Raw genomic sequence first — 55990 nt, 5'->3', positions numbered from 1 at the left:
CCTTTTGGGACAGCCCAGGACTTGAGCACGCCTTCCATTTCGAGACGGAAGTCATAGTGCAGACGGGACGCTCGGTGCTTTTGAACTACAAATCGAAATCCTTTTTTGGGATCGAGCTTTGGTGGCGGCTCTGGAGTGTGTTCGAAGCTGCGTTTACGTTTGTATTCTTCGAGGGCCATTTCCTGATGCCTCGGGTGAGATGGGAAAAACCAAATCCATACGTATCGCTACGCCGAAACTTTTTCGAGTTCTTCCACGGGCTCGGCTCGCCACCGTCTAAGGACGAATAGCGCGATCAAAAGAAAACAGATTCCACCTGTTACATCCAGCGCCACGTCCCACGGCGTGCCCGTGCGAGAAGGATCAAACCTCTGATGCCATTCATCAAGCGCCGCAGTCAGCAGGGTTATGCCAAGCGCCAACGCCGCAGATCGCAAGCACATTGCGCGGAATCCCCTGGTACCGCGCGACCAGCGAATCAGTGGTTTGGTGCCGGCTGGGTCATCCATGGTATGAAACCATGAGCGGAACAGAAGGACGCATAACAAGCCATATCCCGTCAGGTGCCCAGCCTTACGAAGAAAATGATGCAGTTTGGCGAATGCTTCGGCAGAAAGGTGGATATGCAAAATTTGCAGAAGCTTCCCCAGCCAGGTTCCCGTGACAGCTGATGAAAGGCCGAAGGACTCATAGACAATAACGGACAACCACAAGAGCACTGGTATCCAGTAACGAAAATTGCGGATGAACGATTTCAACGACGCGCTACTCCAACCTATAGTTTGGAGCCTCGCGGGTGATAATCACGTCGTGCACGTGGCTCTCGCGCAGACCTGCGCCGCTGATTCGCACGAAGCGGGCTTCTTGTTGCAGTTCAGGAATGGTGGAGCATCCCACGTATCCCATGCCGGAGCGCAATCCACCGACGAGTTGCAGCACCATGTTTGCCAGTGGGCCCCGATACGGAACGCGTCCCTCGATTCCTTCCGGCACAAGTTTGGCTAGACGGTTTTGGTCTCCGTTTTCCATCAACTCGGCTGCTGGAGTGTCTTCGTCGTTGCTCTGGAAGTAACGCTCACTCGAGCCTTGCGCCATCGCGGCCAACGATCCCATGCCGCGATATGTCTTGAACGAACGGCCTTGATACAAGATCGTCTCGCCGGGACTCTCATCCACTCCGGCAAAGAGGGAGCCAATCATGACTGAACTTGCACCTGCCGCGATCGCCTTGGTGACGTCTCCAGAGTATTTAATGCCGCCGTCAGCGATGATGGGAACACCTGAGTCTTTCGCCGCTCGTGAAGCTTCGGCGATCGCATAGATCTGCGGCACTCCGGCGCCGGTTACGATCCGAGTTGTGCAGATGGATCCAGGTCCGATTCCGACTTTTACCGCATCAGCGCCAGCTTTGATCAAAGCGCAGGCGCCATCAAACGTCCCAACATTGCCGGCGAGGAGTTCTACTTCGGGCAGCTTGCTCTTGATCTCTTTCACCGCATCGAGCACTCGAGTGGTGTGCCCATGCGCGCTGTCGATCGCAACTACATCCACTTTGTATCTCGCCATCTCCTGGGCGCGTTCAAGGTAATCGCCAGTGGCTCCGATTGCGGCGCCTACGCGTAGGCGGCCCTGGGAATCCTTCGCAGCGTTCGGGTATTTCAGCTTCTTCTGAATGTCTTTTACCGTGATCAAACCTTTCAGAGTCTGCTTGTCGTCGACGACGAGTAGCTTCTCCACGCGGTGCTTGTGGAGGATCTGTTCCGCCTCTTCGAGCGTGGTCCCGACGGGAACAGTGATGAGATTGTCTTTGGTCATCACCTTCGCAACTGGAATGTCGGTACGTGTCTCAAAACGGAGATCGCGGTTGGTGAGAATGCCGACCAGCTTGTTATTTTTAGTAACCGGCACCCCGGAGATCTTGAACTTGCGCATTACTTCGAGGGCATCTGAAATCTTGGCATCGGGCGAGATCGTTACCGGGTCGACGATCATGCCGCTCTCAGAGCGCTTTACCTTATCAACTTCCGCTGCCTGTTGTTCGATCGTAAGGTTGCGATGAATGATGCCGATGCCGCCTTGCTGCGCCATCGCGATTGCGAGGCGCGATTCAGTGACGGTATCCATCGCCGAGCTGATGATCGGAATGTTCAGATTGATGTTGCGCGAGAGCCGTGTCTGCGTGTTGGCCAGTGCCGGAACCACATCAGAATGCGCAGGCAACAGCAGAACATCATCGAAGGTAAGAGCCACAGGAACGGGAAAATGAATCATTCAAATCTCACTTGCTTTTCTCAATTGTAGCGTGACTCACCACGGAGCCACGGAGAACACTGAGAAAATCGAAAGGCGCAGTGCGTTCAGTTCAAGTCTTCTCCGTGCGCTCAGTGTCTCCGTGGTGAATCAGGTTTTTCTCAAATTGTCGGTGCGGATATGCGAAATGAATTAGTAATGTGACGATAGCCAAGACGACGAATATGAACCAGCTTCCCTCAGGACCAACGCTTCCTCCGGTGATCCACGTTGGACCGGACAGACGCGTGCTCAGGAGATGTTCTGGTTGAACGAATCCGCTATCCGGAACGCCGTACAAGAAGCTCTCTGAGTAGTCCCACATGAAGTGAAATCCAATTGCCCAGAGCAAGCTTCCCGTGCGCCACAGCGAGAATGCGAGCATCATCCCAAAGGCAAACACTGCGGCTATTCCGACCTTCGATTCGCCCGGATTTTGCACGTGTAGTGCCGCAAAGAGTAGCGACATCACGATCGCCGCCGGCCAGAATCCAATCCCTTCGGACAGGGTGTGTAGGGCATATCCTCGGAATGCGTTTTCTTCAAAGAGCGCGACAATCAGGAAGCCAAGCAGATTCAGCAGTGCAGCGACGAGAAGTTGCGATCCCCCCATGGAACGAGGTCCGAACATGAGGTGATGAGTCGCGCGTAGGCCCAAAAGCATTAGGGTTAGTGACGCGAATCCGGTCAGCGTTCCTGACAAAAAACGGGGAAGTGCGACGGAGTCCCTCAGCCCGTACAAAAGTACGGGGCGACGCTCCAGCTTTGACATGATGAACGTGCCCAGCAGAATGCATGCAAGCAGCAGCGCGTCCGATATGTCTCCGACGCTCGGTTCCAGGCGATGACGGAACGGCCTGACAGCGCCAAAGACTACCGGGATCAGGACAAGTCTGAGCAAAACCAAGAAGAGCACGAAGCGCCAACCGGCGCGCAAGCCTCGATCATTAAAAAACAGTGAACTAGGCCTTAAAGATCGGGATTGGGCCGGAGTCGACGAGTTGGAATCGCTTGGACTAAGCGACTGATTTTCAGGATCTTGCAAGCCTTGCTCCGTGCCGGTATGGTGCTGTGTAATTGATGTTTGTAGCTATTCTCTTGAACTGCCGGGTGGTTTGTAAATCGCTCACATCCGGCGTATCATCACACTTTGTGGTGTTCACCCCGACCCGGCTTGCAAGCTAAAGACGTATAAGCCGAAGAGGTAAGAGTCCGGCGACGGGGCCCCCTTAGGGGGTGGCTAAGCTTCCACTTCATCCACGTAGTGTGATGAAGAAATCGTTTGGCGAAGCAAACCAGTGGGCGATAGCCCACTTTTTATTTCCGGCAAACTTTTTGCGATTTGCAGGCTGAAGACAGGTAATGCCATTCGATGAAGCCCGTGTGCGTGCGATTGCGGAACGAATCGGAGCTTCGTCGGGACTCGAAGTTGTTGATTTGGAGTTTCACGGCGGGGGCAAAGGACGCCTTCTCCGGCTCTTTATCGAGAAAAATGCCGAAGGAAGACGTGCTCTCGAGCAGCAGTTCGCTGCGGCAGCCGAGGCTGGAGAAAAAGTGCCTTCGCCTGTGAATTGGGACAGGTTGGCGGGCATCACTCACGAAGATTGCGCGAATTACAGTCGTGAATTGAGCACGGTTCTTGACGTAGAGGATGCCGTTCCGGGTGGCGAATATCTGTTGGAGGTCTCATCACCTGGGCTCGACCGAAAGTTGGTCAAGCCGGCCGATTTCCAGCGATTCTCGGGTAGCAAAGTCAAGATTATGACGCGCGAGCCTGTGGCAGGGAACCGGCACTTTGAAGGTAGGCTTCGCACGCTGGACGACAGCCGCATTGCCCTGGACTTGGAGTCGAGTAAGAAAAAGGGCAAGCACAAGAAGAAGTCTGCTGTCGAAGGTGATACCACGGAGCGCGCGATTGAGCTGGAGATGAGCAACATTGAACGCGCTCGTCTGGTGCCGGAGATTTAGAGATTTAGGAATAACGGGAACTAAGGGCAATCATGGCAAGTCCGCTGTACGAAAATATTGAAGCGCTGAGCCGGGAAAAAGGAATCGATCCGCAAATTGTGGTCAACGCGGTGGAAGACGCCATTGCTGTCGCCACGCGCAAGCACTACAAGATCCAGGAGAACATGCGCGCCGAACTCAATAAAGAGACAGGTGCGATCCAGGCTTATAGCTACAGGAGTGTCGTAGAGACTCCGGAGCAGGTCGAAGATCCAAACGTGCAGATCACGCTCGAGGATGCGCGTCGCGTCGATCCGAACGTCGAAGTTGGCGGCGAGATCCGCCAGTACAAGTCCACCGACGGTGTGCTCGGACGCATATCGGCACAGCTTGCCAAGCAGGTCATCTTTCAGAAGGTTCGCGAGGCCGAGCGCGACACCGTCTACAACGAGTACATCGGACGTGTCGGCGAAATTCTTAACGCCACGGTGAAGCGCATCGAAGGTCCGGATGTGATCTTCGATATCGGCAAAGCCGAAGCGCGCATGGGGCGGAAGGAACAGTCGAGGCTTGAGTCTTTCGCTGTCGGCGAGCGCGTGCGCGCAGTACTAGTGCGCGTGGAGAAGGCCTCGAAGGGGCCGCAGGTGGTTGTATCTCGAGCGGCGCCGGAGCTAGTGCAAAACCTGTTCCAGACTGAAGTGCCGGAAATCTACGACAACACCGTCGTGATCCGCGCGATCGCTCGCGAAGCCGGCGAGCGCACGAAGATCGCCGTAATGTCGCGCGATAAAGATGTTGATTCCGTCGGAGCTTGCGTAGGCATGAAGGGCATGCGTGTGCAGTCCATCATTCGTGAGCTTCGCGGCGAAAAGATCGACATCATTGAGTATCACGAGGATCCGGTCACTTTTGCGGAGAAGGCACTGCAGCCTGCCAAAGTGAGTCGCGTAACCGTTGTCGACGCGACGGAGAAGCACCTCGAAGTGATCGTAGATGATACCCAGCTCTCGCTGGCGATCGGCAAGAAGGGGCAGAACGTACGCCTCGCGGCGAAATTACTTGGCTGGAAGATCGACATCAAGAGTGAAGAAGAGAAGCGGCAGGAAGTTGAGCAGCAGATGCAGGCTCTTACTTCTGGGACGACGACTCCGCTGGAAAAGGTTCCGGAGCTCGGCGAGCAAGTGATCGAGAAGCTGGTGGCCGCCGGAATAACTACAGTCGAAGCTCTTGCCGACATGACGCCGGAACAGCTCGAAGAGCTGCCTGGTATCGGTCCTAAGACGATCGAGAAGATCAGCATTGCCGTGAATAACTACTTCTCGGCACTTGAAGGTGGCGAGGTTCAGGGCGCGGAAGCTGGCGTGGAAGAAGTCGCTGCGGAAGCTGGCGTGGAAGAAGTCGCTGTGGAGGCTGTGCCCGAGGGCGGCGCCGCTGCGATATCGAACGTTCAGGCCGAGAATTCGGAGTATGAAGAAGCTGTTGAGACGGGCCAGGCACTTGAGGCGGCGGAGATCGCGGGCGTAGAGAATGCTCCAGCGGCAGATATAGCGGAAGTGCATGTGCATGGCGAGCAGCCGGTTCCTGAAGCCGAAGAGGTTGTTGCTCCGGAGGAGCCTCAGCCGGAAGAGGCGAGCAAGCCGGAACATACGGAGTGATTCGTTGAAGAACGACCGGCCGAGTTGGGTGAAGGCGGGCTGACGGAAGCATCGATCAATTGATCTCGTGAGGGTTGTGATGATCGTGTAGCGGGAGAGCGGAGAGAACACAGGGCGGATGAGCAAAGTTCGAATCAACGATCTGGCAAGGGAACTGGAAGTCAAGAGCAAGGCGATCCTCGACGTCCTTTCCAAAGTCGGAGTGACGGAAAAAAAGACGCACTCGAGTTCCATCGAATTCGATGAAGCGGAGCGTGTGCGCAAGCATTTTGCCGGCCAAGGCGGAAGTGCCACTGCCAGGGATGGGGGATCGCGCACGGCCGAACCTGCAATCAAGACCAAGATCGATCTCTCGCACATCTCAAAGCCCGGGGATGTCGCCAGTTTGTTGCGCCGTAAGGCGGAAGCTCCAGCAGCGCCGCCGCCGCCGAAGCCAGTTGCGGTTCCACCTACAGCGGTTCCGAAGGCTCCAACTCCGACTGCTGCGCCTCCTGCCGAAAAGATTGCGGCAGCACCGCCGGTTGCCGCGACCGAAGCTCCTGCTCGACGTGTGATTAGGCCGGTAGTAGGTCCACGTCCGTCATTCACGGTTCCAACGCCCGCGCCGAAAACGCCCGAGGCCACTGCGCCAGAACCCGCAACCGCGCCTCCTCTGCGAGCTGTTGCTCCGAGTGAAGTGCCAGCCGCCCCAATCAGTGCAGCGCCTGTGAGCGCGCCACCCGTTCGAGAAGAAAGGCCACCTACGTCAGTTCAGGTCACACCACCTTCGGCTCCGGCACCGGGTTCAATCGCGAGTGCTTCGCAGCAGCAGCAACGTCCACTCGCGCCGTCTCAGCCTGTTAGGCGCGTCATCACGCCTCAGACCGGACCACGTCCGGTTTACACTGCTCCGCCACAGTCTGCGCGGCCGGCTGCGCCAATGGGAGCACACGGAGCGCCGCAACCTGGGCACCGTCCCAGCGGAGGAATGCCCGTACGCGGCCAGCCGATTTTCCAGCGTCGTCCCGGAATGGGAGCGCCGCAACCCGGGCAACGTCCGCCGATGGCTCCGGGAGCACGCCGACCGATGCATCCGACGCGGCAGTCGCCGGGCGGCCGTCCTATGGGAATGGGCGCTCCGGGCCTTGCTCCACCGCCACCGCCTACGGGTACTCGTCCTCCGGGTCGTCCTGGTGCCCCCAAACGGCCGGGGCAGCGTTACGTTCCACGTGGAGTGAAAGAAGGCCCGATGAAGGGCTTTACTCCGCCGCCGCGGTTTACACCGCAGATGTCGAACGAGCCGCTGCCGATCACACGCTCAATCACGATTACTGAAGGTATCAGCGTAAAGGATCTGGCCGAGAAGCTTGACGTTCGCGCCAAGGAGATCATTGCGCGCCTGCTCCACCGTGGCGTATTCGCTACCGTGAATCAGACGCTCGACGCGGAACTCGCGAAGGATATGGCGCGTCTCTTCGGCGCAGATACTGAGGTGATCAGCTTCGAAGAGCAGATGTCGAAGGATGGCGAGGCCGGTGTTGCCGCATCGGATGGTCTCGATGCTGCTGCGGTTGTCCGTCCTCCTGTGGTCACGATTATGGGACACGTTGACCACGGCAAGACCTCACTGCTCGATGCGATTCGTGAAACCAACGTCGCCGGAGGCGAAGCTGGCGGAATCACTCAGCACATCGGCGCATACAAGGTTCGCATCACTAAGGAAGATTCACCGGCCTTTGGACGCGAGATCGTGTTTCTCGACACTCCGGGTCACGAAGCGTTTACCCGCATGCGTGCTCGCGGGGCCAAGGTCACGGACATCGTTGTCATCGTCGTTGCCGCCGATGATGGTGTTATGCCTCAGACCCTTGAGGCTATCGACCACGCAACCGCAGCGAAAGTCCCGCTTATCTTCGCCGTAAACAAGATCGACAAGCCCGGCGCGCTTCCCGATCGCGTGAAGAAGCAACTCGCCGATCGCGGCTTCGTTCCTGAAGCGTGGGGTGGCAAATATGTGTTCGTGGACGTCTCCGCCAAGCAGAAGACAAATCTGAATCTGCTGATGGAGATGATCTGCCTGGTGGCCGACTTGCAGGAGCTCAAGGCTTCGCCCGATCGGCCTGCGACCGGTGCTGTGCTGGAAGCCAAGCTCGATCGCGGTCGCGGCGCGGTTGCGACGGTGCTGATCCAGAATGGTACGTTGCATGCCGGGGACACCTTTATCGTCGGCAATACCTTCGGCAAAGTTCGCGCCATGTTCGACGATCGCGGCAATGCCGTCGAGGAAGCCAAGCCGGCAACTCCTGTTGAGATCATCGGCCTTGAGGGCATTCCCGAAGCAGGAGACACCTTCACGGCGGTAGCCGATCGCGAAAAGGCAAAGAACATTGCCACATATCGCGAGCAGAAGGCACGTGAAGCGCAGTTGGCAAAGTCGTCGCGAGTCACACTCGAAGGCCTGGCCGAGCAAATCAAGACCGCCGGAGTCAAGGAACTGCCAATCATCCTTAAGGGTGACGTGCAGGGCTCAGTGGAAGTGCTGGCAGATTCGTTGCAGAAGCTTTCGAATGAGCAGGTGAAAGTGCGCGTGCTGCGTTCGGGCGTTGGTGCGATCACCGAAAGCGACGTGCTGCTGGCTTCGGCATCAAACGCGATCATCATCGGCTTCAATGTTCGTCCTGAGCGCAAGGCGCAGGAGCTGGCGGAGCAGGAAAACGTGGAGATCCGCCTGCATTCGATCATTTACGAACTGCAGGACGAAATCCGCAAGGCCATGGTCGGACTCCTCGAGCCGGTATTCAAGGAGACTTATCAGGGCCGCGCCGAGGTCCGCGATACTTTCCGCGTTCCCAAAGTCGGAACGATTGCAGGCTGCTACATTCAGGATGGAACCATCAAACGCGACGCCGAAGTCCGGCTGCTGCGCGACAATGTTGTTGTCTTCAAGGGCCGCGTGGGCTCCCTGCGGCGCTTCAAGGACGACGTCAGCGAAGTGCGCAATGGAATGGAGTGCGGAATTGGCATCGCCGGTTATGGCGATATCAAGGTTGGCGACGTAATCGAAGCCTTCAGCACGCAGAAAGTTGCCGGCGAGCTGATTAGTTCCAAGCCACAGCTAGTGCATCAGTAGTCAGGAACATTGCAATCGTTGGAAGATGTGGAACAGCCGCCCTGGGCTGTGGAGGCGCGACGAATGTCGCGCCTTTGTTTTGCAACAATGCCGGCGGCGGTAGCCGCTGGGTGCGTAAGTGCAGGATCCAGCCGCTACTGCCGCCGGTACTCTTGGGGAGGAGCAGCACACACATGCCCATCGCAGTCCTCACTCTCGATCTCCGCATCGAAGGCGCGCAATCCCTCAAGGAGAAGCGACAAGTGCTGCGCAGCCTGAAGGACAAACTACGTACAAGTTTCAACGTGTCGGTCGCGGAACTCGAAGAAACCAACCTCTGGCAGCGAGCCACGATTGGAGTAGTCAGCATCTCCAGCTCCCGCGATTATCTATCTGGATTAATGCAGCAAGTGGAGCGCGCCGCCAGCCGCATTGCCAACGACAACGGCGCCGAGCTCACCGACAGCTATGTAGAACTGGAGTGACTAGCACTCTCGGGACGTGCAAATCCTGCTTGATAATTCGCCATATATTCGCTATTCTATTTTGTTCGCTATGTGCCGAAATGGACAACAGAGGGGATTACCGCGACTGACTTTCGTTTCCGTGTGCAGCGATTCGATCCCCGGGGATTGCAGGGGATATCCCCTCTAATCCCCAGGGGACCTAGTACGGGATATCCCCGGGGATCACCGGGGGATCTGCTAGCTAAGTCCTTTGATTGAGGGGATTGCGAAAAAAAGGGCCCCGACAAAAAACCGTTGCTCCTCTCGAAGCCAGCTCACCCCATGTCAGGCTTGCTGGCTGATCATCTCTAGCGATTACTCGTCTCGTAGAGTCGTTACCGGTTCTACTCGCGTGGCCCGATATGCCGGAATTACGCTAGCCAGAAAGCTAACCAGCACCAGCAGCAGGGACACCGCCGTGAATGTCTCGAGATCCGTTGGTTTAACGCCATAAATGAGGCTCGAAATGAACCGTCCCAGGGCAAGCGCGCCTGCAACTCCTATGGCGACGCCCAGCGCAGTCGGCCTCATTCCTTCGGCGATCACCATTTGCACAACATCGCGAGTTTGCGCCCCGAGAGCCATGCGGATTCCGATCTCGCGCACTCGCCTGCGCACGGTGTATGCGAGCACGCTATAAATCCCGATTGCGGCCAGCACAAGGGCTAGTCCGGCGAATACTGCGAGCAGCAGCATGTTGAAGCGTTGCTGCGAAAGAGTGCTCGCAATGAAGGTCTCCATCGTGACCACATCTCCAATTGGCAAGTCCGACTTGAGCTGATGGATTGCATTGATCGTTGCCGGAGCGACTGAGGCAGCATCCGAATGGGCTCGAACCATGAGCCACAATGGGAATGATCGCCATGCGACATTCGGAGGAAACGCCAGATGCGCGAGCGGAACGTAAAGCATCGCGGCCGGCTCTGCTGAATCCAATCCGCGATCCTTGATATCGCCTACGACGCCCACAATCTCCCGAATCTTGCCGGGAACGAAAGTCAGGGTGAGGCGCTTTCCCACTGGATCTTCGTTCGGCCAAAAGCGTTGTGCCAGAGATTGGCTGATGATGATCGTGCCTGGACTCTCTGGAGTGTCCTGATCGCCGAAGTCTCTGCCCCGCAGCAGTGGAATGCGCATCATGTGGAAGTACCCGGGACTACTCATGCGAACAGCGACCTCCGGCTGATCGGCCATCGCCTGCACCGGACGCCCTTCAATTTGAATCGGCTGATTCGAGCCACCACTCAGGGGTAGACTGTCAATGACGGCTGCAGACTCGACTCCCGGAAGAGCTTTCACTTTGTCCGCCAGTTGCTGATAAAACGCAATTTCCTGCGCGGGCTGCGGGAACGTAGTTCTTGAGACGGATGGGATGACAGCGACAGCGTTGTGAGGATCGAATCCAGGATCGACTTTGCGAAGCGCCCACAGCGTGCGGATTAGCAAGCCGGCGCCAACCAACAGAATCAGAGACAACGCAACTTCAGACACAACCAGCACGCCGCGCGTGCGATTTCCTCCCGCATCAGAGCTTGTCCGAGTGCCTTGCTTGAGTGCCTCGCTCACATTCACGTTGCTGAGCCTGAATGCCGGCACAAGACTAGCGAGAATTCCCGCCGCGAAAGAAATGGCCAGCGTAAACGCGAGTACCGAGCCATCCACTGCGATGGCAGAAGCCCGGGGCAGCTTCGACGCGAGAAAAGCAACAATCAGCTTCACTCCGAAATGAGCGATGAGCAGCCCAAGCAATCCTCCAACGACGGACAACACAACTGTTTCGCACACTACTTGGCGAAGCAGGCGAATTCGCGATGCTCCCAAAGCGGAACGAACCGCTATCTCCTTCTGACGTGACACGATCCTTGCCAGCACGAGATTGGCGACGTTCGCGCACGCGATCAGCAGAACGAATGCAACGGCTCCGAGCAGGACGAGGAGTGGCGTGCGCACTTCTCCTGTCAACTCCTCGCTCAGGGGCTTCACAACTGCACCCCAGCCTTTGTCGTCAGCGGGATACTCCTGTTCCAGGCGGCGTGAGATCGTATCCATCTCGGCCTGAGCCTCCCGGACACTTATCCCTGGCTTCAGGCGGCCGATGACCAGGTAGTGATGCTCACCTCGCACGACGCGTTCCTGATCGGTCATTGCTAGCGGCGTCCAGAGCTTCGCGGCGTCAACTGGATCTGAGGTGATGGGAAATTGAAATTTGGCCGGCATTACGCCGATTACGCGATATGCGGCTCCGTCGAGCGATATGTCCTGGCCGACAATTCCCGGATCTGCTCCGAACTGATTTCTCCAGAAGTTCTCGCTAAGGATCGCCACATGATTGTGGCCAGGCTGATCCTCGTCGCGAGAGAAGACACGTCCCATCATCGGCTGAGCTTGCAAGACAGAAAAGAATTCCGAGGAGACGCCGCGTGCGCTTACGAACTGAGGCTCTCCCTTACCGCTGAGGTTGTAATGCGCCCACGAGTAGATCGACATCTGCTGGAACACATGGTTCTGTGTGGCCCAGTCAAGATAGTTGGCCGCAGAGACAGCGAATGCTTTCATTCCTGGAAAACTCTTCTGCGGAGGTGTATGCCAAATCTGGACCAGTTGATCGGGTTGGGGGAATGCCAGAGGCCGCAACAGGACCGCATTCACTACGCTAAAGATCGCAGTGTTGGCGCCGATGCCGAGGGCGAGGACCAGGACGGCAGCTACGGCAAAGCCACGGCTCCTATTCAGTGTGCGAATTCCATAGCGCAATTCTTGCAACAAGTTTTGCATCGAATGAATCCTGGGATTGAGTGTTAAACAAATTCAAACGGCAATCGCGGGACCACGACTGAAAACAGATAACCTTCGACAAATCAGCAGCTTGACTGTGCCGGAAATTCTTTCACGGTGTTCGAGAAGAGGCGGGAGTGTTCGCTTGCGAACAGTTAGAACGCAGCAGGCAAGCTGGCTCTTGTAGGCCGCAGTTTTTCCAAGATCTTAGGAATGAATCAGAGCTCGAGAATTTAGCGGGACTCAAACCGCTCCACTTCTCATCGCCAGATATAGATTCTGCTCCGCCTCTTCAGAGGCGATGCCGGTTGGCATTGCTCCGCCGTTATATCTCGCCATCCGGTTTTTCCATTTCAGGAAATCAGTGATGGTTTGCGGTTCAATCCTCACTTCCACTCGACGCAGGCTGGCCAGAAGCAAGTTCATCTCATTCGCGAATCCGGCGCCAGTGCGCAAGTTCTTTCTCGATTTCCTTGCAATCGTTATCTCGCGCCCGCGGAGCTCAAGTAATCCCCAGCCGCACGGCAATTCTTCAATCGAGATCATCTCCGCCGGGGCAAGATAGAAGCGCTCGCATCCGAGCGCACAATCGGGATCAACGCGCCATGGCTTCGACGCATCGGCGAGGAAGTCAGCGCGTGACACTTTGCATTCGACTACAACAGAGCGATTGCGTCCCTTCCATCCAATCGCATCAGGAGTTTCGCCGCTCGAACAGCTTTGTTCCGATAGAACGATCCCACAACGGTACTTCGAGCGCAGCCAGCGCACTGCTTCGTCAACGAGGCGGAGGTGAGTCATAAGAATTGAGTGATTTCGTGATTTTGTGATTTCGCGAATGGGATAAGAGCCTTCACGAGTTCATAGTTTCGCCCAATGGTGATTCCAAGGTAAGTGGCGTTCAAGCTTCCAGTCACGCAACTCTGCGCCCTCGCACAATGCCAAAATTCACGAAATCACCCGATCACGAAATCACACAATCTTCTGGTATGCTCATGAGTTTTATTCAGGGGACCTTTCATGGTAGAGCCGCGCGCCCCGAAACATCAGCGCGAAAGGCGAGTGGGAGCGTTTCGCGAGGAAATCGATCTCATTCTCGAAGGAGAACTGGGGGATCCTCGAATTGGCTTGGCTGCGGTCACCGAGGTCGTACTCGCTCCGGGCGGCAAGATGGCACGCGTCTTCGTGCGCGTCGATGGCGATGATGAAGAGGCGGAGCAGACGCTGGCTGGACTGAACGCGGCAAAGGGATTCATACGCCATCAACTGACAGATCGAATGGGGTTGCGTCACGCGCCAGAACTGGTATTCGTGATCGACCGTTCTGAACGATACGTTTCACGCATCGACGAATTACTCGGACGCACAAAAAAGAGGAAAAGGAAGAGATAGCCGGGCAGGAGGCATCCTCGGTTAGCAGCCATGATGGATCAGGTGCTCAAGCAAATCGAGCAGCGCGACGCCTTTCTGCTTACGTCGCACGCTCGGCCCGATGGAGACGCCATCGGGTCATTGCTGGCCCTCTATCAAATGCTTCGGCAAAAGGGAAAAACCAGCCAGGTCATCATGAGCGATGCAGTTCCGCTAATCTATAACCCGCTTCCTTACGCTGAAGTGATTCTGCACGCTTCCCAGATTCCGGAAGGTGCTCCCCAGGCCGCGATCATCCTCGAGTGCGACAGCGTCCAGCGCACGCGACTGCAAGGACTCGAGGGCCGCTTCCTGATCAACATCGATCACCACAGCAGCGCTCGAAACTTTGCCGATGTCAATTGGATTGACGTCGGCGCTTGTGCGGTGGCCGAAATGGTTTATCGCCTGGGGCGCGCCGCACATGTAAGCATGACTCCCGAAATGGCAACGTGCCTGTACACAGCAATCCTTACGGATACTGGAGCGTTTTGTTATGCCGGCACCGACGAGCACACATTCGAGTTGGCGCAGCAATTAGTGCGCAGCGGAGCCAACCCAGTGGATATCGCTCATCATGTGTACTTTTCCAACCCAACTTCGAAGATGAGGCTGCTGGGAATGGCTTTATCGAACCTCCACCGCGAAGGAGGCTTGGCCTATATGCATATTTCGTCCGCCGAGATGGAGCGCAGCGGCGGGCTGGAAGAGGACTGCGAGGGGCTCGTAAATTACGCGTTGAGCATTCAAGGAGTTGAGGTAGCACTCTTTTTTCGCGAACTTGCGGACGGACGGTATCGCGTGAGCCTGCGCAGCAAGGGCCAGGTGAACGTCGCCGCAGTGGCTGAACAATTTGGTGGCGGGGGGCACGCCTGTGCCAGTGGTTGCGCGGTATCTGGTCCGCTATCGAGATCCCTCGAACTGATTCTGGCCCAACTCCGCGCCGTATTTTCTCCTGGCGGACGCGGGCCCGAGGCGACGGCCTGAATTGATTACAGCAGGAAATCACACCGTGGCGGTGTCTCTTCCGCAGAGACGCCGGAAATCGATCACTCTGCCACCGGGCAGACCAACACACCCTTGCCGGACACAATCTTGGTAGTAACAGGCAGCGCTATCGAGCAGGGCATGGATTCGAGAAGGCGCATTCTCGTTATCGAAGTAGCCACTGTAGTCGCACTTTCGCTCCTGCTTTTTTTCTACGGTCTTGGTAACTTCGGTCTGGTCGGCGCAGACGAGCCGCGCTACGCACAAGTAGCGCGCGAGATGCTGCACAACAACGACTACGTTACGCCTACCCTTCATGGAACTCCCTGGCTGGAAAAGCCCGCGCTCTATTACTGGCGCGCAGCCGCAGCTTTCCGCACATTCGGTGACCACGATTGGGCAGCCCGATTACCATCAGCGACCTTCGCCACCGCACTCGTCATCATCATCTACTTCCACATGCGGCGCTTCCGTCCGGGAGCGCAATTTGGCGCAGCTCTTATTACAGCCACAGCCGTGGCGGTGATTGGCTTTTCCCGCGGGGCCTCAACCGACATGCAATTGGCGGCGCCCTTTGCCTTTGCCATGCTCGGATGGTATGCCTGGTTCGAAACGGGAAAGAAATTCTGGCTCTTTGATCTCTATTTCTTCCTGGCAGTGGGCACGCTGGCAAAAGGACCGGTGGCGCCGGGTCTCGCGTTCTTTATTGTGCTGATCTTTGCCGTGGTGCGGCGCGATCTGAAATTGGTTTGGAAAACGGTGTGGCTACCCGGAGTGCTGATCTACTCCGTCATCGTGCTGCCCTGGTATATCGCCGTGCAGATGGCGAATAAAGACTTCTTCAAAGTATTTTTCCTCGAGCATAATCTCGAGCGCTTCGCAACCGATCTTTTCCAGCATAAGCAGCCATTTTGGTTTTATCTGCCAGTGTTGCTCCTGTCGTTGCTGCCATGGACTGCGTACGCCCTGGCCGCTCTCGCTTCAGCAGCCAAACAGACCTGGCGTGATTGGCGTAGTTCTTTTCCAGGACGAGTGCGAGAGAGTGAGCAGGTAGGCGATTCCTTTCCGGAATTTCTGGTGATTTGGGCATTATTCCCAATTTTGTTCTTCTCGTTCTCGCAGTCGAAGCTGCCGGGCTACATTCTGCCGTCAATCCCGCCATGCACAATTCTTACGGCTGACTATCTGCGTCGCAGAACACGGGCCGCCATGCGCCCTGCCCTGCTGCTTGGCCACTCCTTGATTACCGCGCTGCTCACAACCGCGGTGTTGCTCGTACCGCATCTTGTACTCGACCCCAAATCGGTCCCCCCAACCGCTGCGCTAAGTTACGCGAGTGTCGTAGGGGCCGCGGTGTTTTGTTTCATCTTCCTTCTGGTGCGACGCCGAGGAGCGAGGATGCTTTTGTGGACCACCATAGTTCCTGTAGCATTTGGGGTCTTTTTTCTGCTGCACTATGCCGGGCGGATTCTCGGAGAAGCCTATTCGAGCCGTCAGGTTGCGGGTTACATACAAGGGATAGAACGTGATAATCTCCTGACCCGCATTCGTCCAGTTGCCGTGCTCGATACACGGCGTGATGTGGAGTATGGCCTGGGTTTCTATCTCGACCAGCGGATTGAACGTTACGAGCGGGGAGAGGTCCCGACTGTGGATCACATCCTCGTGGCACGGGCGGGTCAGCATGACAGGATCGAGAAGCTCATTGGATCGAATCGGAAGTTTATTTCGTTCGGTTCTCCGTTTCCCGGCAGCGCGAATCCGCAGCATTTGGAGGTGCTCTGGATTTCGTCAAGTGGATCGCTGTCAAGGTAAGCTGAGTGGTTACGGCTGCACGTTGTGGTTCCTGCATCGGAAATCGCTTTCCGTGCGGCGCGGCTACTCTTAGACTCTGGTTCCCGACTCCTGCCGCCTGCAGTCGCCCCAGGCAGCAGAGTTTGCTTATTGCCCAGGAGTGGGATTTTGGCCCTAAGAAATGCCAGAAGCGCAGCCGCTGTAAGACAAGTCCACGAAGTTGTGGACTATTTGCCCGTGGAAATCATCGATCTTCGTCATTTCGGAGCCACTGAGTTGCGTCCTCTGTTGATGGAGGAAGCGCGGCTTTGGTCGGAGCGGATGAATTGGGACTACCAGAGCTCTGCCGAGATGATTCTTCGTTATCTCGACTCCAAAATACTTCCGGGATACGCCGCCGTCGATGAAGGCAGGGTCGTCGGCTACTCGTTCTTCGTTTATGAAGGCAGCAAAGGCGTGGTTGGCGACATGTTCACCGCAGCGCATTCGCAACCCGATCTCAACGAACGGCTGCTGAACCACGTAACCGAGACGCTGCAGAACTCTCCTGGCATCCACCGAATCGAAGCGCAGTTGCTGTTGCACGACACGGGTTCCACGATGGCTTCGTTCGTACGTCGCGGATTTCGGCGCTTTCCTCGTCTATTCATGTCGCTCCCACTGCGACCGGCTCCTGAGTTTCGAGTACCAGATCTTCGCGGTATCATTCTGCGTCCGTGGGCGGAGCAAGACTTTCAGGCCGGCGCGAATGTCATCATGCAAGCCTATGCAGGGCATGTGGACTCCGAAATCAATGATCAGTATCGAAGCATCGCCGGCTCCTTGCGGTTCCTGAATAATATTGTTCGCTTTCCCGGCTGCGGGACTTTCGATCCGGCATCGTCGCTTACCGCCGTGCATACTGCCTCGCGTTCCATCATTGGAATGCTCTTATGTTCGCGCGTGCGGGACGATGTTGGGCACGTGACACAAGTGTGCGTTCTGCCCGAATATCGCGGCCAGGGGCTGGCCCGTACGATGATGGCTTCCTGTCTACGTAGCCTCCTCGAACGCAAGTTTTCCGAACTTTCCCTGACGGTTACCGGGGCCAACCACAATGCCGTAGCACTCTACGAACGGCTCGGATTCCACACGCGGAGAGTGTTCGACGCATTCGTTTGGGAAGGCTGAATTCGCCAAGTTCGTATTGGTCTACAAACCTTAGAAACGCTGTGCTCAGTCAGTCCATTGTCTTCCTCTCGTCCACTCTTGCTCGGCCATCGTGGCGCATCGAAATACGCCCCGGAGAATACCGTTGCGGCGTTCAACCTGGCGCTTGAACACGGTTGTGATGGCTTCGAGTTCGATGTGCGGTACACACGGGATTCCCATGCAGTGATCTGCCACAACCCGTTTTACCGGCGCAGGCGCATCGAGAAACACCTGCTTTCGGAGTTCAAACTGCCTAACGCCGACGAAGTAATTCGCAGCTTTGTAGGCCACGCATACCTCGATATCGAATTGAAGGTTGCCGGCCAGGTGCAGCCAATTCTAGACGTACTAAACGCCGCCGATCGCAACAGCTTTGTGGTTTCCTCATTTCTGCCCGATGTGCTGAAGGCAGTTCACGCATCCGGAAGGGACATCCCGCTCGGACTGATTTGCGAGAATGTGCGTCAGCTCAGGCGTTGGCCATCACTGCCGATTCGAGAGGTGATGACCCAGAAGAAACTTGCCACCAAGACTTTAGTGGACGAGCTGCATTCCGCAGGCAAACGAATTTTTGTGTGGACTGTAAATCGGCAAAAGGAAATGCTGCGTCTCGCGGAACTTGGGGTTGACGGATTAATTTCCGATGACACAGTCCTCTTAGCGCGTGTCTTCCACAAAGAGTGACTCCCGGTCGCGGACTACAGAAGCGGACGCGACAGGATGCAGGAAGCGTCGTCGCTCTTCCGCAAAGCTTTCCAGCTCAGAGCGCTGTTGCGTCTCAGTCCATCCCAAAACAGAACCAATCCGCGCGGCAGCAAGCTGGCTGCATTCGTCGTCCCAACAGGCACCGAGGGCGGCAGGAACACGACGCAGCAAGATATCCCCTAGCCTGACTGCGGATTCGTGCTGCATCGCCGAGACAGCTTCCGCCACAATGTGTTCGGAATGAGCGCAGAGCGGGCGTCGCAAGGCTTCGTCCTGTGCGGCCAGGCATGCCACAGCCTCGGCGCGTCGCCCATGCCACTCCACGATGGCTGACGCAGTGGCCACGGGAATGTGTCCGAGCAAGGCCACACTCTTCGACCACTGTTCGAGGACGTTTACGAGATCCAGGCTGCGGCTGATCGTGGCCAGAGTCGCGCGAGCATCAGGAACTTTAATTCCCATCATGCGCGCACAGTCTCGCGCGAGGGACGCCGCAGTCGTGAGCTTGCCGCCGACCACGGTAATAAGCCCGGCGGTTCCATCCTCGAGGTGGTGGTGCAGGAAGTGACGGCGGGAAATTGCCGAAAGTGACTCATGCGGACTAAAAGGAAGCGGCCTCACACCTGCATAGGAGTACCGAATGTCCGACTTCCCAATTGCGGCTCGGGGAAATAGTCGGCGTGCAGAGGCCAGGAGATACTCAATCTCAGCAGCGCTGGGTTCCGCGCGATCAGGCGACTCCTCTTGTGGAACTTCAGTAGTGCCAATCAGGATCTGCCCCGCCCAGGGGATCACAAACACGGGACGCCTGTCCGCTGCCTCCGTGTACAGTGCCTGCTCAAGAGCGCCCGCAAAGATGGGAACAACGATATGTGATCCGCGAACACCGCCTATCATCCGTTTTTGTTCCAGCTGCGAAGAACTGAGAATCTCGTCTGCCCAGGGGCCGGCGGCGTTCACTATCCAATCGGCAGTGATCTCGCTCTCTTCGTTCGTGAGCGAATCACGCAGGAGGAGTCCGTGAGCCTTGCCCTCATGTGTGACGATCTCGAGTGCGGCAGTATAGTTGCGAACCACGGCTCCAGCTTCGCCCGCTTCGGCCAGCCATTCAGCAACCAGCCGCTCGGGGTATTCGCACTGTGCGTCTTCGTAGGGAAAGAGACTGAGATTCAATCCACGATCGAGATTCGATTCCAACGCCGCGAGGTCACGGCTTGCCGTGGAGACATGCGACCGAGCCGCCTGTCGGTAGAGCCATATCCCGACTCGAATCGCGAGCGCGCTTCGCCTGACTCCATGCGTTGGCAGGGCCAACACAAAGTCCAGCGGATGAACCAGGTGCGGACGTTCCTTCAGCAGGCGCTCCCGCTCCCGCAACGACTCGCGCACCAGACCAATCTCTCCGTGCTCCAGGTAGCGAAGGCCACCGTGGATAATGCGTGTCGCACGGCTGGTTGTCCCGCTGGCAAAGTCAGCTTGTTCTACCAACAGCACGCGGCGGCCAGCCAGCCCGCACTCTCGCGCAATCGCCACGCCATTGATTCCCCCACCGATGATGGCGAGGTCAAAATTGGAGCCTTGCAAGCTCGGGCGCGGTGGACGCGAGTAGCCCATTGGTATATAGATGCAGGGTAGTTGGGACAGCTTGGTGAATCAATAACAACCGCGAGGCGCCGGATTTCAAGTTCCGTTCACTGTGCCATTTCCCAACTGCATTAATTAGGAAGAGGGGCGAATATGGCGAAGAAAGGTGAATTCGAACCTGGCGATGGTCCATTTAAGTTCCGGGTGAAGCTTGAAGGGGTAGACAATATGGAGGCTGCCGCGCTGCGTCCTCCGTTCGATGTACCGACTGTGTTCGGCACCAAGGCTCGCGTGCCCGTGCGCGGGACCGTCAACGGTCATCCATTTCGCAGCTCGCTCTGCAACATGGGCGACGGCCACATGATGGTGGTCAACAAGGAAATGCGTGCAGGCGGAAAATGCAAGGCCGGCGATATCGTTGAGGTTGTCCTCCAACGTGACCGTGACGCTCGTGTAGTCGAAGTTCCCGCCGAGATCCAAAAGGTGATGGCTGCCAACAAAGCCGCACAAACGACCTGGGAGTCGCTGTCCTACACGCACCAGAAGGAATGGGTTCGAGCTATCGGCGAGGCCAAGCGCGAGGAGACAAAGCAGTCGCGGATCAAGAAGATGATGGACGCGTTGAAGGCTGGCAAGCGCGTGGGCTTCTGACATTTGAGTTGCAAGCCGCAATCTGACTCTGCGAAATCAAAAGCACCAGCGACTGCCTCACGCGGATGAAACGCAGATTTGAGGGATCTACGCAGATTCTTCAGGGCCCAGAGGCTAATTTATTTGGCTCTTTTGGGGCAATTCTCTGGCAAAGACGACAGGTCAGCAGACAACAGCGGAAGCAACCTAACCAGAACATGATCTGCGTGTATCCCCGAAATCAGCGTTCATCTGCGTGAAGCGGTTGATGTTGATTTTCCCGGTGGATGGCGGTGGAACCTCGAAGAAGCTCTTAGGCAACTCGAACTGAATCGTGTAAAACCGCCAGCATTGGCCGGAAACTCGGGCAAATTTGGGCCTTCCGCGAAGTCGACGCACGAACCAAGCTCATTATCATCAGCAACTTACAAATTGCACTACATGGAACGAAAGTTGCTGAACTAGCGTGTAGGGCGCAATTGCGCCCAGGAGTTTTCCGGTCATGCTAGAAGAAGAGAAATCCCGGGTAGAACAAGAACCAGAAGTAGAAGAGACGGCCGAGTATGAACCTGCTTCCCCCCGTTTCCGCTTCGGCTTTTTAGCCGTGGCGCTGCTCGCATTTGTTGGGTTGTTCGGATACTCGATTCATGAGCGCAATCTCGCCCGACAACTCGCCGGCCAGAACGACCAGACAGCCGCTGCCCTGAAAGCAACGCAGGGACAAATGGACGCCCTGAACGCCAAGCTCGATACGATGGCAGCAGCACGCCAGCCGGTAGCGACGAACCAGGTCGTCGTTCCGGCCGCTCAAACTCGTCCGGCGGTGGTTCGCCATAGCAAGCCCGATCCACGCTGGAAGAAGCTCCAAACCCAGCTCGATGCCCAAGGCAAAGCGATCGAAGAAACCCGCAGTAACCTCGATTCCACCCGTCAGGACCTGTCGTCAGCGCGCACCGAACTGCAAGGCTCCATCGCCAAGACCCATGATGAGCTGGTGGTCCTGCAGCGCAAGGGTGAGCGCAACTACTTCGAGTTCGACATCGACAAGTCGAAACAGTTCTCGCATGCAGGTCCAGTCGGCGTCAGTCTGCGAAAGGCAAACACCAAACACCAATATGCCGATTTGGAACTGATGGTTGACGACCTCAAGATGTCGAAGAAGCACCTGAACCTGTATGAGCCGGCGATGTTCTATCCCGGTGACGAACCGCGTCCGCTGGAGCTGGTGATCAACCGCATAAGCAAGGATCACATTCACGGCTACATCAGCGCACCGAAGTACCGCAACTCAGAGTTGAACGCCATGTCGAACTCGGCTGCGGCCCCAACCACGACCGCGCAGGACACAACCGGATCTCCGCAGTTACAGCCTCGGCCTCGCTGAAATTTGTGTCGATGATGAAAGGCACGGCCTTAGCCGTGCCTTTGTTTTTCTGTCGTCTCTCTAAAGCAACTAAGACCGACAAGCTGTAACATTCTCTCCTTGGAACGGACGATCATAGGGGGATTGTGATGCCCAGGACTCTGCTGAAGTGTTTTGTATCTCTCGTTTTCATGTGTCTCCTCCTGCTTTCCAGCCTTCTGGCAGAAGATCCAAGCGGACCTCCGGGCGTACGAGTGGGAATCATGTTGGACTCAACAAAAGCTCGCGTTCAGGATTTGCTCCCGGAGCTGCGCGAACGAGCAAAGAAGATCGCGACAGACAAGAAGAGAAATATCACTGCGATCATTTTGGTAGTCAACGGCGAACCCGCATTGCGGCAAGCGAAGACCGCAAATTGCGATTACCTCTTAAAAATGAATGTAGATCTGCTCAATGAGGTGAGTTTCGGTTCCGGCAGTCCAGGCCCGGACGTGAATCATACAGGCATGGAGCGAGCCGTCGACGGTCGTATCGTAATTAAGTATCGTCTGCAATCGCTGAGAGATGACAACGTCCTTGCTGACGAACGCCTTACCGTCGAGGATCAAGAGTATCCGCTCGACCCGAATCCCTCGGCATTCCAAACTGTAGTCTCGCGCGCTGTAGAAAGCGCAACAGCGGCGAGCATGAGTAAGCTGAAAAAGAAGAGTTAAGCTGAGATTCCCGGAGCGGATCGCGCTGGCAGCAACTCAGAACGAGCGGAGATCCAAGCGGCGAAACGACCGCTTTCAGCTGGCCAGCGGCTTAGGCCCTGGGTGAGCGTTCCTTATCTCACGCCAGGGCACTCTTCCTCCGTGACGCACGCACACTCATGACGAAGCTAGATCAGTCCTTCCAGCCTGACGTAACTCGCTTCCATTCCGTGTTCCATACCTGAAGCAAGCATGGCCGCCCGCGTCTGGGCGTCGGGCAACGTCATGCGCATTGTCATCAACGTGCCGGTGCCATCCGCATCGAATCTGGTTTCAATATGGTTGTCCGGCGTAGGATCTGGCAGGTGCATCCGCTCGACATGGACGATCCTGCTGTAAGGCTTAAGTTCCAGGAATTCGCCCGTCAGGTGGAATCCACCACCTTTTCCATTTGTCCACTGGTAACGGATCTTGCCCCCTGGCTTCGCCTCGTTAATGCAGACAGGCATTGTCCAACCTTCGGGGCCGAGCATCCATTTCTGGACTAACTTCGGATCTGTGTGAGCGCGATACATGGCTTCCGGAGGTGCAGCGAAGCGCCTGGTGACAACCACGTGTGTATCGCCTTCGGTCTTCAGCGTCAACTTACTCATCGTGTTTTCCCTTTCTTGTATTCCATCGCAGCCAGAACTTCATCCAGCCGGTCGTAGTTTTTCTCGAGAGCTTTGCGTAGCATTGCGAGCCATTGATCGATCGCTTCAATACCGCCTTTTGCTAGACGACGAGGGCGCTTCGTGCCCTCGACTCGACGAACAACGAGTCCCGCATCCTCGAGCACCTTGAGATGTTGAGAGATTGCGGGCTGCGTCATCTCGAACGGCTCCGCCAGTTCCATGACGGTCGCCTCTCCTTTGGCAAGACGAGCCAGAATCGCTCGACGAGTCGGGTCGGCCATGGCAGAGAAGGTGGCGTCGAGGGTCAGTTTCATATAAGTAATACATTATATAAGTAATATCTTATCACAAGGAAAGAATTACGCTGTACTGGTTGAGCTGGAAGTCATTTCGAACTAGCGGGGAACCACCCTCGGGTCGGAGGTAAAACGATGTGCCCGTTCAGCTTGTCCGTCTGGCCACGACGACTTCACGTTTCCCGCGTGGCCTGCCGCTTTTGGACTGCTGCCAACACTAGCGAAGGGACTGCAACCCAACATAAACCGCAACACCAATCCACTCCGCCCCCGGTACGGCAGGATGGGTTCCGCACAGCCTGGTTCCCATTCTGGGCTTTATGCTGACAATTGATAGGAGCGGTAATCTTCCCGATACGCACCCTATCGAAAATCGCGACGGGTCGGACACTCGGCCACGTCCGTGACGCCCTGATTTCGATCTTGCTACTGGCTTGCGACAGAGATACGATGCCGCTCACAAATCGCCGAGCGGAGGCGTCATATGAAATCTGCTTTGAGTTTTCTTCTACTAGCTGTTCTGGCGGCAAGTGCGCAGGTCGACAGGATTTCCTTTGCGGGAGGAACACCGGAAGATCAGGCGTTGCAGGCCATCAGCAGTGAGACCGATGCGCAAAAGCGCGTGGCCATGCTCCAGGACTTCGTGCAGAAGTTTGCTTCAAATCCGCAGGCCGTAGCCTACGGCAACTCGCAACTCTCACAACAGTATGTTGAGCAGGGTGATACGAGCAAAGCAATGGAGTTTGGGGAGAAAGCCCTTGCAGCGCAGCCCAACAATCTTGAAATCATCGTTTCGCTTGCGTCGGTGGCCCAGAAGATGAATGCGAACGAAAGGGTCGTGGATCTCGCGGCGCGCGGCGGCACGGCGTTCAATGGCATCGCCAAACAAGCGAAGCCGGATGGCATCTCCGACGAGCAGTTTGCCGACAAGATCAAGTCTGAGCAGGCGCCATATCGCCAATCGTACGAATTCCTCGAAACCTCCGCCCTGAATGCCCTGACGGCGGAGACGAATGAGCGGCAGCGCATGAGCGACATCGAACGCTTCAACAACGCATTTCCCAACTCGCGCTACCAGGAGCAGGTGCTGCAATTAGCCGTCTACAGCCTGGGACAGCTGAAAGATCCTGCGCGCCTGGCCAGCTTTGCCGACAAAGCATTGAAGAGCAATCCCAACAGCATTAGCACGCTGGTCGTGCTCGCTGCAACGTTTGCCGACCAGACCGATGCAGCCAGCACAGCGCGCGCGGAAACGTACGCCCGCAAAGCCCTTGATCTCTCCAAGACCCAGACTGCAGAAGACCCTGTTAAGCAGAAGTTGTACTCCGGGCTGGCGCATTCTGCGCTGGGTTACTGTCTGTTGAAACAGGAGAAGGTGGCAGCAGCGATTCCCGAATTGAAAACAGCAACCACGGAGTTAAAGGGACAAAGCGAACCATACTCAGTGGCGCTCTACCGTCTGGGATTCGCCTACGCAAAAAGCAATCAGTTGGCGGCAGCCAAGCCTCCTCTGACCGAGGCGGCAGGCATCGCGGGTCCTTACCAGCAGGCAGCCCGCGAGCTCCTGACCAGGCTCGCGTCGGCAACCAAGGTTTCGGCAAAGAGATAAGCACGGAAAGAGCATCGGTACCGTGACAAAGCCGAAAGGCTCATGACGAAATTCGACGGCTGGCCGCTGTGGCTGCAGTTGTTGGTGGGTGTACGCGCTGCTTGCCATGATACTTCTTTGGGTTTGGACGCCGACCGGCAGGCGAGCCTTTCATTGGGCGGTAGGTGCGTTTGTGTATCTATGTCTCTTCTATGTAATTTTCGTACGATAAATTTCGGGGGGCTCCGGCGGCTTAGCTGTCCGCTGACTGGGATTTGGATTTCGCAACTTCTTTTTGCTGGCCTCGTTCGCAGTGATGTGAGCGAAATGCAGCTTGCATGTCCGGATCGGCCGCAGCACTTACTTCGTCCATAAGTGGGAGCGCAAGCACTTGACCGCACCTGGAGCATCGCCATCCAACCGGACGGGAGCTCATGACGAACTCGGATACGTACTTCACAGCTACCACTTTCAGCCGACCACCTGTGGGCGATGTCTTTAGTTGTTTCTATTCAAGGAAGAGTCTGAGAGGAAGAAACGGAGGGGCTCTGCCCGAGGAGGGAGACTGGAAACCGTCAAGAAGGACAGCGACTGTGACATTTGTAATCCAATCTGTGTCGCGAGACGGAGCCGCGAAAATCGTGAGCAGAACGGCCGAGTCCCATGGTGCGAGTACAACGCCAGTCTGATGGAGATTAACCATCAGTTGCGAAATTCGCTTCGTGGGGGCCTCAACCGCCATGGACTCAATATGGAGATCGTCAGAAAGAGAGATGGCAGGAAAAATCAAAAAGGAAATGCACATCAGAGCAACCGCGCCCACCTTCCAACTGTGATGCGGCTTGTCCTCACCCAATCGATGCCACCATCCGCCCGCGAAGAGCAGGAGAATGGTAGTTAACCAGAACAGGTTGAAGAGCAGTTCCATAAATGCGACCTAATGTATCGCACCCCCATAAATATTCGTAAATATTCTATAAAGGGGCCCTTCAATTATTCCACGGAACGGATGGCCATGCTTTTCTCGCCTCAGTTACCTTCTGAGTAGAGTCCCATTTCGTTCCCATTTGGATCGAGAAAATAGGCGTCATAGCCCGGACTTGCCTCGCCAATCCGGCTAGCGTTTCGAGTAACCCTGCCTCCGTGTTGCACGATGCGTTCGAGCGTTCCTCGCAGATCAGTGACCCGCATCACTAAGACAACCGATTGCGCTGCCGGTCTGCGGCTTCCGTCGAATGCTCCATTCACATTTCCCGATTCGAAAAACCAATAGCTCGCACCCGGGACGTTCGCTTCCGTCTTCCAACCAAAAATCTGCTCGTAGAACAATTTCGCTTTCTCGAGGTCAGGAGAGGGAATCACGATGTGGCAGAAAGGGCTTGGCATGGAATGGTCCAGAAGGGATTCTTTCATGAGCGTTGTTTCGCCATTGAAAATACTTAAAGCGAACGTTAAGATGCGCTGCCATGGATTCTAGACGTCGGAACTGGACGTTGTGGGCTGGGTTCCTTCTCAGTCTGATTGCACTGTTGATTTATGTACTTGGGTTTCAGATCACGCGCAGCGTCTTCTGGTTAAGCGCGGCACTGTTCGTGGTGGCAGTGTGGCTGCTGGTTAGTGGTTTTAAGCGTGCCCGCCGTGAACCCGAACTGTATCGCGGCCGTCGTGCAGGACCAATCCTAGCGACTTTGAGCGTAGTGCTGGTTGCCCTGTTTGGATTCATGACGGTCATGGTGACGAAGTACTTTCCCGCCGCGGCTAATGCTCCAAAGGTGGGAAGCAGGGCGCCTGAATTTGCCTTGCTCAACACTAGTAGCTCTCCAGTGACTTTGGGTCAATTGCTCTCGGGTTCTGCTTTGCCCGGCAACGCGTCTGGTTCTGCGCGCGGTCCGCGGGGAATCCTGCTGGTCTTCTACCGTGGCTATTGGTGAAGCTCCTGTGCCTCCGAGTTACGGAGCATTCAGCGCAACATGGCGTCGTTCGAACAATTGGGAATACAGCCGGTCGCCATCAGCGCGGACACGCCTGAAGAGGCGAGTGCGATGGTCAGCAAGGCAGGTCTTACTTTTCCTGTCCTCTCGGATCGGAACGCAGAAGCGGTCCGGCACTACGATCTATTGGCGCCAAAGGCTGGACTTGAAGGACGTGATATCAGCGCGGCAGCCGAATTCTTAATTGATTCGTCGGGGACGGTCCGCTGGCGAAAGATGTCCGAAGCAGGAGCGGCGCAGTTTCTGGCGGCTGCAAAACTGTTGCCGTAGAAACTACGACCGCAGCCTAACTCGACGTACTTCCTGCCGAAACTAACGCTTGCTTATACCACTCCACGGTGCGGCGGAGACCGTTTTCGAAGCCCACGGTTGGCTCGTATCCCATGGCTTCCCTTGTCCTCGAGATATCGGCCAATGAATGCTTCACATCACCCGCCCTCGGCGCAACGTACTGAGGCTCCCCTTTGTATCCGATGATCTCTGCCAGAGTGAGGAAGGTTTCGTTTAGCGAGAAGCGGGTGGCCGTGGCCACATTAAACACGCCTCCAGCGACCTTTTCCGCCGGAGCTTTACATGCCAGCAAGTTGGCATTTACCGCGTTCTCGACATAAGTAAAGTCGCGGCTCTGCTCACCGTCGCCGAAGATCGTGGAGGGTTTTCCCGCGAGCATTTGCGTGATGAACTTTGCCAAGACTCCCGAGTATTGCGATGTTGGATCCTGATATGGTCCAAAGATATTGAAGTAGCGGAGCGAGACGGTCTCAAGTCCGTAGACCCGATAGAAAGAGCTCAGATACAGCTCGCCAGCCAGCTTCTGCACCGCGTACGGCGAGATCGGATTGGGCAGCATGGCTTCGTCCTTAGGCAGAGTGGGAGTGTCGCCGTAGGCAGACGAAGATGCAGCGTAGACGACTCGTTTCACTCTCGCTTCCCGCGCACCCATGAGTACATTCAGAGTCCCAGTGATGTTGGCGTTGTGGCTGGAAACTGGGTCTTGGACTGAGCGCGGAACGGAGGGAATCGCTGCCTGGTGCAAAATGTAGTCAACTCCATGGCAAAACTCGGCTACTCCACGTGCGTCAAGAAGGTCGAGTTCGCGAAATTCAATCTTTGGACTCAAGCCTGCGAGATTCTCGCGCTTTCCGGTTTCAAAGTTATCGAAGCCGCGAACCTTATCTCCACGACGAACAAGTTCGCGCGCGAGGTTAGAGCCGATAAAACCAGCTACGCCAGTAACGAGATACAGAGCCATGAGTGTGACAAGCGACCTTTTGACAACGGTGTTGCGGTAGTTGTGTCATATCCACGCTTTGCAATTTAGAAATTACCAAATTGCGAGGCAAACTGGATTTTAGTACTCGCTCCGAATTCCAAGGATGCGGAAGTCCGAGAGAAAACCCTTCACCACATACACTACACGGTTGTTGCTTTGGGGATCGGGCGGGCGGAGGAAAAATCCGGAATCTGCAACGAAGGGAAGGGAATTGTGAACAATTCCTTCCGTTACTTCTCCGTCTTTGAACTTGATCTTGATCCAGAGTCCTTCGATTTGGGGATTGCGCTCGAAGAACTTGACCTCGACGTAATCTGAGCGACCTTCTAAAGACTTCACGAAGAACAGGGCTTTCGCAGTGTTGATATCGACAAGTCTCTGGCCGACTCCAGGTACTTCGAGAGACACAGTGGCAGGCAGAGTCTGCCCGATGAGACCAGCGGCGAGGGGATCAAATGATTCTGAGTTGCGAAGGATACCTTTGATGAGTGATCCATCGGCTAGATGCGCAACAACCTTCAGGTCGTCCCGTTCCGGCATACGCAGAACAGCTTACCGCAATCCGGTGCGTGGCTCCGATAGACGGTTGGATCCCGGGGGGACAATTTGGTATTGCTTAATCTTGTACAGAAGCGCCTTATAACTAATATTGAGCCGGGCCGCAGCCATTTTGCGGTTCCAGTTAGTCGCGATCAGCGCCTGCTCGATCGCTCGGAGTTCGGCTTCGTCCTTGAGCCCGCGGACCAGCGACTTGAGTCCACCCTCCGGTACACCGCCGGCCCCACTGTTGGATGAGGCGTCGGTGAGTCCGTTTCCCTGACCTCTTCCCTTAGCTTCGAGCTCGGAGATTGCCATCTCTTCGTCCTGAAGCACGAGATAGCGCTTCACGAAGTTACCGAGCTCGCGCAGATTGCCTGGCCAGTGATACAGCATGCAGGCTCGTACAAGGCGCTCCGAGTAACTGAGCGGCGCGTGTGCGTAGCGCTCCGATAAGCGATTCATGAAGTGCTTCAGTAGCAGCGGGATTTCCTCACGCCGCTCGCGCAACGGCGGAATGTGCATGGTGAATGCGTTCAGGCGGTAATAGAGGTCCTCGCGAAGAGTCTTATTGGCAATGGCTTCTTCGACATTTACGTTCGTAGCGGCCAATACGCGGACGTCAACGGTGACGTTCGACCGGCTGCCTAAGCGGGAAAACGATCCGTCCTGAAGCACGTGTAAAAGCTTTGCCTGGAGCGCTGTGCTCATTTCGCCGATTTCGTCCAGCAGCATAGTGCCTTTATTGCACTGCTCGAACTTGCCGGGCTTTGAGCGCTGCGCTCCGGTAAATGCTCCGGCTTCGTATCCGAATAGCTCACTTTCCAATAGTTCGGCAGGCAATGCTGCGCAGTTCACTTTCAATAACGGACGGTGTGCGCGGATCGACATCTTATGAATCAATCGCGCCAGAATTTCTTTTCCAACTCCACTCTCCCCCAGCAGCAGGACTGGAACGTCGACTTTGGCGACCAGAGATACCTGGGCGCGAATCTGTTTCATTTGCGGACTTGCGGCGAGGAAGAAGAGGTCGTCTTCGAGGCTCTCGACCTCTACGTCGTCGGAGACGGTGTAGCGCTGGAGGTCTGCGGTGCCTTTAGTTGGCCTGTCCGGCTCAAGGCAGCGTTTTAATACCGCGTCGAGCTCCGATTTGTAGAAAGGCTTGGTGACATAGTCGAGCGCTCCCAGCTTAATGGCCTGCACAACTGTGCTGGTGTCGCTCACGCACGACAACACAACGATCTTCTGCTCAGGACGAATCTTTTTACACTCTTCAATGGTCTGTAGGCCATTCATGCTGGGCATGGCCATGTCGAGCAGAATAAGACTCGGCTTTAGTCCCTCCTGGACGCGCTTGATTGCCTCGAAGCCACTACCGGCAGTCTCGACGGCGTAGTTGTCCACCTCGAGCAACGTCTTCGTGTAACGAAGCATGCTGGGTTCGTCGTCGACGATCAGAATAGTGGCGTTTGCGCTCATGACTTACTCTTTGGTCCTCATCGGCAGCAGCAGGCAGAACGTACTGCCGTGGCCGTGTTCGCTCTCAACCCAGATCTTTCCCGCATGCGCTTCCACCAGCCGTCGCGCGATTGCCAGCCCCAGTCCCATGCCATGGGAAGAAGAGGTTTGCTGCAATCGCAGGAATTCGTTGAAGATCTCCTGATGATACTCGGGAGGTATGCCCGGCCCACTGTCTGTCACGCAAATCCGAATTGCATTTGGTTGGTGATCTGCCCCGGAACGTCGCTCATTGGCAAAGGGCAGTGCCTGACGGAAGCTTCGACGCTCCCAAAGATGCGTGCTCGTGCTTACGCAGATCTTGCCACCCTGAGGCGTAAATTTCACAGCGTTATCGATCAGATTGGAAATCACATGCTGAAGTTTGAGTGGATCGAAAAGCAATTGCTGCAAATTGCTATCCGGACGGAATTCCCACCGCAGCTTCTTCTGCTCGAAGCGGCCGGACCAGTGCTCCAAAACCTCGGCGATGCACTCGTTCACATCCCCTAATTCTTTGGAAATGCGGATCTTGCCAGATTCTAGAGCGCTGAATGCCAGAAAATCTTGAACAAAGCGCTGCAATCGAAGACCACTTTGCTTCATCTCCTCCAATACCTTCCGCTGTTGCTCGTTGAGGGGGCCAAGCAATTGGCCAAGAAGCAGGTCGGTGTAACCAGTCATGACCGAAAGAGGGGTCTTAAGCTCGTGGGCGGCGGATGCCAAGGCGATGGTGCGCCGGAAGATATCCTGTTTTAGCGAATCTTCGATTTCAAGCCGAGTCGCGGACGACGGGGCACTCGCGATGGCCTGACCAGGGGAACTAGACACGCTTATCTCCGTTTCCGGCGCGAACTCCAAGCTAACCGGGAACTTCTCAAATTGTTACCGAAACAGGGGTTTCTTAAGGCTGAGGGAGGAGTTGTAGCCTCGAAGTGAGTCCGCTCGGCCAACCGTTGGCTTACAATATCGCAATAGTTTGCAATTCTCAAGGGAAGGTTTGCTGAGTACGTACCGAAGTTACTGAAAGCAAAACCAATAGTAACCACGTGCCGTTACCAATCACAAACCCGTGACGCAAAAGTAAGTTTCGTGCTCAGGGGATGGGGCTAAGCGTCACCAAGGCTGGAAGCCGCTTGGGCGAGAAAATCGTAGCTGTGGATTGCTGCCGCGATGCCAATCCTTCCGGTTTCAGCGTCGGTTTGCACCCTCACGACTTTACCCTTGCAAGAGACTTGGATCGCGGCGGTTCGGGTAAGCTCTGGCGGCAGGGTCATGGTGAATTCGATCTCCGCGTCCGGACGAATCTCGAAATTAGCGTAGAAGAAAACACCGCTGGCACTCACATCACGCGTTTTGGCATGCACTGTAGCATCGGATCCGGGAACCCGGACCCAAACGGGCATTTCCAGCGGAAACCTTGGGAGTACGCGTTTCTCGTCCACGGGCAAGATTCCTGAGCTCCTGAATTTACTGTGCCGCGCTCGGGGCCATCAGCTCTCTCCAACACTGGCCTGACAACGGGCCTGCAATGTGACTAAATAACAGGCAAGATCCTACCCGGTATCTGTTCGCGAGACTAGCAACCAACAGCATCCGGCTGGCGTTCTTGACATGAGTGCAGTTTCCTAGCCATCTTTGGAACAGACCTAAACACATATTTATATAGCTACTTCCCCAAGTTTTTTAACAGTTTCCACTAATGCTCAAGTGCAAACTTGTGCATACCAAATGGAAAGCCAAGTAACCAGTCGCCAGTCTGTTTTGAGTGACCTGAAATCCGAATCTTCACCGCACTTAGATTCAAGATAACCTCCCCTTGAGATGTCTTTCGAAATTTTTCTCGTGAAGGAACTGGTCCTGATCTTTGTACCCCACTCGCTCGGACATCGAAGATGCAAACATGAGTGCAGCTGCTCAAGAGAGTGGGTGTCTTCTTGGTGGTCCTGTGACTCTGTGGAGAAAACTTCGTTTCCGAACCTGCAAATGTTTGCATTGCAACATTTTCCAGCGTGGGGAAAAAGCTAACGCAATGAACGCCGGAATTACTCAGAAGTCCGGCTCGCCGCCTTCTCGTAATGAATTGAAGATTCTAGGTTTTGGTACCTGGCGCCAGAGTTTTCCACAGCCGAAATGAGACGGTTTCAAGGTTGGTTGCGAATGTGCACGGTAGTGCAGCGGATTCATAGTCATCATTTGGTGTGCCTGGAGCTGGCTTTTGAGTGCAACTGCCGTAGCGAGTAATGGACACAGTCTATTGACTGCGGGAATTCCGCCCGAGACGGTTGTCTTCGGCACTACAGACCGAATGCAGATGTTGCAGCACAAGCTGCGGGTAGTTGCCGGAGCGAATGTTCCGATCCTAATAACTGGCGAGAATGGCACGGGCAAGGAGGTCCTTGCCCGGATGATCCACCAGCAATCGCCCTGGTGCGACGGGCCTTTTGTAAAGGTTAACTGCCCGGCCATTCCCGGAACGCTGCTCGAGAGTGAGCTTTTTGGTTATGAGCGTGGCGCTTTTACTGGCGCACTCAGATCCAAACCGGGCCGTGTCGAAATGGCCCACCGGGGCACGCTCTTCCTTGACGAAATCGGCGAACTGGAGCTGGGTATGCAGGCGAAGCTGCTCCAGCTTCTGCAGGACGGACAATTCTGCCGCATCGGGGCTCAGGAGGACGTGAAGGTAGAAGTCAGGGTAATCTGCGCGACCAACCGGGATCTGGCTGAGGAAATCGCCGCGGGCCGCTTCCGCCAGGACCTCTTCTATCGCATCAATGTGGTGCAAATCCAGGCACCCGCGCTCCGCCATCGGGTGCGGGATATTCCCGCATTAACCACCTATTTTTTGGACTACTACGCAGACAAGTTCTGCGTCCAGCCGAAGCCTGTTTCCGAAGGACTGATGGCCATGCTGCAGCGTTATGAATGGCCTGGCAACATTCGCCAACTGGAAAACCTGATGAAGCGATATGTTGTCCTGGGCAACGAGGAATCTATCACTTCCGAATTGGTCTCACGGGGAGGCGGAAGCTGCTTCGATCCCTTGATTCCTCTGGACGGCAAAATTTCCTTGAAGAAGGCCACACGCGACGCAGTACGGGAGCTAGAGCGCCGGATTATCCTTAAAGTACTGCAAACTCACAACTGGAACCGAAAGAAGGCAGCGAAGGCGATGAGCATCAGTTATCGCGCGCTGCTGTACAAGATCCAGGACACGGGGATCGCTTCGAAACGTACGAAGGCCGTCGAGGCACTAGACCGAGGGACCAATAGCGGGATGATCAATTAAGCCTTGCAGGTTTCGGATCTCTGGTGGTTGAAGCATGATTTCCCAGGTAATCGAGAACAGCGAAAACAACAGTGAAAATAACACTGAAAATAACAGTGAATTTTCACTCTAACTTCGACGTTATCGAAACCGGCCCAAAATTCGCAAATTCCTTTTCAGGAACAGTGAATAACAGCGAATTATTCAGTGAATTCTGGTTGAGCACGTTTTTCTGAGCCACGATCCAGCCCGACGCTGCTAGTACAATCCCCGGCATGCCTCGCTTGAAGGTTCTCATACTCGTGGGTTTATTTCCAGTACTTACCGCGTGTACGGAAGGCAAGCCTCCGCAATCCCAAAATTGGTCACAAGCCACCGGCGCGGAGGCCTACGAACGGCTGTGGTGGAAGGCGATTCAGGATGGAGATTTCAAGACCGCCAAGTGGCGTCTGGCCTCGATCTACACGCTTACTACGCCATCCGGAATCCAGGACCGAGAGCAGGCGGAGCACTACTTTGAAAAAATGAATCTTACGAGCATCAACCTTGGCGAGCTCGAGGTGAAACCGCACGGAGCGGACATGGTGGTTACCTATGTCGCTACGGTGCAAACCAGGTCGTCGCCTGGCCCGCAGCGCTTCTACATGATGACGGTCTGGCAGGAGGCAAAGAAGGGCTGGATGGCAATCGCGCACAGCGAGGTGCCGGCTAGCTAGTCAATCTTCACTCCAAATTCAGGACCAACAAGACAGAAAACCGGAGGCACGGCTGCCTGACGTTGCCGCGCCTCCAGTGCGTGCTCGGTTTGGGGGACCTTTCTTACTAGTTTTTGTCGTCTTTATCGTCGTCCTGGTGTTTACGATCGGCGTCATCGTCGCGATCATTGGTGCACAGGAGTTGTAAACCGTCACCCAGAATGTTCGAGAATGGCTTGCCATTGCTGTCGAACCCAACGCTAATGTTGCCGAGCAATTTGAAGTTGGGAGAACCTTTCTCAATCCATACCGACTCAAAAGGCATCACGTAGCCAGAAGGGTCGCCAGCGCCATGAGCTTCGGCATGAGTATTGGCATGGAGGTAAAACTTTACCGGATTGTCTCCGTGCATGCCCGTGCCTGTGAACCGCAGGTGGATCGAGACGTCGTCTCTCTCCACGTGATAACGGAGCACGTTAGTCCCTTCGAAAGGAAACCCCGACTGATGGCCAGGGCATGGGTTAAACATCCCCCCGCTGCCAGCAAAGGAGAACTTCTGGACCTGGCCCTCATTCTCGTGGCCTTCACGACCCTTTGCGGCCATCGATGTCCCGCTTAGGCACAGGACCAATCCGAAGGCCAGAACGGTTAAGTAGCGCTTTGTGCTTGGCATCATTTCCCTCCGTCTCGGCGGGGACTTCCGAGCACGAGAAAATCATGCCACATGCTGGTGCATGTTGGCGCCCGTCCAATAAACGAAGGTCATATTACTTACTTTTCGTTTTAGGCAAGCGCATTGCCAACATTGCCGCAATACGCGACGGACATGTCCCATCGTTCACTCTGCTCGGACATGGCCTCTAGTAACGTGGATCGAACGACGGCGGGAACAACAGATGATAGGCAATAAGCAGACGCAATAGGTCGTAGGCAATAAGCGGTAAGGGATCGGAGCGGACGATTCCAAGTTAACTTCTTAATTCCTTCTGTGGCTCCGTGTCTCCGTGGTGAAGGGTTTTGCTGTCGTTTCGCCACTGTTCTGCAAGCCAGAACAGGGCCAAAATGAAAATGCCCTCCAGCGGCTTGCGGAAGCGCGCTTCCATCACTCCGGCGTTCGAGAAGAGCGGAACCAGGAACGACACAACCGCCAGGCACGGCACTAGCTGCAAGCTCCGGTTTCGATACATGTGTATGGCCGATCCAATCGCTGCTCCCGGCACAATCACCAACCACATCCAGTGCAAGTGGTAGGCGGCGTTTTCCCAGAAAAAGTCGAGATGACCGTCCGGCCACGAGTCCGCCAGCAGGAAGAGAAGAGCATTTTCACAATAGAGGTGGAGTCGTTTGGAAAATGTTGGGGAGTACTCTGCCGCAGCCCGTTGCCAATCTGCGGCGCCTCTATCCACGTTTACGAACACGTCCGCCCGCCCGGAAGGCCGCGGCTGGTACTCGCTGAATGGGTGGAAGGGCTCATCGAATGCGGATGCCGCCGTAAAGTTGTAGTTAAAGTCGGTTCTGCGACTGGGAACTGTTATATGCAAGTAAATGTCCCGCGCGCCCGATTCCCAGTAGATGTGATGCGGATAGGGCAACCCGAAGGGTGTTGCGACACGGAGGATCTCGTATGAACGCAGCGCAAACGGCGTCAAAGCGCACGCCCAGACTGCCAATGCAAGAAGAGTTCGACGCACAGGGCACCGAGTGCCGCCCAGTGCGAATGCCATGATGACAGCGGCAATCGGCAGCGCGATAATCCGCGTCAAACAGGTCAGAATCCAGCCTAGATTCAGGCCTACCCAGCGCCCAGGCGTGTCTGGCCGTTCACGCGCCGTCAGCCACAGTGACAATCCAATTAGGGGAATCAGGATCGTCTCGTTCATGAAGTAGCTGAAGATGCCGATCCACGTGGGAAGCCACGTGAGCACAGCCCAAAACCATACAGCGAGGACTTTGCGCTGCAGCACGGTGCGCGCGAATAGGAACCAGACGAACGGCGCTGCAAGGGACAGCAGCGAAGCGTAGATTCCGAGTGCGGTCCGATTGCCGAGCGTAATGCGAGCAATCAGGCTCAGCCAAAGCTCATACGCAGGCGGATCGATTCCGGCAAAGGGATTCGTCTCCAGCGGATGGGTCGCGTTGAACCAGTGGCGCTCCGCGTCGCTATAAACGAAGTCAATGGGAGGGTGGGTTGCCGTCCACAAGACGCGCAGTCCGGAACCAACTACAACCAGCGCCACCGCGAGCACAGCGGAGAGGGGGTACCGGAATTTCGGCATGGATGTGGTGAGTATGGCATGGAAGGCGCGCTCTTCTACGGCTACGAAACTGTTCTGCTACCTGCTTATTGCGTATCGTATATCGCCTACTGCTTGCCTTTCGCCTCGTGGTAATCCATTTCGGTATTTACCGACCAGATGTTGGACTTGTCAGTGCGGCCGGCAATGATGTTGTCCACCGCAGTCATCGCGGTCAGCATGGAGTGGTCCTGATTGTTGTATTTGTGCATTCCATTGCGGCCCACGAGAAATAGATTGTCGTATTGATCGACATACTTCCGTAGTTCTTCGAATCTGTCGTACGTCCCAAAATAGGCTGGATAAGTCTTGGGTACACGCACGACGTTGAAGTCGATCACATCGTCACGCTCGATAATATCGATCTTATCCAGTTCTTCGATGGCGAAGCGCCCCATTTCGGCGTCGGATTTCGACCAGAGCTCGTCGGTTTCGTAGCAAAAGTATTCGGCGCCCAGCCATACTTTGCTGGAATCGCTTACTAGGTGCGGGCTCCAGTTGTTGAAAACCTGCAGGCGGCCAACCAGCACGTCCGGCTCCTGGACATAGATCCAGTTGTCGCTGATCAGCTTGCCGTACTTGTCTCCCTCGTCCCGGACCTTCAGCTTGTTGCACAGCAGCCCGACGGTGATGAAGTCACGATAGATCAGCCCTTCACTCACTTCGCATACCGACAGGGGAACGTTCACGTGTAGCGACCGGACAAGTTCCTGAATCGGCATCGTCGAGAAGAAATAGTCGCCCGTAAACTTCTTCTGGTTGTCGTATTTGTCGCTTCCGGTTACGCTTGCGATGCGAAATCCGTCGACCTGCAAGCCGGTCACGTCGAAATCGGTGACAATCTCCCCGCCCAGCTCGATGATTTTTTCTGCGACCACTTCCCACATCTGTCCCGGCCCGAGTTTGGGATAAAGGAACTGTTCGATCAGGGAAGTTTCGGTGTTTTTCTGCGCGATGTCGCGGCTGTCGTTTCCGCGGAACATCTTCTTGATGTAGTGTGCGATCGTCTTGAGGATTGACAGGCTTTTAATGCGCTGCTCACCCCATTCCGCGCTGATCTTTTCGCAAGGCACTCCCCACACCTTTTCCGTGTATGACTTGAAGAAGGTCTTGTACAGCTCGCTGCCAAAGCGGTTGATGAAGAACTGTTCCAGGTTCTTGACGTTTCGCATCGGAAACGCGGCACGGCGCATGTAGCTGATGCCTATCTTGAACGTTCTGACCAAACCGAGCTTTACCAGCGTATCTTTGGAGAGCTGGATCGGGTAATCGAAGAACTTGCGCAGGAAGTAGATCCGCGATTTTCGCGGACGAAGAAGCATCACGCGATCCAGATCGGCTTCAGTGGCTGCAAGCGCCGCTACACCGCCGCCGCGCTCACCCGGACTCCCCGATGTGCTAACAGCATCCACGCTGCGAGTCTTGCCTTGATACGCTATGATCGGCGCTTCCTCGCGTCCTTCTGCTACAGGCAGGTGCCGGAACCACCAGTTCATCACGCGATCGCTCTTGGAAAAAAAGCGATGCCCGCCGATGTCCATGCGGTTTCCCTTGTAGTTGATGGTGCGTGAGATGCCACCCATGTAAGTGCTCTTCTCCAGCACGATGGGCTTGAGGTCGGTGCGAGTGAGCAGCTCGTAAGCAGCGGTAAGTCCGGCAGGTCCAGCGCCGATGATGATGGCTTTTTGAGTCACGTCGTTGTTTTCTTCGCTGCAAGAAAAAACGAAGCGCAGCGGCTAGCGCTGCGCTTGTTGAAAGCTCTTTCCATAGTCTAGTAAGTGATTTCCCGACGAGCTAACACAGTAAAGTTAGCCGCCTGCTTCACCGATTGAATCGTGCAACTGTTGTATTGAATCCCGCCGATGCCGCCGCCGTTCCAGTGAAAGGTGGGGCTGCCAAGCACTTTCTGGCCACTCACAGGATCTCGGTACATATTGGCGTCAGACGGGTTGGTGGCATAACAGTTAGTCGTACCAGGACAGCCGCTAGTCTGCCCAATCTTCGCGACCAGGATGGCGCCGTCAATTGCAGGCGTTCCGTTTTCCGTAAATTGCCCACTCCCGATCACAAAGATAAGTCCGTGCCAATGGTCGTTTCCGCTCATAGTGAGGGTTCCGGTTACTAGTAGAATGCCGTAGCCATCCATCGTCGTAGTGAAGTCACCGTTGACGACCGTGATTTTGGGATTAGCGGCCGTCCCAAGGTCGTAGCTAGTGGGCAGGTGACTCGGATTGAGCGTCTGCGTTGCCGAAGCCTGTATGTCATGCACAAGTGCGTTTAGGCCATCGGGCGTCTGGTAATTTTGATTGGCGAGGTTGTTCACGTTCTGAACGTCTGGCTTGCAGCCGTCGACACCGGTATAGTTCGGCGGTCTCTTCAGATTATTGATGATTTGATTGCGCGAGTCTGATGCAACCTGGCTGGCGGTCTCAGTGCCGTTGCCTACGTCCTGCACGGTTCCCACGGCCGGCCTGTCCTGCCCGCCGCATGCATCGTGACCATCGACTTGGAAATTGTTCGAGTCTCCGAACTGTGTCGCCGCGCTTACCGGACCAGCGATCGTCAAGGCCGCGGGCATGGGTGGCAAGGCGATTCTGGCTACTTCGTATTGCACCATGCGGCGGGCCTTGACGACGGAAGACGAGCTTTCCGCAACTGCAAGAGCAGTGAGCATGTAGACGGGTTGTGCGTCTGCTGCTACGCAAGAATTAGCAGCCACTGGTCCACCACCAATTCCGAGCAGCGAACCTGCAAGCGGAGGGGCACTTGTTCCGCAGGAGGGGCCGCCTCCGCCACTTGAAGAGCTGGAGGACGAGCTACTTGAAGAGCTGCTCGAAGAACCAGAGCTGCTGCTCGAAGAGCTCGAACTGCTGCCGGTTCCAATCAAGCCTGTTGAGCTGGAGCTGGAGCTGCTGCCCGTTCCAATCAGACCTGTTGAGCCCGAGCTCGAACTGCTTCCGGTTCCAATCAGACCTGTTGAGCTGGAGCTGGAGCTGCTGCCCGTTCCAACCAGTCCTGTTGAACTTGAGCTGGAACTGCTGCCTGTTCCAACAAGGCCCGTTGAACTCGAGCTGGAACTGCTGCCTGTTCCAACAAGGCCCGTTGAACTCGAGCTACCCGAAGAACTAGAAGAACTGCTACCGGAAGAACTGGAAGATGTGGACGAACTGCCGGCAGTGGAAGAAGAAGCACTCGAACTGCTCGCTGACGCGTGTCCGCCGTTACCGTGGCCAGTCGACCCGCCTTCAAACATGCCCATAGCCATCGCGAGCTGCGATGGGAGAGTTACACCTTCTACTCGCCCGGGAACATCGATTGGCTTCAGATCAGCTAATACGAATTCGTTCTTGCCGTTGTAGCAAACCTGATCCGTTGACGGCCCGAGTGGGGGGAGCGACGGGGGAGCACAGTTGCCAAACCCCTGGATGCACCAGGGGTTGGTGGACTCTCCCAGCTTCAAGTTAATGCGCGCCCATTTGTAAGGAACATATGCACTGCCGGGCAGACTCGTGGCCGGCTTGTTCACCCACCATCCGCCTGTGGTTGGCAAGGAGCCGGCGGCAAAGAGACAGGGCTTGGTGTAGTCCCCAGGGCTAAGCGCTACAGCCGTAGTGTTGGATGTTTCGTGACACAGCTCATCGTCGAAATAGTGATCTGTTGTTGTGTCCCAGGGTGCGACCGTCTCACCTCCGAGTGGATTAGTGATGTACACCACCCCTCCCACCTGTCCGATCGGAACCGTGGGAAGAATGTCGGAAATGCCGCCGTTTGCCACCGTAAAGCGCATACGGTCGCGAATCTCTTCGACACCAGATCGCGCAGCGAAGTAAGAAAGGTTCGATTGGCGGAAGCCGGAGTTGACCCCAGTTTCGCTGTTGGTGGAGAACATCAGCGCCAGGCCGATTGCCGACACGAGGATCATGGCAAACAGCACCACGAGCATCGCAATGCCCCGTTCAGAATTATTTCTTTGTAGCTTCATCAGTTAGTTCTCCAGTTCCGCGATCGTCGATACGGAATTCACGGCTGGCTGCCCAGTCTGGGGATCGAACTGTTTAGAGCGCGTGTTCAAGTTCACCTTGATCGCGTCGATAAGTTGAATTGTTGCCGGACTACCGTTGATGTCAATTCCGGGGCAAGTTGGTACTCCGCTGGACCAGGTGCAGCTCCCAACACTCACGGCATTTCCGTTCCCCTGGAAGTAAGTGAACAAATCCTGTGATTGTCCCTGAGGCGTAATCACGTTTTGGACCTCCGTGAAGTACTGTGGAGGGGATTGACCGCCTGCCCCGGAATACCAAACGTCGCCGTCTACTTTCTCCACCACACTGCGCCGTAGGCAAGGGCAAGACGGATCAGCCGCATCGGAAGCGACGTAAGTATAGAGAACGCTGTACACATGGCCATCTCCATAGACATCGCCTTCAAAGCGCAGCGAGATCGGAGAGGCGAACACCAGGCCGACGGCCGTACGTTTACTGTTCGTTCCGGGATTGGTCTGGTAGACCGTTGAGATCGGATAGCCAGACATATGCAGGTCGCGGGCAAACTGATCGACGAACGCTCGGCTTTCCTGGGTAAGGTCGAGCTTCATGGATTCCATTTTGGTCCTGGACTGGATCTGGTTGACCTGCGAAAACACAGCTCCCATTACAATCACCAGTACAAGCATGGTGACCATGATTTCGAGCAGCGAGAAGCCGGCTTGATTTCGTCGATGATTTTTCCTCGACATCTCAGTTTCCTCTCAGCGCTCGCAAAGTTACGGGCAAGTTAAACATCCGACTCTGCTGCCCGCCATTTCCCACTTCCCCCAGGTTCTTGGCAGCGACCTGAATCAATTGGCTTGAACCGTTGGGCGGGTTGAGCGGGGTGCTCACATTCCAGCGCACGTCGTAGATCTGCGGATTCCCGGTAGCCAATCCATCCGAGGCGCCAGTCGCACAGAGCGTGTAATACATCTGGTAACCGGGGACCGGCGCTTGCGTGAAATCGATCACTTGCAGTCCGTTGGATATGTTTGAGAGGTCGACCAACGGTGCTCCGCCCGGGGCAGTAGTCATGGCCTGGGCGGTGCCAGTGCAATCCGTAATAGACGTAGCCTGGACACCAGCCGATGCTGAGAGCACTATGATGCGATCCATGGTGCTCTGCGCCAGTGCAACACCCGCAGTGTCGAATCGGTTGCGCGCATTACTGGCGATCGCAGTGAGAATTACGATCATCCCGCCAAGCAAACCAATGGTGAGGATAAGCATGGCGATTAGAAGCTCAATCAAGCTGAATCCTGAATTGGAACTTCGCCGGCGCTTGAGTTGCTGATTGCGTTTCATTGCCATTGCCCGCCTTGGTAAATCCAGGTTTTAACTCTGCCCGCCGGTGTCACCGTGATTGCGGCGTATGCCGTTCCACCCTGTCGGCGCGCGTACTGCAAGTACGTTATGTATGCGATCGGCAACGAGGTTGGGGGCGGCCCCCCTACCAGGGGCGCATTCTTGCAAGTCTCAGCGGCAGCGACCCTTTGGCAGGGAAGACCGCGCTCATTGAATGCAAGTCCCGGAATGGCAGTGCCGGGCGCAATGCCTCCTGACCCGTCGCTCACCATCGGTGAGGTCGAATCTGCATAGGGCTGTACGCCCAGGAGTGTGGTATTGCCGAAACCGGACGGAACACCGGTCTCACTTACGGTGATCGGCCTTGCCAGGAGCACCATGGGTTCCGACGTGTCGTATGTCCGGTTGAAGTTCAGATCGACGTACGCTATCGGTATGCCGCTTTGTGTGGTGTTCAGCACCTGGTAGACGGCGTTGTCCTGCGTGGCGCGTGATCGTGCCACCTGCATCAGGCCGGCATAGGCTTGTGCCGAGGCACGCAGCTTCTGGTCGTCGATGATTCCAAGCATCTTCGGCGCCATCATGCCGCCTATGATCAGCATGATCACGACGACGATGAGCAGCTCTAGTAAAGTGAACCCGCGTTGTCGATCAGTACTCATTTGGTTCGGCCAGTCGGGGAAGAAGGAACCTTTCAAACGAAATGCCACGGTGCTCCAGCCGCAAAACGCGGCTCGGCACCTTCCCGAAAAGTATCTGAGTTCAATTGCTCCTACAAGTTACCGAAGACTTAGCGTTGGCCCATTTTGGATGCATGGATTCGAAGAAAGTTGGAAGCTTGTTTTGAATGGCTTGGATTCGAACCGTTACTTTGGTGTGCGGTGAATGTAGAACGAAATAGAGATTGGCATTGAAACTGTTCTACAGTTGCGACGGAAGATCTCCCCGTTATGACCGTCCTGGATCGGCCCGTTTCCTATTCGCTGTACGGAACCGCACCAGCCACTGTGCCTCGCGCGAGCTGGTGGAAGAAGGTACTTTCACATCTTCAGGCGGCCTATAGCCTCGATCTTCGCTCCTTAGCTCTGTTTCGCATCGCCCTGGGCGCCGTGCTTCTGGGCGATCTCATGTGGCGCGCTGCGGATTTAACGGTCTTCTATACCGACTTTGGTGTGCTGCCCAGAGCTGCGCTGCTCGACAAGTTTTCTCAAGCGCCGCGCTTTTCTATCCACCTGATGAGTGGTCAGCTGGCGTTCCAGGTAATCCTGTTTCTCCTTGCTGCGGCATTCGCTGTAATGCTGATCTTCGGTGTGCGGACGCGGTTCGCGGCTTTCGCAAGCTGGTTCATGGTGGTTTCTGTACAGACGCGTAATCCCGTCATCCTTCAGGGCGGGGATGTGTATCTTCGCGTGCTTGCCTTCATTGCCATCTTCTTACCGCTAAGCGCGTTCTATTCGGTGGACGCGGCGCTGCGCCCGGAGGAGCCGAAACCGCCAAAGCCGAAATTCTCCTATTTCTCGACTCCAGGCCTGGCGCTGATCGCGCAGGTGGCCATTGTGTACGCCTTCGCCGTTCTTCTCAAGACAGCTCCGGAGTGGCGCAGAGATTTCAGCGCGGTTTATTACGCCCTGAGTATCCAGCAAATGTCGACGCCGCTGGGAAGCTTTCTTTTGCACTTTCCGAAGTTGCTTCCGTGGCTCACACGGGAAACATTGGTGCACGAGGCCTCAATTCCTCTCCTGTTGCTAACGCCGTTTCTTGCGGGTCCCGCTCGACTACTGGGAGCTCTGCTGATCATTGCCTTGCATGTCGGCCTCGGTCTTTCGATACGTCTTGGACACTTTCCATACATAGCTTGTATGGCTGCACTGCCGCTCATACCAACATGGTTTTGGGAGAGAAATTGGATTCGCCGTCGCTTGCCCTGGCTGACCGGAGAAACTTCCGCGGGTTCCGGCGCGCGCATTTATTACGATGGTAAGTGCTCGTTCTGCTCAAAGCTGGTCCGCATTGTGCGTACGTTCCTTCTTATTCCCAAACTAGAACTCATCGCCGCGCAAGAGTTTCCGGTTACTGAGCTCGAAATGCGCGATCAGAAGAGCTGGATCCTTGTCGATTGCGAGGGAAGGCGTCATTACAAGTGGCGCGCGTTTGCTCAGCTTGTCTCGTACTCTCCAATCTTTTCGTGGCTGTCCCCTGTGCTGCGCAGCAATTTCCTTGAGAGGAAAGGCAAAGAGTGGTACGAGAGAATCGAGCGCAATCGGGATCAGCTTAGCCGCTACACGGACTGGATACGCTCGCGTCCGGTCAGCCTAAAGACATCGCCGGCGGTAACCGTTTTTGCCGCACTGCTCGTTGTGTACACGCTGCTATGGAACTTGTCTTCGATCACGCGCGTTCCGTTCCAGCCGTGGCAAGACGCCATCGGATTGACGCTCGACCTCGATCAGCGTTGGGATATGTTCTCTCCCAATCCTCTCACCTACGATGGCTGGTACGTCATCGAAGGCCAACTGAAAGATGGACGACATATCAATGTGACTCACCCTGATCGTCCGGTCAGCTACGAAAAACCCGCCAGCATCGCCGATCAGTATCCGAATGAGCGCTGGCGAAAGTATCTGATGAACCTGTCGTTGAGCGAGAACACCGACTATCGCCTTTATTACGGACGTTATCTCTGTCGTTCCTGGAATATCGGCCATCCAAACTACGATCCGGCGATACTTATTAGGTTCGATATCTACTTCATGGCCCACCAGAATTCGATCCAGCACCCTCCAACCGGATTCAATCGCGACTTGCTCTGGCATCACGAATGCTTTTGAAACCGAGCATAAATCGATTCTTAACGAGTCGGGCTTCCAGTCGTTTGGGTCTATAACACGGTTACGTGCGCCCCGTCGTGATTCGCGGACTGCAAAAACTGCAAATGAAAGACTGTCATCCTGAGCCCCGAGGTTGGGCGAAGGATCTCCCGGAATGAGTCGTACTCGTCGCTGCGTCGCGCTCTTTCACGAGGTATCTTGGCAAAACGCCGTGGCACAGCATAGGGTTGCAATCATCGCGTGAGATCCTTCGGCCGACGTCGGGCCTCAGGATGACAGGCGTTAAACGCGGCCATGGCATATAGAATCACAAACGTCCAGATGCCACCTGTAATGAGTCTCAACAATCCCGCCTCGCTTCCCAGCTTTCGGCGCAACCTGCTCGCCTGGTATCGAACGCACCAGCGGCCATTGCCATGGCGCAAAACCAAAGATCCTTACCGCATTTGGATTTCGGAGATCATGCTGCAGCAAACGCGGGTGGCTGCGGTTCTTGAACACTACAAAAGATTTCTGGAGAGTTTTCCAACCATCCGGCAGCTTGCGAAGGCCGATGAGGCAGACGTGCTGGCGGCATGGAGCGGGCTCGGATACTATCGTCGAGCGCGCATGTTGCATCGCGCCGCTCAGCTCCTGACTACGAATCGGGCTGGCCGCATTCCTGAGACCGCAGCGGAGCTGCGTACGTTGCCGGGGATCGGTCGCTACACTGCAAACGCTATCGCGAGCATTGCATTCGGAGAGGCCGTTGCCGTGGTTGATGGCAATGTCGAGCGCGTGATCGCGCGAATGCTGCGGAAGAAAATCAGCGGCGAGCGCTTCTGGGCTACTGCCCAGAAGCTGCTCGATCCCGATTCTGCCGGCGACTGTAATCAGGCGATGATGGAACTTGGAGCGATGATTTGCCTCCCCGGCGTTCCACTTTGCGACCGTTGTCCAGTTCGTATGCATTGCGCATCGCGGGGCTCAGAACGGAGAAGGTCGGTTCCCCAGAAGCGATTGCGGAAGTCGTCTTCTGTGCTTCTCGCCCGGCGTGGCAACGCCATCCGCTTGAATCGGCGCGGGTCCAATGAGCGATTGATGCCGGGAATGTGGGAGTTGCCGGAGGCGCGCGGAGCAATATCGCGAGAACCTTTGCTCAGCGTAAGGCACTCGATTACCACGAATGATTGGCAGGTGAGCGTCTTCGCCGGCAAAAAGCCCGAAGCCGGTACCGAGGGGCAATGGATTCCGCTGGCCGAAATCTCTCGACTGCCACTTACGGGACTTACCCGCAAGATTTTTCGGAAGCTCAACATGCTTTCATAGAATCCAATCGAACGGTGCTCGATCGATCGTTCAAAGGAGTTTCCAGCAGATGGCGCTTCCTAGTGGTGCGAAGGCTCAAGAGTTCACCCTGACCAGTACAACCGGTAAGCCGGTAACCTTATCCGAGTTAACCAAGCGTGGACCAGTTGTGCTCGCTTTCTTCAAAGTGAGCTGTCCTACCTGCCAATACGCATTTCCGTACTTCGAGCGGATGTCGCAGCTTCACAAGCCCGAAGCGGTCTCGTTCGTCGGTATATCGCAGAACGATCTCAGAGATACACAAGCCTTCATGAAGCAGTACGGAGTAACTTTTCCTGTTGCGATCGATGATTCAAAGCAGTACATCGTCTCTAACGCCTATAAGCTGACCAATGTTCCTACTGCCTACCTCGTGGATCGCGATGGCAGGATTCAAGTAAACAGCGTAGGTTGGGCACGTAAGGACATGGAAGAAATCAACGCGAAGCTGTCGATGATGGATTCAGCTCAACAGCAACATCCCATCTTTAAGCCAGGCGAAGAAGTAGCCGAATACAAGGCTGGTTGAAGCGCGAAGAATTAACCCGCGGTCGCGGGGAAAGGCGGCGCAATTGGCGATAGGCAATAGGCGAAATCTCATTCGACTGAGGCTTTAGCCTATTTGCTTATTGCCTATCGCTTATTGCTTGTCGTTCCTGTACCAAAGTAACCGGTTATTCAGGTTGAACACCCAGTGCTGAGCGCCATTTGACGCGTTAGACTCCTTGTCTTAGCTGGTGAGTCCCGGAAGGCTATATTTCGCGGCGCCCGACTTGTATCCGCGAAATGTTCACGCTGCGCAACCTGATCTGCCGAAGCCGGGCGCAACGAAATGGCCTTCGGCTTCCTACAACGCGGCGGATCTCTCTCTGAGCATGCGCAACAGACGCAGCTCTCGTCGTATCAGCCTTTTATCCAACTTGAAAACCTTGTCCGCGGAGTGGACAACATCCGCCACGATGTCGCGCTTAGTACTCGTTTCATGGAGAGCACGCGCAACCATATCTTTCGGCTGATCACCAGGCATGGGCAGATCGAGCCTTTGGTAGACGACCTGCCGACGGATTCGCGTCCGCTGTCGAGAGTCCGGCTGCCTCCCGCGTCGACGCCAGAGAAAGTCGTCGATGCCATCGGCTTCAAGCGCGCGCTCCTCGAATTGCATGTAGCTTCCCTCAACCGGGCGAAGAGCGAAAACAACATCTCAATCGATCTGCTGGGCCGGCTCGCAATCATCAAATTTCAGCGCAACGAATTGGCTGCTCAGTTCGGGCAGGCACTGGAGCGTAGCCGCGCGAAGCTCAAGACCTACGACGGTCCCCGTCAAGCTCTTCTGTCGAAGGCGGTGGAACTCCGCGAACGCTTCGCTCGCTTTCAGGTAAACAAGAAAGCTGTGTTACGCAAGGTAGGGCAGGACCTCTTCGCCACGATTCGCGACATCGAGAAAGAATCGATTTCGCGGATGCGGCGCTCATACTTCGGCGACGCAGAGAACGCAACTTATGATCTCTTTCTTAATCGCCTGCTTTATACAGAGGATGGGCGGGACGACTATTTGAATGCCGAACAGTACGTAATGCTGGGCAACTACGAACGAGATCCCGATCGTTTCGAGACTATGCAGTCGATCGCTTGCGACTTCCTGCGATCTCTTCAGCTTTCCGGCATCGAGAACGATGACGCTTTAGATCCGCTGCTCAGTGTTCCAGAAAATGCCCACGAACTATTCGCCGGCGGAACACCCGTAGAGACTCTTCCCAAAGGAAAGGCGCAGCGGGCGCTGCTTACAGCCTGGGTGGAGTTGCTGGAGAAGGAAAACGTTATCGAACATGTGATTGCATCGTACGAAGCTGTGCCATTGCTGGCGCAGTACTCGCCTCCAATTAATCCGCAACAACTCAAAAATGCTCTGATCTCGAAGACGGAGCGGACCCGAGTGGAAACTTTGCTCGAGGAACACGGAAAGATATCTGCCGCTAACTTGAACACCGCGGTGAAGAAAGTGGACTCGTGCAAGGGGCTCGACCGCGCCAAAGTGGCCGCGCGATTCTTCGGCGACTTTATTCGTTATCACCGCGACTTGCGGCGCTTCGAAGCCTTGAACTCGGCCATGGACGCCGTGAATGTGATCGCAACGGAGCGTCTGAAGGAACTCTCAGCGATTAACAACACGCTGTATGAGTTTCTATTGTCTGACGAGCAGAAGAAGGGCGAGGAAAAGGTCGTTCGTCACGTGATACTGAAGGCGGACATTCGGGACTCAACGACTCTGACGCGCACTCTCTACGAGCGTGGACTCAATCCCGCCTCGTACTTCAGCCTGAACTTCTACGAGCCAATCAACAAGCTGCTGCCGAAATACGACGCTTCGACTGTGTTCATCGAAGGAGATGCGGTCATCCTCGCTCTGTTTGAGCGCGAGGGCGAAACTGGACTCGGGGTCGCGCGCACCTGCATTCTCGCGAAAGAAATGGTCGGCATCGTGAGCGCATACAACGAACAGTCGCGAAAACAAGGGTTACCTGCGCTGGAACTTGGGATCGGCATTTCCTATCAGGACTCCGCGCCCATGTATCTGATTTACGGCGCACAGCGCATCATGATTTCCAAAGCACTGAATGAGAGTGACCGTCTCTCGTCGTGCAGCAAGGGCGCGCGCAAGTTTCTCGCTGACAGGCAGATGCCCTTCAACGTTTTCAATCTGCAGACGGTCCAAGACAGGGACCTAACCGAGAATCCCGATGAATTTCTAGTGCGCTACAACATCAATGGTGTGCTGATCAGCAAACCGGCCTTCGAGAAACTGTCGCACGAGATCTCGCTGAAGGAACACCGGGTTCAGTTGCTCTCCGTTTGGCCGGGCGAACCCGTGCGACTCTTCAGTGGCATGGTTCCGGTTGCCGCCGGAGCATTCCACAAAATCGTGGTGCGTGAGGGCACAATTCCGCATGTTGACGCGCGATCGATGACGGTTACTGACTGGACCTCTCGCAAGTACTACGAGGTTTGCGTGAACCAGGAAATCTACGATCTGCTGGAAAAGCCTGCTGCTGCTGCGGTGAGCGTATAAGCGCTTCGGCTCGATTCCTTAATTGGAACTCAGAAAGGGCGCTTGGAGCGGAAGGGAATTCGTACGACTGCTTCGAGGTCTACCGGGCTGCCGTCGCGGGTGCCGGGAACGAAATGCCAGGCGCTGAGCGCCTTGCGTGCATTTTCGTCCAGGCGATCGTCAAAGCCCTCTAACACTTTGACTTGTGCAACCGTTCCGTCGGCGCGGATCACGGCATAAAGAATGACCATTCCCTGAACGTTGTCCTTGATCAAGTCTGCCGGATACGCTGGGTCGACTTCGCGAACGACAATTGGAGCCGTGACCTCACCGGCCTTGGAACTGATGCCACGCTCGGCAAACCGGAAGATCCAGCTTCCGCCCGCTGAGGTCAGATTCGGCGTGTTCAGTGCCATCGTGTAGTACTTGCGTCCGCGGAAGACGCTTTGGTCCAGAGCATCCGGCTCATCCACAACGGTTGCCACGCGAGGTGGTGGCAGGCTGATTCTGGATGGGCGAGCCATGGCAAGGAGCGTATTCCCAGATGTGGAATTCAGCGAGTTCGCCAATCCCTGAGTAGTAGTGATCGGCGCGCCGTTCAGAATGCCGTGCGGCACGGCCGCTGCGACGATTCCTAGTTCATCCTTCGTCGCTGTCGGTGAGTCGCCGCCAGGGCCAGCGCCACCCGCGAGTTTGGCTGGTGCTCCCGTAGAGTTCTCGGTAGCATCCGGGTGTCCAGCAAAAGTTCCTCGTCGGTTGCCGTCGGGCAAGCGCGGCGCTCCGGCCACTGGAGTCGAGTTGATGGAGATCAACATGCCCGAGGCTGAAACAGCACTTCCGGCGGCGCTCAGATCGGGTGGAGGGGCAAGCGGCTCGGCCGCACCCGGCACTTTCCCTGCAACTCCGGACGCGTTGGCTACTGTCTTGATGTCAGGAGGCGGAGCGATCGGCTGCGCTGGTCCTAGCGTCGCCTTGTTCAATTGCGTGCTCGCGGCGGTTTTCAAATCGGGAGTCGGCGCGATTGGTTCGGGCGTGCTGAGTCCCGCGAGAGTATGACTGGCAGAAACAGTAAGTTTCGGCTCGGGATTCACGGCGGCGGGTACCGGAGCAATGTTTAGCTTGGCCAAATCTCGCACGCCATTGGTCACGACCGGTGGCGCAATAGCCGCCGGCTGCGGCAAAACGGGAGAGCGCAGTTGTGCGCTCGCCTTGGTGACATCAGGCGGAGGAGCAACGGGAGTCGTGTCAAACACTGGCGCAACCAGCTTTGGAGTGTTCGACGCCACCGCGGCAACCGGAGGCGCTTGCGGCACGGAACTCGAGAGCACAATGTCCGGCACGGGAGCGCTGGCTAGAATCTTCGGAGCATCTGGGGCAACGATTGTGTGCGTTGAGTTATCGGACCATTTTGGGATGGCCATCGCCTCAAGTACACGCCGGCGAGGCTCGCCGCGAGACGCATTCGCAGCACGCGAACTCCTGCTGATCACCGGCGCTATTCGCTTCTGAACGATCTCCGGCGGAGTTGGCTCCGAAACAAGTATGTCCTCTTCGGGGTTTATGTACGTAATGCGATCGTTATGGAATGTCTCGATCTTGACGATGCGATTCCAGTAGAACGGCATCGAGAGCACGTAGATCAATCCGGCAAAGATGACGTGACCGGCATACGAACGGAACATGCTCTTCCGGTTCAGTTGCTGATCGACAAATACGTCTCTCCAGAAGATGCCGGGACGGAAACCGAGCGGCGGAGTTGGCTGCTCGCGCTTGAAAAGGGAGGTTACATTGTTGCGAAGGGAAGGGAACCAGGGTGGAAGCTCCCAGTTCAGGCGGACTTCGAGTTCCCGCGTAGCCGCAGGTTCGAACGACGACTTCTGCGACCCACTGCCAGGAACTGCCATGCGAATCCCGTTTACTTACTGAGTAGCTGGATTATACCTTGATAATTAGCAAATTTCGGGTAAGAAGAATGCCTCAAATGGTTACAGTACTCCGTCCTATCCCGCTAAAAATCATGGTCGTGGCCCTGCTGACAGTGTGCCTCGGCTCGCCTCTCCTCCTGAGCGCCCAGGGGCACGGAAAGAAGCATTCTGCGCCACATGTTCAAACGAGCCAGTCTGGGGACCACATCTCCGGGATGTACACGTTCCTGCGCGATGGCGAGTTTGTCCAAGTTACCGTGGAAGAGGGCAAAGTATCAGGCTTTGTCTCGCGCTTTGGCGATCGCGACAGCGATCGCGGCGTCTTTCTTGATCAGTTCTTCAGCAAGGGAGCCCTTGACGGCAAACAACTCACCTTCACAACCAAGCCCATACACGGCACCTGGTATGAATTTGCCGGAGTGATCGGTCGCGGGCAGGCGAAGACTCCCGATCAGGAAGGCTACTGGACAATCCAGGGAACTCTGAAACAATTCGACCTGGACGACAACAAGAAAGTCTCGTCAAAGTCGAGGGAAGTGACCTTCAAATCGTTCCCACAGGAAGTGGAAGACGCCGGTGTGCCCAAGCAGTAGCGCCATTGTGTTGATTCTCTTGACTTAAGAAATATTTACAACCGAGTGCGCCGATTGCCGAGGAGCGCGCATCACATGCGGGTTAGAGACTGGTAGAGAGCCCGCCAACCATAGCGAAGCCTCCGGAGGACATTAACGTGAGCACGGTTGAAGAATTCCTGGTTCCTGAAACGCTGCAAGGACCGTACGCTGACTTCTATCGCCGCGCCATCACGGAGTTGATCTACTGGAAGGTGCTGCACGAGGGAGACGACTATCGCGCGGAGATGAACATCGCTCCCATGGACTCCCTGGCCTTTGATGCAATCGGAATCCAGCGCGGCGAAGCCTGAAGGAAATCGGGTGATCGGGCCATCGGGTGAAGTAACCGGACTTCTGGGACTTCAGACTTTTCCGTCTAAGTCACTGGATCAAAAAAGGGAAACACAATCATCTCGCGCTTTACTTCACCCGATCACCCGATGGCCCGATCACCCGATTCCCTCTCAGTCCACAGTCCTAACATCTTCCGGCAACATCAGCACGACTTGGCACTGATGTGTGCTCTCGGTACAGGTCAGTACGCCTCGGCGGACTAGCTTGATCGGTGTGTCGTCTGGAAATTGCACTGGAAAGGCAGCCGTTTGCAGCTTTGCGGTGTAGCTGCGCAACGCCTCATCGCCGCGCACGAACTTCACTTGATCGGGCTTTAATGGTTTCCCATCCTGGGAAATCGGCGCGCTGAACGTAAGAAAGAACTCGCCAGTCGCGTTTTTATTCGACCATGGCAAACGCACACTTCGCATCACTTGCAGCTCACTGCGGGCGCGCTCTAACTCAGCGACATCCAGTTTTGCATCCGGCAGCAGAGACTTGAGATGCTGTTCCGCTTCTGGCACCTTGTGATTGGCGGTGGTTGCCATCGCATAATGGCGGATCGCGTCCTGTTTACGGCCAAGTTTTTCGTAGAGCTGCCCAAGGTGATCCCCGACCTCCGAGTGTTGGTCGAGCAGCCACGCCGCCTCGATGTACCGTTTGGCCTTCTCCAGTTGGTTATTTTGGAAGTACACCCATCCCAGCGTGTCCCAATAGCTGCCAATGCTCATCACCAGGCCCACATCGTTCAGAGTAACGTGATCGGCGTTCACATTCCGCAGCCCGGCCTCAGTGGCGGAAATTGCCGATTCGGCATAGGTGAGTGCCTTGTCCAGATGAGTGCGGTGGGTCGAAAGTTCGTAGGCGACGTTGTTCCAAATGCCCGGCGCGGGAGCCAGCTCCACGGCTTTGTCGAAGGCAGCGAGAGCTTTGTCAGGCTGGTTTACGTTGAGATACGCGCGGCCGAGGTTCGCTTCGAGCCCCGGATTCTGAGGCGAGATCTGTACTGCGCGTTCTAATTCGGGAACCGCCTCGGCATAGTTCTTCTGCTCAAGGTACAGCGAACCCAGATTTCCGTGCGCAAACTGGTCGAGTGGATTGACCTCAAGCTGTTTCTTGTACGCGACAATGGCCTGGTCATATTTCTGCTGCGACTGATAGCCAAGGCCAACATTGTTGTACGCAAATTCGTCGAACGGATTGATCTCGATCTGCTTATTGAAGGACGCAATCGCATCGTCGTATTTGCCGAGCGCCAGATAAGAGCGGCCAAGATTGTTCCAGGCATCCTTGTGCTTTGGCTCAAGTTCGACAACTTTCCTGAACAGTTCAGTCGCAGCCCGCAGATTCTGATTCTTGAGCGCCGCCATGCCGGCGTCGTTCAGATCGTCGGCCGACATTCCGCTGGGAATGTTCGATCCCGAGTTTGCCGACAGACTCTCGACGAAAACGCTCTGATTTCCGTCCGCAGCCACGGCACGAACGAACGCGCGCAGATCAGGCCCGCGATTCGCGGCGATCTCGCGCGAGTTGAGCGCGAGATCCTTGCTGACCGTAATCGTTTGCCCCTCAAGCTTGTAGTCCGAAGCGTAACTCGCATAATCGCGCTTCAGGTTGATTGGCACAGGAGCGCGATAGTTGTAGCCCTCGGGCAGCTCGATCTTTATCGTCTCGTGAGACTCAAGAGGCGCAGCAGCGAACTCGAAAGGCTTTGTGCGATCGTCATCGTCATCGGTGAGGTTCGCCCAACTCATGTCGAGTCGCGGCAGAGGCACCGCGAGCTGCGAAGTTTTCGTTGTCCAGTCGAGATAATTCGGCTGCGAGAGTGAGTAGCTGAACTCCAGCGGATGATGAGTATCAGAGGGATCGCTCACCTTCACATCCGTCACGTCTCCCGTGAGCCCTTGGTAGGCATTGACGTACTCAATCACGCGCTTCCATTGCGTCTCCGGAGTGCCACGAAACGCGACTCGGAAAGCAAGTTCCGCGTCACCGCGAACCATGTAGTTGTACGTTGCGTCCAGCTTTCCGATTTGATTGATCTTGGCTGCCACCTTGAGCGACTGAAGATTGGCCGTTGGGAGGTCGGAAGGTGTGGTCACAATCTGCGCCGGTGCATTCGGAGGGATCAGCAGAGCCTTCTTGTTGCGAATAGCTGCAACCAACATGCGGAACGGCGCAACCTCTGTGGTGGAATCGAGCCACAGGCCGCGCATGTCCCCCGCTTTATCCAACCCGGATTTCAAAGGCACAAAGGTAATGACGTGATCGAACTGCGACGGCGAGGGCACGCTCTCATCGAGCTTGCGCGCATGATGAATCAGAACCGGATAAGCCTCCAGCCCACTTCCTTTGAGGAGCGATGCCAGCAACGTGTGTTTGTCTTTGCAGTCGCCGTAGCGATTGTTCAGGACATCATCCGCCGAGTGCGGCTGAAAACGTCCCACACCAAACGAGATGCCAACATAGCGATAGCGCGGTGCGACGAAGTCGTATAGCGCCTCGATCTTGTCGGTATCGGTTTTCGCCGAGGCGGTAAGTTCCGCTGCTTTCGCGCGAATCGTCTGGTCGGGCTTCACGCGATCGCGCTCCAGCCCGCTGTACCAGCGTCCAACCTCGTCCCATGATTGGAAAGTGCTCAACTGCACGTCAGGGATGTCGTCATCCGGATCAACCTGCTTCTTCTTTTTCTTGTTCTTCTTTGCGGATGCCGAATCGTCGTCATCGACCTTCAGCACCTTGTTCTTCCACACATACGTCGCGCGCCCTGCGGCGGTTGTGACCACAGGTTGCGCGCCCGTAGTGCGCATCTTGAGCGCGCGTCCAGCGGGCACATCGATCTGCAATTGCTCGTCGAGCACGATCACTTTGTCGATAAACTGCTGCTCCCACCAGAACTGGCCAGGCGCGAGAGGCTCAAACTCGTTGACCTTGAAGTCATATTCGAGGACGTCCCCCGCCGCGAGTCCCGGCACAACGAGGTCTTTCTGATGCAAGTCGCTATACACCGGCGCTTCGCGAGCCACAGGCGCGGTTAAGTCCTGTACCGAATCGGGACCAGCAACACTCACCGCGCCGTTCGGCTTCGTCACCCTCACCGATACGATTTCGATCTTGTCGTTGGCTGCGTTGTAAGGAAAGTGCAGCTGCCCAAACTCCTGGACACCCGCCTGAGTCTGCACGCGAATTCGCATGATCTGCTCGCGCTGCGAGGTGCCGTTGTTCTCGAAGCGAATCTTATTCACATACTTCTCGATCACGAAAGCTTGCTGAGAATAATCGGCCGCCTTTTCCGCGGCAGCAGGCGGAGCAAGCGGCGTCTTAGCCTTGTTCTCCTGCTGGACCGGGGATTCCTGCGTCGCCTTGCTCGGATCTGGTTTCGTGGGAAGTTCTTGTGCTAGAAGCAGCGTTGCGCTGACGAAAAAGAAGAAAATAGCAGTACTACGCATATGTTTCAGTTCTACTCTGAACTCCCAAACCCTGCAATCGGACATTGAGTCTAGACATTAGCTTGTGTCTCTACCAGAACGATTCCCCTCCCCTTCGCTTGCTGTTACTTTTTGGCGTTGCGCCCATGAACCTTTCGTGCATAGGCCAGGCTGAACATCTCCGCTAGACTGAGGCGGTCAATCGCGTGAAAGCCATGAAAAAATGGTTCGGCATCGGCGCACTTTGCGCGTTACTAACTGTCTTTTGCGTTGCCCAGTCACCCTGGGATCAGATCCGGCAAAAGGCAGCGACCGCTGCTAAAGCCGCCGGCGGCAATCGGGGATTATCAAACGACAAGATCGTTGCCGGCCTCAAAGAAGCGCTCACGGTGAGCACTCGAAACGCCGTAGCTTCGACGGGACGCGTC

The 55990-nt window shown here is 55.8% G+C and carries 47 protein-coding genes and 1 pseudogene (1 of these 48 running past the window's edge); 24 read left to right on the top strand and 24 right to left on the bottom strand.

Annotation, left to right across the window (positions count from 1 at the left end; genetic code table 11):
* Nucleotides 1–227: 227 nt before the first annotated feature.
* The 3 genes from VNX88_18595 to VNX88_18585 form a co-directional block, all read right to left on the bottom strand.
* Complete coding sequence (locus tag VNX88_18595; GenBank protein HWY70683.1) at nt 228–758, bottom strand: VanZ family protein; 531 nt, start codon at nt 756–758, stop codon at nt 228–230.
* A 7-nt stretch (nt 759–765) separates the two neighbouring features.
* Nucleotides 766–2271 carry an IMP dehydrogenase gene (guaB, locus tag VNX88_18590; GenBank protein HWY70682.1) on the bottom strand — a complete coding sequence of 502 codons (1506 nt, stop codon included), beginning with the start codon at nt 2269–2271 and terminating at the stop codon, nt 766–768.
* 91 nt (nt 2272–2362) lie between these two features.
* Nucleotides 2363–3205 carry a type II CAAX endopeptidase family protein gene (locus VNX88_18585; GenBank protein ID HWY70681.1) on the bottom strand — a complete coding sequence of 281 codons (843 nt, stop codon included), beginning with the start codon at nt 3203–3205 and terminating at the stop codon, nt 2363–2365.
* Nucleotides 3206–3651: 446 nt separating this feature from the next.
* On the opposite strand from VNX88_18585, the gene rimP reads away from it, so the two are divergent.
* The 4 genes from rimP to VNX88_18565 all read left to right on the top strand — a co-directional run bounded on the left by rimP (nt 3652) and on the right by VNX88_18565 (nt 9464).
* Nucleotides 3652–4257, top strand: coding sequence for a ribosome maturation factor RimP (gene rimP / locus VNX88_18580; GenBank protein ID HWY70680.1), 606 nt, complete (start codon nt 3652–3654; stop codon nt 4255–4257).
* A 32-nt stretch (nt 4258–4289) separates the two neighbouring features.
* Nucleotides 4290–5891 (top strand): transcription termination factor NusA, encoded by a 1602-nt coding sequence (nusA, locus tag VNX88_18575; GenBank protein HWY70679.1) that lies wholly within the window; start codon nt 4290–4292, stop codon nt 5889–5891.
* A 118-nt stretch (nt 5892–6009) separates the two neighbouring features.
* Nucleotides 6010–9000, top strand: a complete 2991-nt coding sequence (gene infB / locus VNX88_18570) for a translation initiation factor IF-2 (GenBank protein ID HWY70678.1) — start codon at nt 6010–6012, stop codon at nt 8998–9000.
* A gap of 173 nt (nt 9001–9173) precedes the next feature.
* Complete coding sequence (locus VNX88_18565) at nt 9174–9464, top strand: DUF503 domain-containing protein (protein ID HWY70677.1); 291 nt, start codon at nt 9174–9176, stop codon at nt 9462–9464.
* Between the two features lie 336 nt (nt 9465–9800).
* Here the strand turns inward: VNX88_18565 and VNX88_18560 are convergent, their stop codons facing one another.
* Nucleotides 9801–12260, bottom strand: a complete 2460-nt coding sequence (locus VNX88_18560) for an ABC transporter permease (GenBank protein HWY70676.1) — start codon at nt 12258–12260, stop codon at nt 9801–9803.
* A gap of 243 nt (nt 12261–12503) precedes the next feature.
* On the bottom strand, nt 12504–13061 hold the full coding sequence (locus VNX88_18555; GenBank protein ID HWY70675.1) for a hypothetical protein: 558 nt from the start codon (nt 13059–13061) through the stop codon (nt 12504–12506).
* Between the two features lie 219 nt (nt 13062–13280).
* Here VNX88_18555 and rbfA point away from each other — a divergent pair, with 219 nt between their 5' ends.
* The 5 genes from rbfA to VNX88_18530 all read left to right on the top strand — a co-directional run bounded on the left by rbfA (nt 13281) and on the right by VNX88_18530 (nt 18326).
* Nucleotides 13281–13652 carry a 30S ribosome-binding factor RbfA gene (gene rbfA, locus VNX88_18550; protein HWY70674.1) on the top strand — a complete coding sequence of 124 codons (372 nt, stop codon included), beginning with the start codon at nt 13281–13283 and terminating at the stop codon, nt 13650–13652.
* A gap of 30 nt (nt 13653–13682) precedes the next feature.
* Nucleotides 13683–14657, top strand: coding sequence for a bifunctional oligoribonuclease/PAP phosphatase NrnA (locus VNX88_18545; GenBank protein HWY70673.1), 975 nt, complete (start codon nt 13683–13685; stop codon nt 14655–14657).
* 141 nt (nt 14658–14798) lie between these two features.
* Nucleotides 14799–16472: a glycosyltransferase family 39 protein gene (locus tag VNX88_18540; GenBank protein HWY70672.1), complete on the top strand. Its 1674-nt coding sequence runs from the start codon at nt 14799–14801 to the stop codon at nt 16470–16472.
* Nucleotides 16473–16619: 147 nt separating this feature from the next.
* Nucleotides 16620–17621, top strand: coding sequence for a GNAT family N-acetyltransferase (locus tag VNX88_18535; protein HWY70671.1), 1002 nt, complete (start codon nt 16620–16622; stop codon nt 17619–17621).
* A gap of 57 nt (nt 17622–17678) precedes the next feature.
* Nucleotides 17679–18326 carry a glycerophosphodiester phosphodiesterase gene (locus VNX88_18530; GenBank protein HWY70670.1) on the top strand — a complete coding sequence of 216 codons (648 nt, stop codon included), beginning with the start codon at nt 17679–17681 and terminating at the stop codon, nt 18324–18326.
* Here VNX88_18530 and VNX88_18525 read toward each other — a convergent pair.
* Nucleotides 18300–19961 (bottom strand): glycerol-3-phosphate dehydrogenase/oxidase, encoded by a 1662-nt coding sequence (locus VNX88_18525; protein HWY70669.1) that lies wholly within the window; start codon nt 19959–19961, stop codon nt 18300–18302. The two genes, VNX88_18530 and VNX88_18525, sit on opposite strands and share 27 nt — an antisense overlap.
* A 123-nt stretch (nt 19962–20084) precedes the next feature.
* Between VNX88_18525 and VNX88_18520 the strand changes: the two genes are divergently transcribed.
* The 3 genes from VNX88_18520 (at nt 20085) to VNX88_18510 (ending at nt 22637) form a co-directional block, all read left to right on the top strand.
* Nucleotides 20085–20582 carry a YdeI/OmpD-associated family protein gene (locus VNX88_18520; protein HWY70668.1) on the top strand — a complete coding sequence of 166 codons (498 nt, stop codon included), beginning with the start codon at nt 20085–20087 and terminating at the stop codon, nt 20580–20582.
* A gap of 481 nt (nt 20583–21063) precedes the next feature.
* A complete protein-coding gene (locus VNX88_18515) occupies nt 21064–21945 on the top strand; it encodes a hypothetical protein (protein HWY70667.1) in 882 nt (293 codons plus the stop codon).
* Between the two features lie 242 nt (nt 21946–22187).
* Nucleotides 22188–22637, top strand: coding sequence for a hypothetical protein (locus VNX88_18510; protein HWY70666.1), 450 nt, complete (start codon nt 22188–22190; stop codon nt 22635–22637).
* 167 nt (nt 22638–22804) lie between these two features.
* Here VNX88_18510 and VNX88_18505 read toward each other — a convergent pair whose 3' ends face one another.
* Entirely contained in the window at nt 22805–23269 is a 465-nt protein-coding gene (locus VNX88_18505; protein ID HWY70665.1) for an SRPBCC domain-containing protein, read from the bottom strand.
* The gene (locus VNX88_18500; protein ID HWY70664.1) at nt 23266–23604 is read right to left on the bottom strand and encodes a metalloregulator ArsR/SmtB family transcription factor; all 339 of its coding nucleotides are present in this window, start codon (nt 23602–23604) and stop codon (nt 23266–23268) included. Before VNX88_18500 ends, VNX88_18505 begins: the two co-directional genes overlap by 4 nt.
* Nucleotides 23605–24070: 466 nt before the next feature.
* On the opposite strand from VNX88_18500, the gene VNX88_18495 reads away from it, so the two are divergent.
* A complete protein-coding gene (locus tag VNX88_18495; GenBank protein HWY70663.1) occupies nt 24071–25195 on the top strand; it encodes a hypothetical protein in 1125 nt (374 codons plus the stop codon).
* Nucleotides 25196–25682: 487 nt separating this feature from the next.
* Here VNX88_18495 and VNX88_18490 read toward each other — a convergent pair whose 3' ends face one another.
* Complete coding sequence (locus VNX88_18490; protein ID HWY70662.1) at nt 25683–26102, bottom strand: hypothetical protein; 420 nt, start codon at nt 26100–26102, stop codon at nt 25683–25685.
* A gap of 101 nt (nt 26103–26203) precedes the next feature.
* Entirely contained in the window at nt 26204–26587 is a 384-nt protein-coding gene (locus tag VNX88_18485; protein ID HWY70661.1) for a VOC family protein, read from the bottom strand.
* A 53-nt stretch (nt 26588–26640) separates the two neighbouring features.
* On the opposite strand from VNX88_18485, the gene VNX88_18480 reads away from it, so the two are divergent.
* The gene (locus VNX88_18480; GenBank protein HWY70660.1) at nt 26641–27105 is read left to right on the top strand and encodes a hypothetical protein; all 465 of its coding nucleotides are present in this window, start codon (nt 26641–26643) and stop codon (nt 27103–27105) included.
* Between the two features lie 18 nt (nt 27106–27123).
* Nucleotides 27124–27435 (top strand): annotated as a pseudogene (locus tag VNX88_18475) (redoxin domain-containing protein).
* 16 nt (nt 27436–27451) lie between these two features.
* Here VNX88_18475 and VNX88_18470 read toward each other — a convergent pair.
* The 5 genes from VNX88_18470 to VNX88_18450 form a co-directional block, all read right to left on the bottom strand.
* Nucleotides 27452–28417 carry an SDR family oxidoreductase gene (locus tag VNX88_18470; GenBank protein ID HWY70659.1) on the bottom strand — a complete coding sequence of 322 codons (966 nt, stop codon included), beginning with the start codon at nt 28415–28417 and terminating at the stop codon, nt 27452–27454.
* A gap of 99 nt (nt 28418–28516) precedes the next feature.
* Nucleotides 28517–28978 carry a hypothetical protein gene (locus VNX88_18465; protein HWY70658.1) on the bottom strand — a complete coding sequence of 154 codons (462 nt, stop codon included), beginning with the start codon at nt 28976–28978 and terminating at the stop codon, nt 28517–28519.
* 12 nt (nt 28979–28990) lie between these two features.
* The gene (locus VNX88_18460) at nt 28991–30454 is read right to left on the bottom strand and encodes a sigma-54 dependent transcriptional regulator (protein HWY70657.1); all 1464 of its coding nucleotides are present in this window, start codon (nt 30452–30454) and stop codon (nt 28991–28993) included.
* Between the two features lie 3 nt (nt 30455–30457).
* Nucleotides 30458–31303 (bottom strand): HAMP domain-containing sensor histidine kinase, encoded by an 846-nt coding sequence (locus VNX88_18455; GenBank protein HWY70656.1) that lies wholly within the window; start codon nt 31301–31303, stop codon nt 30458–30460.
* Between the two features lie 278 nt (nt 31304–31581).
* Entirely contained in the window at nt 31582–31917 is a 336-nt protein-coding gene (locus tag VNX88_18450) for a PilZ domain-containing protein (GenBank protein ID HWY70655.1), read from the bottom strand.
* Nucleotides 31918–32690: 773 nt separating this feature from the next.
* Between VNX88_18450 and VNX88_18445 the strand changes: the two genes are divergently transcribed.
* Together VNX88_18445 and VNX88_18440 are read left to right on the top strand one after the other, a co-directional pair.
* Nucleotides 32691–33761 carry a sigma-54 dependent transcriptional regulator gene (locus VNX88_18445; GenBank protein ID HWY70654.1) on the top strand — a complete coding sequence of 357 codons (1071 nt, stop codon included), beginning with the start codon at nt 32691–32693 and terminating at the stop codon, nt 33759–33761.
* Nucleotides 33762–34015: 254 nt separating this feature from the next.
* Nucleotides 34016–34456 carry a nuclear transport factor 2 family protein gene (locus VNX88_18440; protein HWY70653.1) on the top strand — a complete coding sequence of 147 codons (441 nt, stop codon included), beginning with the start codon at nt 34016–34018 and terminating at the stop codon, nt 34454–34456.
* A gap of 106 nt (nt 34457–34562) precedes the next feature.
* Here the strand turns inward: VNX88_18440 and VNX88_18435 are convergent, their stop codons facing one another.
* The 7 genes from VNX88_18435 to VNX88_18405 form a co-directional block, all read right to left on the bottom strand.
* Nucleotides 34563–35111, bottom strand: coding sequence for a hypothetical protein (locus VNX88_18435; GenBank protein ID HWY70652.1), 549 nt, complete (start codon nt 35109–35111; stop codon nt 34563–34565).
* Nucleotides 35112–35403: 292 nt separating this feature from the next.
* Nucleotides 35404–36711, bottom strand: coding sequence for a hypothetical protein (locus VNX88_18430; GenBank protein HWY70651.1), 1308 nt, complete (start codon nt 36709–36711; stop codon nt 35404–35406).
* A gap of 86 nt (nt 36712–36797) precedes the next feature.
* Entirely contained in the window at nt 36798–38423 is a 1626-nt protein-coding gene (locus tag VNX88_18425; GenBank protein ID HWY70650.1) for an NAD(P)/FAD-dependent oxidoreductase, read from the bottom strand.
* 77 nt (nt 38424–38500) lie between these two features.
* A complete protein-coding gene (locus VNX88_18420) occupies nt 38501–40711 on the bottom strand; it encodes a hypothetical protein (GenBank protein ID HWY70649.1) in 2211 nt (736 codons plus the stop codon).
* A 3-nt stretch (nt 40712–40714) separates the two neighbouring features.
* Entirely contained in the window at nt 40715–41464 is a 750-nt protein-coding gene (locus VNX88_18415; GenBank protein ID HWY70648.1) for a prepilin-type N-terminal cleavage/methylation domain-containing protein, read from the bottom strand.
* A gap of 1 nt (nt 41465) precedes the next feature.
* Nucleotides 41466–42068, bottom strand: coding sequence for a prepilin-type N-terminal cleavage/methylation domain-containing protein (locus VNX88_18410; GenBank protein ID HWY70647.1), 603 nt, complete (start codon nt 42066–42068; stop codon nt 41466–41468).
* Nucleotides 42059–42724 carry a prepilin-type N-terminal cleavage/methylation domain-containing protein gene (locus VNX88_18405; GenBank protein ID HWY70646.1) on the bottom strand — a complete coding sequence of 222 codons (666 nt, stop codon included), beginning with the start codon at nt 42722–42724 and terminating at the stop codon, nt 42059–42061. Before VNX88_18405 ends, VNX88_18410 begins: the two co-directional genes overlap by 10 nt.
* 288 nt (nt 42725–43012) lie before the next feature.
* On the opposite strand from VNX88_18405, the gene VNX88_18400 reads away from it, so the two are divergent.
* From VNX88_18400 to VNX88_18385, 4 genes are all read left to right on the top strand, one after another.
* Nucleotides 43013–44890: an HTTM domain-containing protein gene (locus VNX88_18400; protein ID HWY70645.1), complete on the top strand. Its 1878-nt coding sequence runs from the start codon at nt 43013–43015 to the stop codon at nt 44888–44890.
* Between the two features lie 294 nt (nt 44891–45184).
* Nucleotides 45185–46198 (top strand): A/G-specific adenine glycosylase, encoded by a 1014-nt coding sequence (locus VNX88_18395; protein ID HWY70644.1) that lies wholly within the window; start codon nt 45185–45187, stop codon nt 46196–46198.
* Nucleotides 46199–46247: 49 nt separating this feature from the next.
* Nucleotides 46248–46745 (top strand): TlpA disulfide reductase family protein, encoded by a 498-nt coding sequence (locus VNX88_18390; protein HWY70643.1) that lies wholly within the window; start codon nt 46248–46250, stop codon nt 46743–46745.
* 303 nt (nt 46746–47048) lie between these two features.
* Nucleotides 47049–49283 carry a hypothetical protein gene (locus VNX88_18385; GenBank protein ID HWY70642.1) on the top strand — a complete coding sequence of 745 codons (2235 nt, stop codon included), beginning with the start codon at nt 47049–47051 and terminating at the stop codon, nt 49281–49283.
* 29 nt (nt 49284–49312) lie between these two features.
* Here VNX88_18385 and VNX88_18380 read toward each other — a convergent pair whose 3' ends face one another.
* Nucleotides 49313–51166: a TonB family protein gene (locus VNX88_18380; GenBank protein HWY70641.1), complete on the bottom strand. Its 1854-nt coding sequence runs from the start codon at nt 51164–51166 to the stop codon at nt 49313–49315.
* 77 nt (nt 51167–51243) lie between these two features.
* Between VNX88_18380 and VNX88_18375 the strand changes: the two genes are divergently transcribed.
* Complete coding sequence (locus VNX88_18375; GenBank protein ID HWY70640.1) at nt 51244–51780, top strand: hypothetical protein; 537 nt, start codon at nt 51244–51246, stop codon at nt 51778–51780.
* Nucleotides 51781–51917: 137 nt separating this feature from the next.
* Nucleotides 51918–52112, top strand: a complete 195-nt coding sequence (locus tag VNX88_18370) for a hypothetical protein (protein HWY70639.1) — start codon at nt 51918–51920, stop codon at nt 52110–52112.
* A gap of 153 nt (nt 52113–52265) precedes the next feature.
* Here the strand turns inward: VNX88_18370 and VNX88_18365 are convergent, their stop codons facing one another.
* Complete coding sequence (locus VNX88_18365; protein ID HWY70638.1) at nt 52266–55583, bottom strand: DUF3857 domain-containing protein; 3318 nt, start codon at nt 55581–55583, stop codon at nt 52266–52268.
* A gap of 194 nt (nt 55584–55777) precedes the next feature.
* Between VNX88_18365 and VNX88_18360 the strand changes: the two genes are divergently transcribed.
* Nucleotides 55778–55990 carry the start of a DUF4197 domain-containing protein gene (locus tag VNX88_18360; GenBank protein HWY70637.1) on the top strand. 525 nt of this gene lie beyond the right edge of the window, so only the first 213 of its 738 coding nucleotides appear in the window; it begins with the start codon at nt 55778–55780; its stop codon lies beyond the right edge, outside the window.

Source organism: Terriglobales bacterium (genome assembly GCA_035567895.1).
Classification (GTDB): Bacteria; Acidobacteriota; Terriglobia; order Terriglobales; family Acidobacteriaceae; genus Gp1-AA112.
Note: the sequence above shows the minus strand (reverse complement) of the source record. Positions and strands in the feature narration are given on the sequence as shown.

Coding starts and splice junctions, on each gene's coding strand:
- guaB (HWY70682.1), bottom strand. CDS start 2,271: ATGATTCATTTTCCCGTTCCTGTGGCTCTTACCTTCGATGATGTTCTG.
- rimP (HWY70680.1), top strand. CDS start 3,652: ATGCCATTCGATGAAGCCCGTGTGCGTGCGATTGCGGAACGAATCGGA.
- nusA (HWY70679.1), top strand. CDS start 4,290: ATGGCAAGTCCGCTGTACGAAAATATTGAAGCGCTGAGCCGGGAAAAA.
- infB (HWY70678.1), top strand. CDS start 6,010: ATGAGCAAAGTTCGAATCAACGATCTGGCAAGGGAACTGGAAGTCAAG.
- VNX88_18565 (HWY70677.1), top strand. CDS start 9,174: ATGCCCATCGCAGTCCTCACTCTCGATCTCCGCATCGAAGGCGCGCAA.
- VNX88_18560 (HWY70676.1), bottom strand. CDS start 12,260: ATGCAAAACTTGTTGCAAGAATTGCGCTATGGAATTCGCACACTGAAT.
- VNX88_18555 (HWY70675.1), bottom strand. CDS start 13,061: ATGACTCACCTCCGCCTCGTTGACGAAGCAGTGCGCTGGCTGCGCTCG.
- rbfA (HWY70674.1), top strand. CDS start 13,281: ATGGTAGAGCCGCGCGCCCCGAAACATCAGCGCGAAAGGCGAGTGGGA.
- VNX88_18545 (HWY70673.1), top strand. CDS start 13,683: ATGATGGATCAGGTGCTCAAGCAAATCGAGCAGCGCGACGCCTTTCTG.
- VNX88_18540 (HWY70672.1), top strand. CDS start 14,799: ATGGATTCGAGAAGGCGCATTCTCGTTATCGAAGTAGCCACTGTAGTC.
- VNX88_18525 (HWY70669.1), bottom strand. CDS start 19,961: ATGGGCTACTCGCGTCCACCGCGCCCGAGCTTGCAAGGCTCCAATTTT.
- VNX88_18520 (HWY70668.1), top strand. CDS start 20,085: ATGGCGAAGAAAGGTGAATTCGAACCTGGCGATGGTCCATTTAAGTTC.
- VNX88_18515 (HWY70667.1), top strand. CDS start 21,064: ATGCTAGAAGAAGAGAAATCCCGGGTAGAACAAGAACCAGAAGTAGAA.
- VNX88_18510 (HWY70666.1), top strand. CDS start 22,188: ATGTTGGACTCAACAAAAGCTCGCGTTCAGGATTTGCTCCCGGAGCTG.
- VNX88_18505 (HWY70665.1), bottom strand. CDS start 23,269: ATGAGTAAGTTGACGCTGAAGACCGAAGGCGATACACACGTGGTTGTC.
- VNX88_18500 (HWY70664.1), bottom strand. CDS start 23,604: ATGAAACTGACCCTCGACGCCACCTTCTCTGCCATGGCCGACCCGACT.
- VNX88_18495 (HWY70663.1), top strand. CDS start 24,071: ATGAAATCTGCTTTGAGTTTTCTTCTACTAGCTGTTCTGGCGGCAAGT.
- VNX88_18490 (HWY70662.1), bottom strand. CDS start 26,102: ATGGAACTGCTCTTCAACCTGTTCTGGTTAACTACCATTCTCCTGCTC.
- VNX88_18485 (HWY70661.1), bottom strand. CDS start 26,587: ATGAAAGAATCCCTTCTGGACCATTCCATGCCAAGCCCTTTCTGCCAC.
- VNX88_18480 (HWY70660.1), top strand. CDS start 26,641: ATGGATTCTAGACGTCGGAACTGGACGTTGTGGGCTGGGTTCCTTCTC.
- VNX88_18470 (HWY70659.1), bottom strand. CDS start 28,417: ATGGCTCTGTATCTCGTTACTGGCGTAGCTGGTTTTATCGGCTCTAAC.
- VNX88_18465 (HWY70658.1), bottom strand. CDS start 28,978: ATGCCGGAACGGGACGACCTGAAGGTTGTTGCGCATCTAGCCGATGGA.
- VNX88_18460 (HWY70657.1), bottom strand. CDS start 30,454: ATGAGCGCAAACGCCACTATTCTGATCGTCGACGACGAACCCAGCATG.
- VNX88_18440 (HWY70653.1), top strand. CDS start 34,016: ATGCCTCGCTTGAAGGTTCTCATACTCGTGGGTTTATTTCCAGTACTT.
- VNX88_18435 (HWY70652.1), bottom strand. CDS start 35,111: ATGATGCCAAGCACAAAGCGCTACTTAACCGTTCTGGCCTTCGGATTG.
- VNX88_18430 (HWY70651.1), bottom strand. CDS start 36,711: ATGCCGAAATTCCGGTACCCCCTCTCCGCTGTGCTCGCGGTGGCGCTG.
- VNX88_18420 (HWY70649.1), bottom strand. CDS start 40,711: ATGAAGCTACAAAGAAATAATTCTGAACGGGGCATTGCGATGCTCGTG.
- VNX88_18415 (HWY70648.1), bottom strand. CDS start 41,464: ATGTCGAGGAAAAATCATCGACGAAATCAAGCCGGCTTCTCGCTGCTC.
- VNX88_18410 (HWY70647.1), bottom strand. CDS start 42,068: ATGGCAATGAAACGCAATCAGCAACTCAAGCGCCGGCGAAGTTCCAAT.
- VNX88_18405 (HWY70646.1), bottom strand. CDS start 42,724: ATGAGTACTGATCGACAACGCGGGTTCACTTTACTAGAGCTGCTCATC.
- VNX88_18400 (HWY70645.1), top strand. CDS start 43,013: ATGACCGTCCTGGATCGGCCCGTTTCCTATTCGCTGTACGGAACCGCA.
- VNX88_18395 (HWY70644.1), top strand. CDS start 45,185: ATGGCATATAGAATCACAAACGTCCAGATGCCACCTGTAATGAGTCTC.
- VNX88_18390 (HWY70643.1), top strand. CDS start 46,248: ATGGCGCTTCCTAGTGGTGCGAAGGCTCAAGAGTTCACCCTGACCAGT.
- VNX88_18385 (HWY70642.1), top strand. CDS start 47,049: ATGGCCTTCGGCTTCCTACAACGCGGCGGATCTCTCTCTGAGCATGCG.
- VNX88_18380 (HWY70641.1), bottom strand. CDS start 51,166: ATGGCAGTTCCTGGCAGTGGGTCGCAGAAGTCGTCGTTCGAACCTGCG.
- VNX88_18375 (HWY70640.1), top strand. CDS start 51,244: ATGGTTACAGTACTCCGTCCTATCCCGCTAAAAATCATGGTCGTGGCC.
- VNX88_18365 (HWY70638.1), bottom strand. CDS start 55,583: ATGCGTAGTACTGCTATTTTCTTCTTTTTCGTCAGCGCAACGCTGCTT.